Annotated in this window: 47 protein-coding genes and 2 tRNA genes (2 of these 49 cut by a window edge); 15 read left to right on the plus strand and 34 right to left on the minus strand. The window is 66.7% G+C overall.

Annotated features, from left to right (window positions below; translation table 11 throughout):
* Positions 1-2,076 carry the 5' portion of a phosphoketolase family protein gene (locus BMX93_RS03130; protein WP_218139202.1) on the minus strand. Its footprint begins 414 nt before the window's first position, so only the first 2,076 of its 2,490 coding nucleotides appear in the window; it begins with the start codon at positions 2,074-2,076; its stop codon lies off the left edge, out of view.
* A 77-nt stretch (positions 2,077-2,153) separates the two neighbouring features.
* Entirely contained in the window at positions 2,154-3,089 is a 936-nt protein-coding gene (locus BMX93_RS03135) for an AEC family transporter (protein ID WP_091967803.1), read from the minus strand.
* Positions 3,090-3,187: 98 nt separating this feature from the next.
* Here BMX93_RS03135 and BMX93_RS03140 point away from each other — a divergent pair, with 98 nt between their 5' ends.
* Entirely contained in the window at positions 3,188-4,135 is a 948-nt protein-coding gene (locus tag BMX93_RS03140; RefSeq protein ID WP_245725702.1) for a sugar-binding transcriptional regulator, read from the plus strand.
* A gap of 25 nt (positions 4,136-4,160) precedes the next feature.
* On the opposite strand, the gene BMX93_RS03145 is transcribed toward BMX93_RS03140, so the two are convergent.
* The 3 genes from BMX93_RS03145 to glpA form a co-directional block, all read right to left on the minus strand.
* The gene (locus BMX93_RS03145) at positions 4,161-5,465 is read right to left on the minus strand and encodes an anaerobic glycerol-3-phosphate dehydrogenase subunit C (RefSeq protein ID WP_091968027.1); all 1,305 of its coding nucleotides are present in this window, start codon (positions 5,463-5,465) and stop codon (positions 4,161-4,163) included.
* Between the two features lie 64 nt (positions 5,466-5,529).
* On the minus strand, positions 5,530-6,843 hold the full coding sequence (gene glpB, locus BMX93_RS03150; RefSeq protein WP_091967806.1) for a glycerol-3-phosphate dehydrogenase subunit GlpB: 1,314 nt from the start codon (positions 6,841-6,843) through the stop codon (positions 5,530-5,532).
* Positions 6,843-8,486, minus strand: coding sequence for an anaerobic glycerol-3-phosphate dehydrogenase subunit GlpA (glpA, locus tag BMX93_RS03155; protein ID WP_091967810.1), 1,644 nt, complete (start codon positions 8,484-8,486; stop codon positions 6,843-6,845). The genes glpB and glpA overlap by 1 nt, the downstream gene beginning before the upstream one ends.
* Positions 8,487-8,689: 203 nt before the next feature.
* Between glpA and BMX93_RS03160 the strand changes: the two genes are divergently transcribed.
* Positions 8,690-9,616 carry a patatin-like phospholipase family protein gene (locus tag BMX93_RS03160; RefSeq protein WP_091967813.1) on the plus strand — a complete coding sequence of 309 codons (927 nt, stop codon included), beginning with the start codon at positions 8,690-8,692 and terminating at the stop codon, positions 9,614-9,616.
* A gap of 208 nt (positions 9,617-9,824) precedes the next feature.
* Here the strand turns inward: BMX93_RS03160 and BMX93_RS03165 are convergent, their stop codons facing one another.
* The 3 genes from BMX93_RS03165 to BMX93_RS12665 form a co-directional block, all read right to left on the minus strand.
* Positions 9,825-12,704 (minus strand): vitamin B12-dependent ribonucleotide reductase, encoded by a 2,880-nt coding sequence (locus BMX93_RS03165; protein WP_091967815.1) that lies wholly within the window; start codon positions 12,702-12,704, stop codon positions 9,825-9,827.
* Positions 12,705-12,849: 145 nt separating this feature from the next.
* Positions 12,850-13,344 (minus strand): transcriptional regulator NrdR, encoded by a 495-nt coding sequence (gene nrdR / locus BMX93_RS03170; RefSeq protein ID WP_091968030.1) that lies wholly within the window; start codon positions 13,342-13,344, stop codon positions 12,850-12,852.
* A 322-nt stretch (positions 13,345-13,666) separates the two neighbouring features.
* Positions 13,667-14,347 carry a hypothetical protein gene (locus BMX93_RS12665; RefSeq protein WP_143052798.1) on the minus strand — a complete coding sequence of 227 codons (681 nt, stop codon included), beginning with the start codon at positions 14,345-14,347 and terminating at the stop codon, positions 13,667-13,669.
* A 370-nt stretch (positions 14,348-14,717) separates the two neighbouring features.
* On the opposite strand from BMX93_RS12665, the gene lexA reads away from it, so the two are divergent.
* Complete coding sequence (gene lexA, locus BMX93_RS03180) at positions 14,718-15,563, plus strand: transcriptional repressor LexA (RefSeq protein ID WP_091967821.1); 846 nt, start codon at positions 14,718-14,720, stop codon at positions 15,561-15,563.
* 192 nt (positions 15,564-15,755) lie between these two features.
* On the opposite strand, the gene BMX93_RS03185 is transcribed toward lexA, so the two are convergent.
* On the minus strand, positions 15,756-16,601 hold the full coding sequence (locus BMX93_RS03185; protein WP_218139203.1) for a MurR/RpiR family transcriptional regulator: 846 nt from the start codon (positions 16,599-16,601) through the stop codon (positions 15,756-15,758).
* Between the two features lie 180 nt (positions 16,602-16,781).
* Between BMX93_RS03185 and BMX93_RS03190 the strand changes: the two genes are divergently transcribed.
* From BMX93_RS03190 to ulaG, 4 genes are read left to right on the plus strand one after another with little or no spacing between them, the layout of a single operon-like run.
* Positions 16,782-17,234 (plus strand): PTS sugar transporter subunit IIA, encoded by a 453-nt coding sequence (locus tag BMX93_RS03190; protein WP_091967824.1) that lies wholly within the window; start codon positions 16,782-16,784, stop codon positions 17,232-17,234.
* 3 nt (positions 17,235-17,237) lie between these two features.
* Positions 17,238-18,542: a PTS transporter subunit IIC gene (locus BMX93_RS03195; protein ID WP_091967827.1), complete on the plus strand. Its 1,305-nt coding sequence runs from the start codon at positions 17,238-17,240 to the stop codon at positions 18,540-18,542.
* 48 nt (positions 18,543-18,590) lie between these two features.
* Positions 18,591-18,878 carry a PTS sugar transporter subunit IIB gene (locus tag BMX93_RS03200; protein WP_091967829.1) on the plus strand — a complete coding sequence of 96 codons (288 nt, stop codon included), beginning with the start codon at positions 18,591-18,593 and terminating at the stop codon, positions 18,876-18,878.
* Positions 18,879-18,938: 60 nt separating this feature from the next.
* Positions 18,939-20,012, plus strand: a complete 1,074-nt coding sequence (gene ulaG / locus BMX93_RS03205) for an L-ascorbate 6-phosphate lactonase (RefSeq protein WP_091967831.1) — start codon at positions 18,939-18,941, stop codon at positions 20,010-20,012.
* Between the two features lie 18 nt (positions 20,013-20,030).
* Here ulaG and BMX93_RS03210 read toward each other — a convergent pair whose 3' ends face one another.
* Genes BMX93_RS03210 through miaB form a run of 5 tightly spaced genes read right to left on the minus strand, consistent with a single transcriptional unit; the run spans position 20,031 to position 26,974 of the window.
* Complete coding sequence (locus tag BMX93_RS03210; protein WP_091967834.1) at positions 20,031-22,130, minus strand: ATP-dependent DNA helicase; 2,100 nt, start codon at positions 22,128-22,130, stop codon at positions 20,031-20,033.
* On the minus strand, positions 22,127-23,608 hold the full coding sequence (gene hflX / locus BMX93_RS03215; protein ID WP_091968036.1) for a GTPase HflX: 1,482 nt from the start codon (positions 23,606-23,608) through the stop codon (positions 22,127-22,129). The genes BMX93_RS03210 and hflX overlap by 4 nt, the downstream gene beginning before the upstream one ends.
* A gap of 44 nt (positions 23,609-23,652) precedes the next feature.
* On the minus strand, positions 23,653-24,486 hold the full coding sequence (dapF, locus tag BMX93_RS03220; protein ID WP_091968040.1) for a diaminopimelate epimerase: 834 nt from the start codon (positions 24,484-24,486) through the stop codon (positions 23,653-23,655).
* 32 nt (positions 24,487-24,518) lie between these two features.
* On the minus strand, positions 24,519-25,463 hold the full coding sequence (gene miaA, locus BMX93_RS03225) for a tRNA (adenosine(37)-N6)-dimethylallyltransferase MiaA (protein WP_091967837.1): 945 nt from the start codon (positions 25,461-25,463) through the stop codon (positions 24,519-24,521).
* Entirely contained in the window at positions 25,460-26,974 is a 1,515-nt protein-coding gene (miaB, locus tag BMX93_RS03230; protein ID WP_425438740.1) for a tRNA (N6-isopentenyl adenosine(37)-C2)-methylthiotransferase MiaB, read from the minus strand. Before miaB ends, miaA begins: the two co-directional genes overlap by 4 nt.
* Before the next feature lie 159 nt (positions 26,975-27,133).
* On the opposite strand from miaB, the gene BMX93_RS03235 reads away from it, so the two are divergent.
* The 4 genes from BMX93_RS03235 (at position 27,134) to BMX93_RS03250 (ending at position 30,569) form a co-directional block, all read left to right on the plus strand.
* Complete coding sequence (locus tag BMX93_RS03235) at positions 27,134-27,922, plus strand: amino acid ABC transporter ATP-binding protein (RefSeq protein WP_091967844.1); 789 nt, start codon at positions 27,134-27,136, stop codon at positions 27,920-27,922.
* 64 nt (positions 27,923-27,986) lie between these two features.
* A complete protein-coding gene (locus BMX93_RS03240; protein ID WP_091967847.1) occupies positions 27,987-28,856 on the plus strand; it encodes a glutamate ABC transporter substrate-binding protein in 870 nt (289 codons plus the stop codon).
* Between the two features lie 163 nt (positions 28,857-29,019).
* Entirely contained in the window at positions 29,020-29,703 is a 684-nt protein-coding gene (locus tag BMX93_RS03245; RefSeq protein WP_091967850.1) for an amino acid ABC transporter permease, read from the plus strand.
* Entirely contained in the window at positions 29,700-30,569 is an 870-nt protein-coding gene (locus tag BMX93_RS03250; protein ID WP_091967852.1) for an amino acid ABC transporter permease, read from the plus strand. Before BMX93_RS03245 ends, BMX93_RS03250 begins: the two co-directional genes overlap by 4 nt.
* A 17-nt stretch (positions 30,570-30,586) precedes the next feature.
* Here the strand turns inward: BMX93_RS03250 and BMX93_RS03255 are convergent, their stop codons facing one another.
* Entirely contained in the window at positions 30,587-31,156 is a 570-nt protein-coding gene (locus BMX93_RS03255; protein ID WP_091967854.1) for a regulatory protein RecX, read from the minus strand.
* A gap of 68 nt (positions 31,157-31,224) precedes the next feature.
* The gene (gene recA, locus BMX93_RS03260; protein ID WP_091967857.1) at positions 31,225-32,271 is read right to left on the minus strand and encodes a recombinase RecA; all 1,047 of its coding nucleotides are present in this window, start codon (positions 32,269-32,271) and stop codon (positions 31,225-31,227) included.
* Between the two features lie 259 nt (positions 32,272-32,530).
* On the opposite strand from recA, the gene BMX93_RS03265 reads away from it, so the two are divergent.
* Together BMX93_RS03265 and BMX93_RS03270 are read left to right on the plus strand one after the other, a co-directional pair.
* Positions 32,531-32,725, plus strand: a complete 195-nt coding sequence (locus tag BMX93_RS03265) for a DUF3046 domain-containing protein (protein WP_091967860.1) — start codon at positions 32,531-32,533, stop codon at positions 32,723-32,725.
* Between the two features lie 122 nt (positions 32,726-32,847).
* A complete protein-coding gene (locus BMX93_RS03270) occupies positions 32,848-37,518 on the plus strand; it encodes a DEAD/DEAH box helicase (RefSeq protein ID WP_091967863.1) in 4,671 nt (1,556 codons plus the stop codon).
* 241 nt (positions 37,519-37,759) lie between these two features.
* On the opposite strand, the gene BMX93_RS03275 is transcribed toward BMX93_RS03270, so the two are convergent.
* From BMX93_RS03275 to leuC, 10 genes are all read right to left on the minus strand, one after another.
* On the minus strand, positions 37,760-38,059 hold the full coding sequence (locus BMX93_RS03275) for a helix-turn-helix domain-containing protein (protein ID WP_091967866.1): 300 nt from the start codon (positions 38,057-38,059) through the stop codon (positions 37,760-37,762).
* Between the two features lie 86 nt (positions 38,060-38,145).
* Positions 38,146-38,658, minus strand: a complete 513-nt coding sequence (locus BMX93_RS03280; RefSeq protein ID WP_245725704.1) for a CinA family protein — start codon at positions 38,656-38,658, stop codon at positions 38,146-38,148.
* Positions 38,651-39,298: a CDP-diacylglycerol--glycerol-3-phosphate 3-phosphatidyltransferase gene (pgsA, locus tag BMX93_RS03285; RefSeq protein WP_091967872.1), complete on the minus strand. Its 648-nt coding sequence runs from the start codon at positions 39,296-39,298 to the stop codon at positions 38,651-38,653. The genes BMX93_RS03280 and pgsA overlap by 8 nt, the downstream gene beginning before the upstream one ends.
* Complete coding sequence (gene rimO, locus BMX93_RS03290) at positions 39,295-40,758, minus strand: 30S ribosomal protein S12 methylthiotransferase RimO (RefSeq protein ID WP_091968044.1); 1,464 nt, start codon at positions 40,756-40,758, stop codon at positions 39,295-39,297. The genes pgsA and rimO overlap by 4 nt, the downstream gene beginning before the upstream one ends.
* A gap of 71 nt (positions 40,759-40,829) precedes the next feature.
* On the minus strand, positions 40,830-43,418 hold the full coding sequence (locus tag BMX93_RS03295) for a DNA translocase FtsK (protein ID WP_177170041.1): 2,589 nt from the start codon (positions 43,416-43,418) through the stop codon (positions 40,830-40,832).
* Between the two features lie 123 nt (positions 43,419-43,541).
* Positions 43,542-44,522, minus strand: coding sequence for a thiamine-phosphate kinase (locus BMX93_RS03300; protein ID WP_091967875.1), 981 nt, complete (start codon positions 44,520-44,522; stop codon positions 43,542-43,544).
* A 63-nt stretch (positions 44,523-44,585) separates the two neighbouring features.
* A complete protein-coding gene (locus BMX93_RS03305) occupies positions 44,586-45,713 on the minus strand; it encodes a D-alanine--D-alanine ligase family protein (protein ID WP_091967878.1) in 1,128 nt (375 codons plus the stop codon).
* A gap of 68 nt (positions 45,714-45,781) precedes the next feature.
* Positions 45,782-46,591 carry a lysophospholipid acyltransferase family protein gene (locus BMX93_RS03310; RefSeq protein ID WP_177170042.1) on the minus strand — a complete coding sequence of 270 codons (810 nt, stop codon included), beginning with the start codon at positions 46,589-46,591 and terminating at the stop codon, positions 45,782-45,784.
* A gap of 73 nt (positions 46,592-46,664) precedes the next feature.
* Positions 46,665-47,261 carry a 3-isopropylmalate dehydratase small subunit gene (leuD, locus tag BMX93_RS03315; RefSeq protein WP_091967884.1) on the minus strand — a complete coding sequence of 199 codons (597 nt, stop codon included), beginning with the start codon at positions 47,259-47,261 and terminating at the stop codon, positions 46,665-46,667.
* Between the two features lie 27 nt (positions 47,262-47,288).
* Positions 47,289-48,689 (minus strand): 3-isopropylmalate dehydratase large subunit, encoded by a 1,401-nt coding sequence (gene leuC, locus BMX93_RS03320; RefSeq protein ID WP_091967887.1) that lies wholly within the window; start codon positions 48,687-48,689, stop codon positions 47,289-47,291.
* 53 nt (positions 48,690-48,742) lie between these two features.
* Here leuC and BMX93_RS03325 point away from each other — a divergent pair, with 53 nt between their 5' ends.
* The gene (locus BMX93_RS03325) at positions 48,743-49,471 is read left to right on the plus strand and encodes an IclR family transcriptional regulator (protein ID WP_091967890.1); all 729 of its coding nucleotides are present in this window, start codon (positions 48,743-48,745) and stop codon (positions 49,469-49,471) included.
* 260 nt (positions 49,472-49,731) lie between these two features.
* Here BMX93_RS03325 and BMX93_RS03330 read toward each other — a convergent pair.
* The 6 genes from BMX93_RS03330 to BMX93_RS03355 all read right to left on the minus strand — a co-directional run bounded on the left by BMX93_RS03330 (position 49,732) and on the right by BMX93_RS03355 (position 54,659).
* A tRNA-Glu gene (locus BMX93_RS03330) sits at positions 49,732-49,807 on the minus strand.
* A gap of 105 nt (positions 49,808-49,912) precedes the next feature.
* Positions 49,913-49,984 (minus strand) — tRNA-Gln (locus tag BMX93_RS03335).
* 64 nt (positions 49,985-50,048) lie between these two features.
* The gene (locus tag BMX93_RS03340) at positions 50,049-50,930 is read right to left on the minus strand and encodes a CPBP family intramembrane glutamic endopeptidase (protein WP_091967910.1); all 882 of its coding nucleotides are present in this window, start codon (positions 50,928-50,930) and stop codon (positions 50,049-50,051) included.
* Positions 50,931-51,055: 125 nt separating this feature from the next.
* Positions 51,056-51,886, minus strand: coding sequence for a fumarylacetoacetate hydrolase family protein (locus BMX93_RS03345; protein ID WP_091967913.1), 831 nt, complete (start codon positions 51,884-51,886; stop codon positions 51,056-51,058).
* 48 nt (positions 51,887-51,934) lie between these two features.
* Positions 51,935-53,548 (minus strand): citramalate synthase, encoded by a 1,614-nt coding sequence (gene cimA / locus BMX93_RS03350; protein ID WP_091967916.1) that lies wholly within the window; start codon positions 53,546-53,548, stop codon positions 51,935-51,937.
* Between the two features lie 25 nt (positions 53,549-53,573).
* Positions 53,574-54,659, minus strand: a complete 1,086-nt coding sequence (locus BMX93_RS03355) for a branched-chain amino acid aminotransferase (RefSeq protein WP_091967919.1) — start codon at positions 54,657-54,659, stop codon at positions 53,574-53,576.
* A 118-nt stretch (positions 54,660-54,777) separates the two neighbouring features.
* On the opposite strand from BMX93_RS03355, the gene BMX93_RS03360 reads away from it, so the two are divergent.
* The gene (locus BMX93_RS03360) at positions 54,778-55,842 is read left to right on the plus strand and encodes a 3-isopropylmalate dehydrogenase (protein WP_091967922.1); all 1,065 of its coding nucleotides are present in this window, start codon (positions 54,778-54,780) and stop codon (positions 55,840-55,842) included.
* A 63-nt stretch (positions 55,843-55,905) separates the two neighbouring features.
* Here BMX93_RS03360 and BMX93_RS03365 read toward each other — a convergent pair whose 3' ends face one another.
* Complete coding sequence (locus tag BMX93_RS03365) at positions 55,906-56,343, minus strand: iron chaperone (protein WP_091967925.1); 438 nt, start codon at positions 56,341-56,343, stop codon at positions 55,906-55,908.
* A 456-nt stretch (positions 56,344-56,799) separates the two neighbouring features.
* Positions 56,800-57,671, minus strand: the 3' portion of a protein-coding gene (gene ilvC / locus BMX93_RS03370; RefSeq protein WP_091967930.1) for a ketol-acid reductoisomerase. Its footprint extends 157 nt past the window's final position; 872 of the gene's 1,029 nt are visible here — the last part of the coding sequence; the start codon falls outside the window, past its right edge; the stop codon is at positions 56,800-56,802.

The raw sequence follows: 57,671 nt of genomic DNA on the forward strand, positions 1-57,671 counted from the left end.
GACGTCGTCGGTGAAGGTCTCGGTGAAGGCCTTGGTGCTCATACCGTGGGGGTGATCCTTGGGGCGGAACAGGCACATGAGATCCACGACATTGACGAAGCGCACCTTCAGCTCGGGAAGTCGGGCCTTGAGGATCTCGGCGGCAGCGACCGCCTCCATCGTCACGACATCCCCGGCACAGGCCAGGACGATGTCGGGCTTCTCCCTCCCGAGGTCTTCCGTGCCGGCCCAGTCCCAGATCCCGTAGCCTTTCGTGCAGTGCTCGACCGCCTCGTCGATGGTCAGCCACTGAGGCTGGGGCTGCTTGTCCTGGATGATGAGGTTGACATAGCTACGGGAGCGCAGACAGTGTTCGGAGACTTCGAGCAGGCAGTTCGCATCCGGGGGCAGGAAAATCCGGCTGACCGTGCCCCGAAGGTTGAGGACCACCGAGATGAGTTCTGGGCTCTGGTGACTGAAGCCGTTGTGGTCATTGCGCCAGCAGGTCGAGCTCAGCAGGATGTTCGTGCTGGGCACCTTCTCGCGCCACTCCAGGTGATAGGCCTCTTCGAGCCACTTCGCCTGCTGCATGGTCATGGATGCCGAGACCATGGCGAAGGCCTCGTAGGTGGCGAACAGGCCGTGGCGCCCGGTGAGCGTGTAGCCGTCGAGCCAGCCGTGACAGTTGTGCTCGGAGAGCACCTCCATGACGCGTCCTGAGTTCGACAGCTTGACGTCGAGAATGTCGGTGCGCTCGGCGAAGGCACGGTCCGTGGCCTCGAAGACGGCGCCGAGGCGGTTGGAGTTGGCCTCATCGGGGCAGAACAGCCGGAAGTTCGTGGGATTGCGCCGGTAGATGTCGCGCATGTATTCCCCGAGCTTGCGAGTGGACTCAATCTGCTCGGCGCCGCGCTGTCCGGGGTCCACGTCGACGGCGTAGTCGCGGTATTCGGGGAGGTCGAGGTCAACCGAGATCTTGCCGCCATTGGCGTAGGGCGTGGCACTCATCCGCTTGTCCCCTGCCGGATTGTTCGCCAGCACGAGATCGGTGGGGCTGCCATCGGGGTTGAACAGCTCGTCGATGCGATAAGAGCGCATCCACGCCTCGAGTTGCGCACGGTGCCCGGCGTTGTCGCGCACCTGGGCCAGCGGCACCTGGTGGGCACGCCAGGTTCCTTCCACCTGGTTACCGTCCACGATCTTCGGTCCGGTCCAGCCCTTGGGGGTGCGCAGGATGATCATCGGCCAGTCCGGTCGCTGCCCGTCCCACTCGTCGCTTCGCGCCAGCTGCTGGATCTGTCTGATCCGCTCGTAGCAGTAGGCCAGCGCGGACGCGAAGCGCTCGTGCATCCACGGAAGGTCGTCGCCCTCGACCCATACGACCTCATACCCGTGCCCCTCGTAGAGGGCCTCCAGCTCAGCCGGGTCCTTGCGTGCCTGGACGGTGGGGCTGGCGATCTTGGCACCATTGAGGTGCAAGATCGGCAGCACGGCGCCGTCACGTTGAGGGTTGAGGAAGCTGATCCCCTTCCAGCCGCCCTCCAGCGGGCCGGTTTCGGCCTCGCCGTCGCCAACGACGGCCACCGCGAGCAGTTCGGGATTGTCGAAGACGGCGCCGAAGGCATGCGAGAGCACATATCCCAGTTCACCGCCCTCGTGAATGGATCCGGGCGTGGTGACCGAGGCATGAGAGGGGATGCCGCCCGGAGCGGAGAACTGGCGGAACAGCCGGCGCATGCCCTCCTCGTCGCGCGTCACTCGGGGATAGACCTCGGTGTAGCCCCCCTCCAGGTAGCCAGCCGCGACCAGCGCCGGGCCTCCGTGACCTGGACCGGCCAGATAGATGCAGTCCTGCCCGGTGTGGCGGATGAGCCTGTTGAGGTGCGCGTAGATGAAGGCGAGACCGGTGCTGGTCCCCCAGTGCCCGAGCAGCCGGGGCTTGATGTCTTCGGGCTCCAGGCTGCGCTTCAGCAGGGGATTCTCCTGAAGGTAGATCTGGCCGACAACGAGGTAATTGCAGGCGCGCCACCAGGCGTCGACCGAATGGAGTTCTTCGAGGCTCAGAGGAGGGACCGTGGACAGTGTTTCTGAGGTCATAACCATGAAACTAACAACCCCGGCAAGACCCGGCCGGACCATCCGTGAGAGCCCCGGATTCCCGCCATGGCCCCGGATCACCAGATGAGGTGAACCAGAGCCACGAAGCCGGCGATCGTCACGATCGAGCAGAGCGTGGTGATGAGGATCACATCGCGACACAGGCGCTGCGCGATGCCGTAGCGCGAGGAGAAGACGAAGACATTCTGGGCAGTGGGCAGGGCCGCCAGCACCACGGCGGCCAGCGCAGTGGCCTGATCCAAGCCCAGCAACCAGGCGAACGCCAGGGCCGCGAGCGGCTGAACGAACAGCTTGAGGACGCACAGGTACAAGGTCTCGGCACCCTCGTCGAGGTGGAAGTGCAGACCATTGCGCAAGGAGATTCCGTAGGCGATGAGCATGCAGGGCACGGCGAGACCGCCGAGCAGGTCCAGGCTGTCGCCCACCAGCCGAGGCACCGGCAGGTGGGCAAGGTTGAAGACCAGGCCGAGCAGCACCCCGAGCGTCATCGGATTGCGCAGCGGTGTGGTCATGTTTCGCAGCCACGAGCTCGCCCGCCCTGCGCGCCGGGTCTCGAGAAGATCGAGGATGCTCAGTCCGATCGGTTGCATGAGCCCTTGCTGCATGAGCAGCAAAGGGGCAACCCAGCTGGTGTCCTTCATCACATATGCCGAGATGGGTATGCCCATGTTGTTCGCATTGACATAGCAGGCGCAGAACGCGCCGATCACCCGATGGCCGGTGCTGGCGCGCGGGCGCAGGTAGCTGGCAAGCAGATAGGCCAGGATCGACACGCCGACTGCGATGAGGCCGACGAGCACATTGGTACTGAAGATCCGTGATGCGTTGGCCCGGGACAGGGTGACGAACATGAGCGAGGGCATTCCCACCGCGAACGCGAGCCGGTTGAGCACCTTCTCCGCCGACTCGTCGAGCACCCCGAGCCGGGCCACGAGCACGCCCACGCCGATCACCACCCAGATGGTGACGAATCCGCTGAGCACGTCGAACACGGACTGTGAGTGTACGCATTCGGGGCAGCGGCGAGGATGGACCCACATCAGGTGGCAGCAGTCCCCTAAGCTGGAACGACGCGAGAGTGGAGAGCCAGTTGGCACATCATGACGACCTGTACCGGGCCGCGCTGCTGTACTACATCCAGGGTGAGTCCATGGAGGCCATCGCCCGTCAGCTCGACGTCTCCCGCTCCACCGTCTCGCGCCACCTCAAGCAGGCCCGCCAATCCGGTCTGGTGCGGATCACGCTGAATCCTCCCGACGCGGCGTCCTCGCGCCTGGAGTCGACCATCGAGCGCCTGTTCGGTATCACGGCGCACATCGTGACGATGCGCGACTCGGTCAGCGAGGTTGCCCGCCTCGACCGGGTTTCCAAGGTCGCCGCCAGTTTCATCAGCGATGCCGTGGTCGACAATACGATGGTGGGCCTCGCCTGGGGGACCACGCTGGCGGCGGTCGCGACTCACCTCGTGGCGCATCCGGTGGCGGGCTGCACCCTGGTCCAGCTCAACGGTGCCGCCAATGACCGCACCACCGGTATCGACTATGTGTCCAACATCATGTCGAGCTTCGCACACGCCTTCGACGCCGACTCGATCCTGTTCCCCGTGCCGGCCTTCTTCGACTATGCGAGCACCCGTGAGGCCCTGTGGCGCGAACGATCGATCATCAGGGTGCGCGCAGCCCAGGAGCAATGCGGGCTGGCGGTGTTCAGCGTGGGCTCGCTCACGAGTGAGCTGCCGAGCCATGTGTACTCGTCGGGTTACCTGACCGCCCACGAACGCGCCGGACTGGCGGCAGATCACGTGGTGGGTGATGTGTGCACCGTGCTCTTGCGCAGCGATGGGTCGTGGGCCGACATCGAGCTCAATGCCCGGGCCTCAGGCCCGACGCCGAACCAGCTGCGGCGCATCCCACGCCGGATCTGTGTCGTCGCCGGTTCGGGAAAGGCACTTCCCCTGCTCGCGGCGCTGCGGGCGAAGGTCATGACCGAACTCATCGTCGACGTCCAGACCGCCAACGCGCTGCTCGAGTTGCTGTGAGCTCTGTTCCTTCGCCCGCGCCGGCTCAGACCTGGGGCGAGTCGATCTCGGACAAACCGTAGGCTGCGTGGATCAGATGGATGGGGTGCACGGTCTTGGCGCCCGATCCCTCGCGGATCTGCCAACGGCAGGTCTCGGTGTCGCAGACCGCGAACTCCTTGTTCGTGGCCTTGATCTTCTCGAAGAGCGGGCGACCGACGGCTTGGGCGATCTCGTACTTCTCCTTCTTCAATCCGTAGGTGCCTGCGATTCCACAGCAGTTCTCGTCGGACTCCACGACCTGGACCCCTGGCACCAGCTCCATGAGCCGGATGGCGGGCATGCCCATGCCCTGGGCCTTGAGCTGGCAGGGGGCGTGGTAGACGAAGCGGCTGTCTATGCGCCGGAAATCGGTCGGCAACTGCCCGTGGTCGTACAGATCGAGCAGGAACTCGCTCGTCTCGCGCAGCCTGGCGCCGACGTCGAGCACCTGGGGGTCCTCGACGCCCATGATCTCGTGGGCCTCGTGCTTGACCATCCCTGCGCACGAGCCGGAACTCGAGACGATGGTGGGCTCACGGCCTGCCGCAGACAGCTGCTCGCACAGCGCGCGGATCTTCGCGCGCGCGCCATCGAACAGGCCGTTGGACTGCTCGGCCAGGCCGCAGCAGCCTTGCTTGGGCACGATGACATCGAAGCCGAGGTATTCGAGCACCTCAATGGTCTTCTTGGAGGTCTCCACCTCGAAGTAGGCACCGGCACAGCCGGTGAAGAAGATCACCGGGCCGCGGGCGGGCTGGTCGGACCGCCGGGGGGTGGGGCCACTCCGATGCTTGAGCCAGCCCTGCACGGTCTGGCGCTGTGCCACCGGCATGGGGGCGTCGCGGTGCACGCCCACCACCTTCTCGACCGCCACCCGGATCGGCTTGCGGCGAAGCGCCCAGTTCGCCACCGGTGCGATGGGCGTCATGAGCTTGCCCTCAAGGGTGGTCTGGGTGATGAGCCGGTCGCGCAGCGGCATGTGGCCCTGCTTCATGACCGCCCTGGCCATGGAATTGATCTCGGCGACGCGTACCCCTTGAGGGCACGCAAGGGTGCAGATGCCGCAACTGGAGCAGTAGTCCAGGGTATGGTCGACCGACTCGCCGTTGCGGAAACGTTCCGCCTGGGGACCGACGTACTTGGGTCCGCTGAACAGCTCGGTGACGCGGGCCACCGGGCACTGCGTCTCGCAGATGGTGCACTTGACGCACTGGTCGAGGGAGACCCGATTGAGCTGCTGAGCCTCGTAACTGTTGGGATTGTGGTTGAGACGCGGGCTCGCCTTCCTGAGGTGTTCCCACACCGACATATCCGAGCCGTTGCCCGACCAGGCCTGGGTGGGCTGTCGGGTCGACGCATCCAGACGACGGGTTTCAGTCATGGTCCTTCTCCTCACAACGAGCGACGATGGCCTCACAGGCCCGCATTGCGCTGGCAAGCGCAATGCCCTCCCCGGACTTCTCATCCCACCGCTGGGCCCCAGCCAGGATTCCGCCGGCGGCGTGGAGATTTCGATGGACGGGCCCTCCGGTGCGGGGATCGAGCACCACCATGTCGGTGTCGGTGGCAAGCCCGGCGCGGAACAGCGGCTGTTCGCGGGCCCAGGAGTCGTTGATCAGCTCGCCGCTGGGACGGGCGACGGGCAGATCGAGGATCGGCTCGGACAGCTGCTGGTAGGAATCGAGGCGCAGGGCGCCGGACTCGAAACCGCCGGGCGCAAGCAGCACCGCGCGGGCGGGAATGTGGGTGTCGTGCCCGCTGGTGGCGACGATGACCTCGCTGACCCGGTCCGCCTCGGCCGTGATCCCGGTGAGCGCGCTGCCGGAGATGATCTCCACCCGTTCGGCCCGGGCGATCCGAGTGAGCTTTTCGTTGATCCGCATCCCCGGCACACCCGGTGGTGGTAGCGGAATCTCGAACAGTGCAGTGCCGAGTTGGGCTCGCAACTCGGGGAAGGCCCGGGCATCCTCGATGCCCAGCACGGCGGGCAGGGCCACCGTCTCCCCCGGCTCGACGACCGCGCTGAGCACCCGGGCGAATTCGCTGCGCCGCGCAGGGTCGTCGAGGGCCCGGGCGATATTGAGGCCCGTGGAGTCGACCTCAGACCCGCGCGCCGGAAAGGACACCTGGGCAGCTCGCGTGCTGAGCCGCCCGCCATCCGGCAGATCGGTGGCTGCCAAGTTCCCGGCGATGAGCTGCGCCGGGAAGTCCTTCAACTCATCGATGCCGACGACCACAACCCGGCATCCCGCGTGCAGCGCACCGGGCTCAGCGGGGTCGAGACTGACCAGGCCATCGGCCATGCTCGGCTGGTAGAGGCTGGTCGGACGCAGTGCCCCGATGGCAGTGGGCAGCGCCACATTCGTGTGGACATCGCCCACCAGCAGCTGCGGCCCGACGAGCTGTGACAGGAAGCCGACTCCCTCGGTGATCGCCTCGGGCCCGGTCACCGCATAGGGATGACTGGGGCCTCCTTGCCGCTCCTGTGCTGCCAGGAAATCGGCGAGTTCGTCCAGCGGCCTGGCCACCCTCTCGGGCCGGTAGCCGAGCACGTCGATCGTGCCCTGCCCGAGCTGGAGGCCCCCGATTCCCTGGTGCACGAGTGTGACCTCAAGGCCCGCCCGGCGCAGCCGGATGGACGCCACTAGCCCAGTCAGTCCTGCTCCCACAACGACGACGTCGCGCATCAGGCCACCTCCGCCTTCTGCTCGGATCCAGCCGGCTGGCCATCGTGGCGCGGCGCTCCGATCGGGAAGCGCTCGGGAGGATCGGCCTGTCCGGGCGCGTGGTCAATGTCGAGGGTTCCCCTCGCGATCCACTCGTCGAGCGCATTCTGGCGTACCTGCGCACCGGCCAGGATCGGCCACAGCCCGATCCAGCGGTGCTTGAGGAACTCGCGTAGCTCGATGGTGGCGGTCGGCGCGTCGGTCTGGCCCTGCGAGCACAGCAGCCCGGCCGCCCTGGTCGAACAGAAGCCGCCCTGGCATGGCCCCATCCCGATCCTCAGCCGTCGTCTCAGGTCGTCGAGGGTGGCCAATGGCTCTGCCGCAAGCAGGTCGACGAAGGCGGAGCGGCTCATCAGCTCGCACTCGCAGACGATCTGATCGCGTTGCCAGGCCTGCTCTCGTTCGGCGAGCCGGTGGGTCACCCGATAAGTGGGACTGCCCACGGCGGCAGGAACTGCCTCGTCGGCTGTGGTGCATGCTCGTTGTTCACCCATCTGGGCGCACATCTCATCGACGATGCGCTGAGCCATGAGCCGGTAGGTGGTGAGCTTGCCGCCGCTGATGCTGAACAGCCCGGCCAGCCCGTCACGTTCCCGGTGGTCGATGACGGCCATGCCGCGGCTCATGTGGCGGGTATCGCCGGCCGCGACGCGGGTGTCCTTGACGAGCGGACGAGCACCTGACCAGGCATGGACGGCGCGGGCTTCGCGGAATCCCGGGACGAGGGCCTCGCCGGCATCCAGCATCTGCTGGACCTCGGCGCGCGGGATGGCTAGCCGGTCCGGGTCGGGCGCCTTGACATCGGTAGTACCAATTATCGAGACAGTGTGCACTGGAACGAGGATGTCCCCGTCGGCCGGGCGGATACACCGGTTGACAACGGTATTGACCAGCCTGTGGTTCATCGCGATCATGATCCCCCGGCCGGGCACCACCTGAACGTCGTGGCAGCCCGCCATGGCCGCCACCTGCCCGGCCCAGGCCCCGGCCGCGTTGATGACGAAACGGCAGTCGATCGACAGTTCCCGGTCGTTCTTCACGTCGTGGCAGCTCACGCCGACCACCCGACCATTTTCGCGATGAATCCGAGTGAGGCGGTGGTAGCTCAGAATCGTGGCGCCGTGCTCCCTGGCCGACTCGGCCGCCCCCCAGACCATCTGCCAGCCGTCGACAGTGCCGTCGAAGACGGCGAATGCGCGTTTGATACCCGGATTGAGCCTCGGTTCGCGCGCCAGCGCCTGGGAGACCGAGATCTCCTCGGCCGGGACCGTGGCGGCGTGGGCCGCCGCGAGAAAGCCGTCGGCGTAGTCCTCGGAATCCTCCGGTGTCACGACGAACAGCCCTCCGGTCTGCTCGACCGCATCGGCGTGGATGCGTGTCACGATGGCGTTCTCCTGGGCGCATTCACGCGCCGATTCCGGATCGGAGACCACATAACGGCCCCCGGAGTGCAGCAGGCCGTGATACCGGCCCGTTGTGCCCTGGGCGAGGTCAGCACGCTCTAGCAGGACGACATCCAGCCCTCGCATTGCCGCATCCCTGGCCACCCCGACCCCGGTGGCGCCGCCGCCGACGACGACGACATCCACTGAAAAGTCCGCCATTGTTACCCCCTGGTACATTCGCCGCCTCGGTGCGGCGCTGGCTGGCTCCTACGCTAGACGTCCACCGCGGCGCCGTCGCGCCGCACGCACAGATGTGCACGAGCCGATGGGCTCCCGCACACGGATGACGCCATGGCCTCGTCCGGTTCCATCGGCTCGGTCCTGTTCCCCGATGCGCGCTCGGTTGCGCGACACTGGGGGCCATGGATCCGCTGCCCCATGAGCTGTACAGCAATGTCACCGATACTGCTCTCATCTTCGAGGGCGGCGGGATGCGCGCCAGCTATACGAGTGCCCTGGTCTGCGCGATGCTCCGTACACAGATCCATGTGAACTGGGTGGCCGGCATCTCGGCGGGGTCGAGCAACACAGTGAACTATGTCTCCCGCGACATTCACCGCGCGGCCGTCAGTTTCGTGGACTTCGCCGCGGACCCGAGGTTCGGTGGACCGGTGAGCATGCTGCGGGGCCACGGCTGGTTCAACGCGGAGTACATCTACGAACAGAGCTATCTGCCCGGGCAGGTATTGCCCTTCGACTACGCGACCTATTCCGCCAATCCCGCTGCGACTCATATCGGTGCATTCCGTGCCGATACCGGTGAGGAGCAGTGGTTCACCAGGCGTGACGCAGCGAGCGCAGCAGCTCTGGTACGGCAGGTCAGGGCCTCCTCGACGATGCCGGGGCTCATGCCGATGGTCACCATCAACGGCATCGACTACGTCGATGGGGCGCTCGGCCCGGGAGCCGGTATCGCACTGCCCCGTGCGCAGGAGGCCGGATTCACGAAATTCCTGGTGGTGCTCACCCGGCCCCGCGACTACCGCAAACCCCCCATGAGGGCCTCGCAGCTGCGTTTCCTCTCCCGCCTGTTTCGTCGTCATCCTGCCATCACCGAAGCCTTGGCCACCAGACCTGCCCGCTACAACCGGATACGCGAGGAATTGTTCGATCTCGAATCCGGTGGACAGGCCTATCTCTTCGTGCCGCACACGATGCAGGTCGCCAGCACCGAGAGACGGCTGGCGGCGCTGCGTGCCAGTTTCGCGGCGGGGAAGGCCCAGGCCCACCAGGAGCTGGCGGGAATAGCCCAGTTCCTGGGCGTGGACTCCTTCGCGCAATTCCGATGACCTGCACCACCGATGGCCCACGGGAACTGGGCAATAACCGAGGCGGTAAGGCGCCAGTACGGCCGCACGGCACTATAGCGCCACCCCAGCAACTCGACGAGAATGCCATCGTCAGGTGCACGTGCACGCAAACAGGAGTGACGGCGCCCCCAGCTCAAGGCTGTTGGCACCGTCACCCCCGATGGGCACTGCCCGCAGGCAGCTCGGATCAGCTGCAGCCGCTGGTGGACCCGCATCCTTCGCAGATATAGCACGAGCCGCTGGGGCGCATCTTGGTGCCGCAGGTCATGCACAACGGCGCATCGAAGGACTCACCAGTCAGCTGCTCCATCACCTCGGTCGTCGTGTGCGGGGCATGAAGCGGGGCCTGGCTGATGGCGTCCACATCGATGAGGCTGGGCTGGCGAGGTCCGGGCCCGTCAACCTTGATGTCGTCGGCCGCATCGTTCTTCAGTGCCTCGCTCTCGATCATCGCCGCCTCGTCCTCCTCTGAGAGGTACGAGCCGGTCTCCACATAGTGGGTGCGCTCGTCGGCGGTGTAGATGCCCAGTTCGGCGCGCTCGTCGAAATCGAGATGGTCGAGCGCCAGGCGGCGGAAAACGTAATCGAGGATCGACTGGGCAATGCGGATGTCCGGATCGTCGGTCAGCCCGGCGGGCTCGAACTTCAGATTGGTGAACTTCTGCACGAAGCTCTCCAGCGGAACACCGTACTGCAGGCCGATCGACACGGCGATGGAGAAGGCGTCCATCACTCCAGCGAGCGTAGATCCCTGCTTGCCCAGCTTGAGGAAGATCTCGCCGAGCTTGCCGGAATCGTAGGAGCCCGTGGTCATGTAGCCCTCGGCGCCGGCCACCGAGAAGCTCGTCGTCCGGGCGGCACGGCTCTTGGGGAGCCTGCGGCGACGGGGCCGGTACTCGACGCGCACCTGCGGCTTGGCCTGCCCCGACTCGGACGTGGCGTTGTCGTCCTTGCCCTCCGAACCCGAGCTCAGCGGCTGTCCGACCTTGCAGTTGTCACGGTAGACGGCCACGGCCTTGAGCCCGAGCTTCCAGCCCTGCATGTAGACATCGGCGATGTCCTCGACACTCGCCTCGGACGGGAGATTGACGGTCTTGGAGATGGCGCCCGACAGGAAGGGCTGGACGGCAGCCATCATCCGGACATGGCCCATGGCCGGGATGGCGCGAACACCCATGGCGGTGTCGAAGACCTCGTAGTGCTCGGGACGCAGCCCCGGGGCATCCACGACATTGCCGTTCTGCGCGATATAGGCCACCACTGCTTCGGCGGTGTCCTTGTCATAGCCAAGATTCTTCAGGGCCCGCGAGACGGTGTGGTTGACGATCTGCATCGAGCCGCCACCGACGAGCTTCTTGAACTTGACGAGCGAGAAGTCCGGCTCGATACCCGTCGTGTCGCAGTCCATCATGAAGCCGATCGTGCCGGTGGGGGCAAGGACCGAGGCCTGCGCATTGCGGAAGCCATTCTTTCGCCCTGCGGAGACCGCCTCGCTCCACTGGACGGCGGCCGCACTGTGCACCTGCCGGTCGACCTCGCTGATGGTCTCGACCTCGTCATTGGCCGCCTGGTGCTTGAGAATCACCTGCTGATGGGCCTCGGCATTGGGCGCGTAGCCGCTGTAGGGGCCGACGACCCCGGCGAGCTCCGCGCTGCGCCGGTAGGCGGTGGCAGTCATGAGCGAGGTGATCGCGGCAGCGAGCACACGTCCACCGTCGGAGTCATAGCCCTTGCCGAGTGCCATGAGCAGAGCGCCCAAATTGGCGTATCCGATACCAAGCTGGCGATAATCGCGGGTCGTCCGGCCGATCGCTTCGGTGGGGAAATCCGCGAAGCAGATCGAGATGTCCATGGCAGTGATGATGAGTTCGACGGCCTTGACGAAACGCTCCGTATCGAAGGTGTCGTCCTCGCGCAGGAACTTGAGGAGGTTCAGGCTCGCCAGATTGCACGAGCTGTTGTCCAGGCTCATGTACTCACTGCAGGGGTTCGATGCCATGATCCGGCCGGACGCCGGAGTGGTGTGCCACGAGTTGATCGTGTCGTCGTACTGGATTCCCGGATCGGCACATTCCCAGGCGGCACGTGCCATCTTGTCGAACAACGTGCGGGCATCGACGGTTTCGACGACCTCCCCGGTGGTCCGGGCATGCAGATCGAAGCTCTCCCCCATCTCCACGGCGCGCATGAAGGCATCGGAGACCCGCACTGAGTTGTTCGCGTTCTGATACTGCACCGAGGTGATGTCGCGCCCGCCGAGGTCCATGTCGAAGCCGGCGTCGCGCAGCGCGCGGATCTTATCCTCCTCGCGCGCCTTGGTCTCGATGAACTCCTCGATATCGGGATGGTCGACGTCGAGGACCACCATCTTCGCGGCGCGGCGGGTGGCACCACCGGACTTGATGGTGCCGGCCGAGGCATCGGCGCCCCGCATGAAACTCACCGGGCCGGAGGCAGTGCCGCCGCTGGAGCGCAGCAACTCCTTCGAGGAACGGATCCGGGAGAGGTTGATGCCGGCACCCGAGCCGCCCTTGAAGATCATCCCCTCTTCCTTGTACCAGTTGAGGATCGACTCCATCGAGTCATCCACCGACAGGATGAAACAGGCACTCACCTGCTGGGGGCTCGCGGTGCCGACATTGAACCAGACTGGCGAGTTGAAGCTGAAGTACTGGTGGACGAGCATCCAGGTGAGCTCTGCCCCGAAGATCTCGGCGTCCGGCTTGCCGGCGAAGTAGCCGTTGTCCAGGCCGGCCTTGACATAGGTCGACACCACCCGGTCGATGAGCTGCTTGAGGCTGCTCTCGCGCTTGTCGGTGCCCGCTGCGCCACGGAAGTACTTGGTGGTGACGATCGTCGAGGCGTTGACGCTCCAGAAGTCGGGGAACTCCACGTTCTTCTGCTCGAAGACCACCTCGCCGGTCTTCCAATTGGTCTGCACCACATCGCGGCGCTCCCAGGTGACCTCGTCATAGGGATGCACACCGGGCGTGGTGAAGACGCGCTGCACGGCGAGCCCGCTCGGTTTCCTGCTCGCTCGACGGGTCTCAGTCGTCGTCTGTGTCATCGTGACCTCTCTATGTGCTGCTGTCCGGCGATCGCCGGTGGCTTTGGTGCGGAAATGATCGATGGATGTGGCGTCCGGTGTCGGCGCACGACGCCGAGGGCGCAATGGTGGGCGGCCCCTCGACCTCAGGGGACGCCACCGTGGATCAGGGCGTGCCGGGCGTGGTGGACGAGGCGGACTCGTGCTCGGGGATGATCCCGTCCGAGCGAAGCCGGGCAATCTCGTCGACGAAATCGTCGACTGACTGGAAGTGCTGGTAGACGCTCGCGAAACGCAGATAGGCGACCGGGTCGAGCTGGCTGAGCGGCTTGAGGATCGCGATGCCCACCGACTCGGTAGGAACCTCCGCGACACCGCTGGCCCGCAGGCTGTCCTCGACGGTCTGGCCAAGCCGGGCCAGCTGGGCCTCGCTGACAGGGCGCCCCTTGCACGCCTTGCGAACCCCGGCAATCACCTTGTCCCGGCTGAACGGTTCGACCACTCCGGACTTCTTCACGACGACCAGCTGCATCTGCTCGATGGTCGTGAAGCGGCGCTCGCACTGGGGACACTGGCGACGCCGGCGAATGCTCGCGCCATCCTCGGCCACCCGCGAATCGAGCACCTTCGAGTCGCTGTAATGACAGTAGGGGCAGTGCATGCCGATCAGCTCCTCACCCGGGACGAATACCCAGCCGAAACGCACAGCCCCTGGGGACAACTCGGCTGTGCTGTGGATAGCTGTGGATGCACGCCACTACGGATAAGCACAACTTGTGGGTTTCCCGAACCCGTGCAACCACTACATGTAGTAACACTACACCGCCCGAGAACCATACCGGGAATCCCGGCGGACAACGATGCCCCCCCATCCGAGCCCCCGCTCCGCCGGTACGCACGCCCCGGTCAGTCCCGTCCCGGTCAGTGCTGCCCCGGTCCGCCCTGGCATCGGGCAGGGCCGGTTCGCAGAGCAGGAGAGGATCTCAGGACTGGCTGACCTGCGCATCATCCGCCGTCCATGAGCCCGATGGCCCGGGCGCGGCGACGGCGGCCGGCTGGGGCGACTGCTGCCCGGTATCGCCGATCCCGACAAGGCTGTACACGACCGCGGCGACGCCCACCGCCATGCAGGCAGCGAAGAATGCCATGACGACGGCCAGGCCGCGGGTGGTCAGATACCACCCCGAGCCCGACGAGGGCACAGCCCGGGTCCGCGACGCCGAAGCCGGGACCCGGCTCCCCGCTGGCAGCGTCCCGCGCGGTGTACCGGCCATCGGCCCACCGGATGTGGGCAGATCGTCCGTTGGCACCACGAAGCTCGCCATTTCCGCCGCGGCGGTTCCTGCCGGCACCGCTGCGGGGCTGCCCCACAGGTCGATGCGCACAAGGCTCGGACCAGCAGGGCGCTGAGGTGAACCCGGGTTCTTCGGCTGATTCGGCCTGGCCCGGGGACCACGCGAGTCGCAGCGGGCCGCGGCGAGGTGTCCCTGGGCGCAACGCCCTTGGATGCTGGGCCCTTGGATGCTGGGCCCTTGGATGCTGGGTGCCTGGGCGCTGGACCCCTGGGCGCTGAGCTGCTGGGACCTCGACCCTCGGGTGCTGGGGGCTGCCAGGCCCCGTCCCCCTTGAGCGCGCATCGCACTCCTGCACTTCGTGGTGCTCATGCTGGCCTCCTGACCCGCGTGCGCCAAGGCTCTCGCTCTCGACCGAATGCGCGGTGCCAGCGATGCCTTCGAACGTATGTTCGAGTTCATAATAGGACACTTGTTCGGTTCGTCCAGTGGATTCGGCTCTCTGGTCCGATTCGACGCCCGCCCGCGCGGCGCCCCCAGTCTCGAGCGGGCACTGGAGCACCCCGCCCCTGGGCCCCCGGGCCCGGGGGCGGCCGACTCGCTCGGCACAGCCCTCTGGTGCGAGATCCGCATGGGAACAACGAAAACAGCCACCACTGACAGAATCCGGACCTCCTCGCGGGATTCCGCCCCGGATCGAACAACCGTTTGATTCATCGGCGCTGACCGATATCCTGCTGTCATGGCATCCCACACCGCGCGGCCTCATCCGGCACAGACGCCGAGCGCCGACCCCGAGACGGCAACCGCGGTGCACGCCGGTGTCCCGCGGCGAGCGGGTAGGCCGAGCTCAGCTCGTGTCGATGCCGAACTGCGTGCGGCCCAGCGCCGGCGCGACGCAGCACCCCACGCTCCGGCTCATTGCGCTGCGGGCCCGCGCGAGGAGGAGCTCAGCCCGCGTCAGCGTCGCATCCTCGAATTCATCCAGATGAGTGTCGAGTCCCGCGGTTACCCGCCGAGCATTCGCGAGATGTGCGACGCGGTCGGTCTCACGAGCCCCTCGAGCGTTTCCCACCAATTGAAGGTCCTGGAGGCCAAAGGCTTCCTGCGCCGCGATCCCAAGCGTCCCCGCGCCCTCGAGGTGCGATCCATGGCCGATGCCACCTCGTCCGGGTCCCCGGTCGACGTGACGGACATCGGCGATGCGTTCCCGAACGCGGTCAATGTGCCGGTGCTCGGTCGGATCGCAGCGGGCGCCCCGATCCTGGCCACCGAACAGGTGGAGGAGGTCATGCCACTGCCTCGCGAGCTCGTGGGCAGCGGAACGGTCTTCATGCTCGAGGTCCGCGGCGACTCGATGATCGACGCTGCGATCTGCAACGGCGATTATGTGGTGATCCGCCAGCAGCCCACCGCCGAGAACGGTGACTTCGTCGCTGCCCTCCTCGACGATGAGGCCACCGTCAAGGAGTTCCGGCGCGTCAACGGTCATCTTCGCTTGCTGCCGCACAACAGCGCCTACGAGCCGATCGATGGCGACCGGGCCACCATCCTCGGCAAGGTTGTTGCCGTCCTACGACGGGTCTGATGCCGCGGCTCGTTGCCGGCCTACACGCGGCGAAGCCCGATCAACCCGGCACGGGAGCCTCCCGACAGGCACCAGGGCAGCCGCCAGCGGCACCGCACTGAGCGGGCGAGACCATCGCGCTTGCGCCAGCCCAATTCACCCCCGGACCTGCCCGTTGGCAATCCCATTGCTGCGCGGGGCTGCAGGCTCAGCTCAGGGGACATGCTTCGAAGCCACGGCTGCGCGCACCTTGAGCAGTTCGGCGTCCGCCGCTGCCCCATAGCGCCGACTCAGCTCGGTGAACAGGACGTCCACGAGGCCTATCTGGGAGGTCACCGAAACGAGCGCCTCCGCCCGGTACCTGGTGTCCTCGGACAGCGACGAGAAACGGACCTCAGCTAGGTGGGCGAGCGGCGAATTGGGATAGCTGGTGATCGCGATCGTAGGCACCCCGTGCTCGCGCAACTGCTCGGCCAGCAGATTGATGTCCGCATCGTTTCCGGTGTGCGAGATAATCAGGCCGACATCGCCGGGGCTCAACTTGGCGGCGGCCATGAGCTGCATGTGATAGTCGCCGGGCTGGACCAACCGCAGTGGCAATCTCAAGAGCATGTGGTACGCATACTGGGCAACGACATTGGAACTGCCCAGCCCGAAAATCCCGAGGGTTTGCGAGTCACTGATCAGCTGGACAGCATGATCCACGTCGGTGCCGTCGATGAAGTCCGCCGTTCCTCGGAGTGCCTCGATATTGGTCTCCAGCGTCTTGCGGGCACTTTGCAGAGCCGAATCGGAATCCTCGACCTCGCCGCGAGGGTCGTCCGCGCGGGTGAGCTGACTCGACAGTCCGAGCCTCATCTGGGAATAGGAGCCGTAACCCAGCACCTTCGAGAACCGCGAAACGGTGGCCGTGGAGACGCCGATCTCACCAGCGAGCTGCTCGACCGTGCATTCCAGCACCCGATCGGGATTGTCGAGGAAGAACTGCGCCACTCGTCTGCTGGTGGCACCCATGCTCGGCATGAGCTGTGCGATCCGTGCACTCGTCGTCGTGTTCACTGCGCCCTCCCGTGTGTCATGACGATAGCTATCCTCCGCGTCGACGTCCGCACTCGTCGGCCAACACTGTCACCTCTGGCCGGTTGCCAAGTAGGCAGACGCACGCTATCCTCCTCTGTAAGAACGTTACAGTGTCAGTGACCGTTCACTGTATGAAACTTTTAGAAGGATGGCCTTCAGATGAGCAAAGAGGCTCTGACCCCCCGTTTCGTGCAGCTGGGTGTCGCCGCAGGCGACTGGCGAGACGCGCTACGGCGGGGCGCAGTTCCCCTCCTCAATGCGGGGAACATCACCGAGACCTATGTCGACAACATGATCCAGGCCGTCGAGACGCTCGGCCCCTACATCGTCATTGCACCGGGCATCGCGCTCGGCCATGCTCGTCCGGATCGCAGTGTCCTGCACACCGGATTCAGCCTCTCCACATTGACCATGCCCGTCGAGTTCGGCTCGCAGTCCAATGATCCTGTGGACATCGTCGTCATCCTGGCGGCCGTGGACGCCAGCTCGCACATCAATGCGCTGCACCACCTGGCCACCTTCCTCGGCAGCAAGGACAATCTCGCCCTGCTGCGGGGCGCCTCCACTCCCGCGGACATCGACGAGGTCGTCGACCGCATCAACAAGGGATGAAACATGGGAATTCTCCACTTCCTCGTCTTCCAGCTGCTCAGCAATCAAGTCATCTTCTTGGGTCTGGTGGCCTTGCTCGGGCTGCTCCTACAGCGCAAGAAACTACCCCAGGTCATCGACGGTGTCGTGAAGACCATTGTCGGGCTACTCGTGTTGTCCGCAGGCGCAGGAATCCTCATCAATGCGATATCTCCGGTCGTCCAGGAACTCAATAAGTCCCTTGGCGTACAAGGAGTCTTGCCGACAAACGATGCAGTCTTCGGTGTCGTACTACAATTCGCCACCCCGATACGCGATGCCGTGCTGATCTTCTTGCTGGCCTTCCTGCTTCATCTGGTCCTCGTGCGGGTTTCCCCCTGGAAAGACACCAAGAATGTCTATCTCACGGCCCACCTCATGCTGTACCATGCGGCATTCATGGCCGTCACGCTGCCTCACGTCCTGCATGCCAATAGCGTGGTGACGATCATCCTGGGTACGATTTTCAACGCCGTCTATTTCACTTTCTCTCCGGCGATAACCCGAAAGCTCGCGAGATCGTGGACGAAAGACGTGCAGACTCTGGGATTCATGGACCAAGTGGGAGCCATCCTCGCCCACTATCTCGGCACGTGGTGTGGAAGCAATGACCCGAACCAGGACGCCGACCACCTGAAACTGCCCAAGTGGGCTTCGATGTTCCGCGACAGCACCATCGTGTTGTTCCTCCTCATGCCGATCATCTTCCTGGGAATCGGGATCGCAGTCGGCCGCGATGGCATCTCGACGCTGTCCGGAACCACGAACTGGATCCTGTGGCTGATCCTGCAAGGCTGGCAGTTCACCGCCGGAATCGTCATCCTGTTGTCCGGCGTGCGCATGTTCATCGGATCCATCGTGCCCGCCTTCAAGGGAATCTCCGACAAATTCCTGCCGGGCGCGGTACCTGCCCTGGATGCGCCGACGTTCTTCCCGTTCTCCCCGATGGGTGGCATGTTCGGCTTCCTCGGCTCCACGGTGGGCGCCATCATGGTGACAATACTCACGATCGCCTTGCATTCACCGGTGATTGTTTTCCCATCGCCGATCATCATGTACTTCGATGGCAATGTCATGGGGGTCTTCGGGAACAAAGCCGGTGGATGGCGTGGCGCCCTCATTGCTGGTTTCGTGACCGCAGTGATTTCCTCGACCGCCGTCATTGCGTTGTACCCGCTCACGGGTCCGGCATTCGGCAGTGGACTCACCTGGTCGAACATCGACTACGCGCTGGTGTGGACGCCGCTCATGTACCTGCTCAAGGGAATCAGGCTGGTGTTTGGATTCTGAGCAGGAAGAATTGTAAATCAAGCATGGTGAAACGAGAAGGAGTTTGATATGAAGATCGTCGCAGTGTGCGGTTTCGGCGTGGGTTCCAGTGTCATCGCAAAGATGAACATGGAGCAAATCCTCGCCCAACGCGGAGAAGAAGACATCGACGTCGAGACAGTCGATCTCGGCAGCGTCACCAGTGTCGATGCCGATCTATACGTCACCACTCATGAACTGTTCGACCAGTTCCCGGAATCCATAACGGACAAGACCTTGGTACTCAACAATTTCGTCGACGTCAACGAGATCAGAGAGCAGCTCCTGCCCCGGGTCGATGCCCTGCGCGATCGTTGAGCATGGACCATCCAGATCATCGGGAATCCATGGGGCGCACACAAACAAGGCAGGTTAACAATGAGTGACGATGACATCTTTGCGGTGAGTGAGGACAGCTGGCGCCGCGAGGTTTTCCCGGAATGGGGCAGCTGGCTCAACGAAGAGATCGAGTCCAGCCGCGTGGCGCCAGGGCACCTGGCCATGTGGTGGATCGGGAACATGGGGATCTGGCTCAAGACCTCCGCCGGCACGGGAGTGGCGGTGGACCTATGGTGCGGCACCGGAAAGCGCAGCCACCTCACTCCCGAAAACCCCCCTCGGCACCAGTGGCGCCGCCAGCTCGGCAGCAAGGCACCCCAGCCGAATCTGCGCACCCAACCAATGACCCTTAACCCCTTTGCGATCCACGACCTCGATGCACTGCTGGTCACCCACTTCCATCACGACCACCTCGACCGTCATGTCGCCGCCGCGATCGTGCAGAACGTGGCCTCCCCGATCCCCTTCGTCGGCCCCCAATCGGTCGCCAACCAATGGCTCGCGTGGGGAGTGCCGCGCGACAGGATCGTGGTCGTCCATCCCGGCGATTCGCTGACGATCGGCGATGTCACGGTGGACGTCCTGGAATCCTTCGACCGCACGGCACTCATCACCGATCCAGTGGGGATGGAACTGCCAGATGACGACCATCTCCCGGCAATGGCCGAACGGGCAGTCAGCTATCTGCTGCGCACTCCCGCGGGCTCGGTCTACCACGCTGGCGACTCCCACTACTCCGTGAGATTCGCCGAACAGGGAGATCGCTTTCCGATCGACATTGCGCTGCTCGCCTATGGCGAGAACCCGGTGGGCGTGCAGGACAAGATGACCTCGTCCGACATTCTGCGCGCTGCAGAGGCCCTCGGCACGAAGGTGGTCATCCCGCTGCACTGGGACGCCTGGACCACGATGCGCGCCGACCCGGCCGAGGTGAGCTATCTGTGGCGTCTTCGCCGAGACCGCTTCGACTACCGCTTCCACCCCTTCAGCTGGCTTCCTGGGGGTCATTTCGACTGGCCCGCAGACCGGGCTCGCATCGAGTACCTCTATCCCCGGGGATTCACCGACCGATTCAGCGAGCCGACGAACACGCCCTACCCGGAAATGTTCTGAGCTCAGCTGCCACGATGCTCAGCGGTGTCCGCCCAATCGCCGCAACGCGTTGACCGCAACGTCCAGGGAGCTTGTCCTCCAGAAGGGCGGCAAAGAGGCTTGGAGATAGGGGCCGTAGCGAGCCGTGACCAGCCGGGGATCCAGCACCGCCACCACCCCCCGATCAGCACTGCTGCGGATCAGACGTCCGGCACCTTGGGCGAGCAGGAGAGCGGCGTGCGATGCGGCTATCCGCATGAATCCGTTGCCTCCTGCACCGTTGACCGCCTGCTGACGCGCCTGGCTCAGCGGATCGTCGGGGCGCGGGAACGGAATCCGATCGATGATGACGAGTTGGCACGACTCCCCCGGCACGTCGATGCCCTGCCACAACGACATCGTGCCGAACAGGCTGGTGGCTGGGTCGGCAGTGAACCGCCGAGTCAGCTCCGGCAGTTGCATCTCCCCCTGGCACAGCAGGGGCAGCGAAGGCAGCTCGGCGCGGACGTGGCGCGCCGCCAGCTCCGCATTGCGCTGGGAGGAGAACAGGCCCAGGGTCCGGCCGTGTGCTGCCCAGATCAGCTGCGCGATCTGGTTGAGGACCTCCTGGGCCATGCCCTCGCGGGCCGGCCTGGGCGCTGCGGAGGCGATATAGAGAATGGCCTGATGTGCGTAATCGAAGGGGGACCCGACATCGATTCCGCGCCAGTTGGAGATGTCCTCGGGTTCGTCCGGCGCCTCTGCGCCCTCACGCGGCCCGGCAGACCCGATGTGCGCGACGGACTCGACCCGATCCGCCGATCGCAGACCCACCTGACCGGCCATCGCCTCGAACGACCCGCCGATGGCCAGCGTCGCCGAGGTGAGGACTGTCACTGCTCGCGAGAGAATCGCATGGCGCAGCAGCCCAGCCACCGACAGAGGCGCCACGTTGAGCTGGCGCCCGGCGAACCTGCTCTCGCTGACCCACACCACATCGGTGTCCGCGAGTGCCGCCATCCGCTCGCAGCTCTCGAAGACCTCCTGCATCCCGGCCTGAGCCTGGGCGCGCTCGGTGTCCACCTCGGCCTTGGGGCCCCTTTGGGTCAGTGCGCTCAGCGCCGAGCGGGACAGCTCTCGCAGTCTGGCGAGGGCCAGCACCGTTGTCGCCTGAGGACTGGTCACCCTGCCCAGATCCCCCAGGGCCAGGGCACCGAGCAGCGAATCGGCGGCCTCGATCAGATCCGTGCTCACCTGGTCGTTCAGCCATGGGGCGGACCGGCGCGCTGCTCTCTCGATGCGCTGGGGACTCAGTTCCTGACTGGCGGCTCCGGTCACCCGGGCGGTCAGCTCGTGAGCCTCGTCGATGATCACCGCGTCGTGTTCGGGGATGACACCTCGCTGGTTGAGGGCATCGATCGCGAAGAGAGCGTGGTTGGTGACGATCACATCGGCCTGACGGGCCCTGGCCCTCGACTGCTCGGTGAAGCACTCGTCGTAGAACGGGCAGCGTGAGCCCAGGCATTCGCGCGAGCTGATGCTCACCTGGGCCCAGGCCCGGGCCGAGTGCCGGGGTGCGTCGTCCCGGTCGGCAAGACCGTGCTCGGCCCGCTCGTGCCCGATCCACTCGCGCAGCGCGATCACCTCGGCTCCCAGTGCCGTATCGGGATCGGCAGCAGCATGCGCCGCCTCATTGATCTCCTCACCCCCGATCAGCGCCTCCTGCTCCTCAGCGCCACCCTCGAGGGCCCGCAGCAGGCAGGCGTAGTTGCGCCTGCCCTTCACGATCGCGGCAACCGGTTCACGCCCTGTCACCGCCGCGACGGCGGCTGCCGCCGCGGGGATGTCCTTGGTGGCCAGCTGGGCCTGCAAGGCCAGCGTTGCGGTCGCCACCACCACCGCATGCCCGCTGCGCTGCGCGTGGACGAGTGCGGGCGCCAGATAGCCCAGCGACTTTCCGGTGCCGGTGCCCGCCTGTACGAGCAGATGGCATCGGCCCTCGAGGGCGTGGGCCACTGCGTCGGCCATCTTCTCCTGGCCCTCGCGCGGCGCACCGCCGATCGCCTCGATCGCCGCGGCGAGCACCTCGCGGTGCCGGCCGATGCCATCGTCGTCCTTCGCGGCGGATGGGGCGGTAACCGTATCGGTCCTGGCGCTCATGCCCGGGCGAACTGGCGCAGTTCCCCCGCCAGATCGGGGTGCACCTGGGCGACGAGGTGTGTGCCTTCAGCCACATACTCGTCCACACTGATCTGGCCGTTGCGGTGCACCCTGTCGACCAGATCGCCCCTTCCCCAGGGAATGACGACGTCGATGGACTCCTGGGGGGACGGCAGCCCGTCCTCGATCGCGGCACGTAGCTCACCGAGCCCATCGCCCGATCGCGCACTGACCAGTACCACCCGGTCCCCCGCATTGCGCAATGCGGCCAGCACCTCGGGTTGGGCTTGATCGATCTTGTTGACGGCCAGCAGCTCGGGCCGTCCAGCCGCGCCGATCGACTCGAGGACGCCCCGCACGGCATCGATCTGCCCCTGTGGGTCGGGGTCCGAACCGTCGACCACATGCACCAGCAGGTCGGCCTGGACCGACTCCTCCAGGGTGGAGCGGAAGGCCTCGACAAGATCGGTGGGCAGGTGCCGCACGAAGCCCACCGTATCGGTGAGGGTGTAGACCCGCCCATCGGCGGTCCGGCAACGCCGAGTGGTCGGGTCCAGGGTGGCGAAGAGCGCGTCCTCGACAAGCACCCCTGCCCCGGTGAGCCGGTTGAGCAGTGAACTCTTCCCCGCGTTGGTATAACCCACCAGGGCCACCGAGGGCACCCTGCTGCGACGGCGGTCGCCCCGCTGCACCTGGCGGGTGGCCTCCATGGCTCGCAATCTCTTGCGCAGTATTGCGATCCTGGTGTTGATCCGGCGCCGGTCGGTCTCGATGCGGGTCTCACCGGGGCCTCGGCCACCGATACCCACGCCACCGGCGGCCCGTCCGCCGACCTGACGAGACAGGCTCTCGCCCCAGCCACGCAAGCGCTGCTTCATGTAGTTGAGCTGGGCCAGCTCCACCTGCGCCTTGCCCTCCAGGCTGCGAGCGTGCTGGGCGAAGATGTCGAGGATGAGCGCGGTGCGATCGACAACCTTGACCTTGACCTGGTCCTCCAGGTTCCTCAGCTGGGCAGGAGTCAGTTCGCCATCGGCGATGACGGTGTCGGCACCGGTTGCCAGCACCACCTCACGGAGCTCCGCCACCTTGCCGCTGCCGAGATAGGTGGCGGCCTCGGGCCTGGAACGGCGCTGGATGAGGCCATCGAGCACCTGGGAGCCGGCAGTCTCGGCGAGCGCCTTGAGTTCCGCCATCGCATTGAGCGCATCGGCCTGGCTGCCATGGGTCCACACCGAAATCAGGACGACGCGTTCCAGGCGCAGCTGTCGGTACTCGACCTCGCTCTCGTCCTGAAGCTCCGTGGACATGCCCGGCACCCGGGTGAGGGCAGCCCTGTCCTCCAGGTCCAGCTGGTCCCCGTCGTCGTGCCCGTCGAATCGGGCGTTGTCCGGCTGCTGGTCACCCAGCGAGCCGGCGGGTTCATCGGCGAACCACTGGGCCTGCGGCTCGGGTTCGTGAGCATCATGGGAATCGTTCATCGTCCCCCCAGCCTGGCACATCGCGCCTGGACCCCCAAGGGCACTCAAGGTCTTGGCAGATCGGGCAGGTAGACGGTGCCGGTGGCAACGATGACAGCCGGCCCGGTGAGGAAGGCGTGGGACCCGTCGATGTCCACGCTGAGCTCGCCTCCGGGCACTGTCACATCGACCCGGCCCGACTCACCGAGCCGGCCCAGCTGCGCTGCGGCGCTGGCCACCACTCCGGTACCGCACGAAAGGGTCTCGCCCGAGCCCCGTTCGTGGACACGCATCCGCAGGGCGCGGGGCTCCTGGGCCCAGACGAATTCGAGGTTCGCCCCTTCGGGATAGGCATCCGAGTCGAACTGTGGCAGGCCAGTGAGATCCAACGCGTCGAGCTCGGCGGCAGAGTCGAGGAAGACCACCGCATGCGGATTGCCGACGTCGACATGAACCGCCTCGTAGTGCGCTGCGGCCAGGCGAACCGCAGTCCTGGGCTCACTGACCTCCAGGGGACCAAGGTCGGCCCGGAAGCGTCCGTCGTTGAGCTCCCTCACCGACTTCGTGCCGGCCCGGGTCGCCACCTGGATGTCCTTCTCGTTCACATAGTCCTCGTCGAGCAGATATCTCGCGAAGACCCGTAGCCCATTGCCGCACATCTGGGCGATCGAGCCATCGGCATTGCGGTAGTCCATGAACCAAAGGCTGGGGTCACCATGCCATTCGGGCAGGAACTCGGCCTTGACGGCCCGGATCACCCCGTCCGCGCCGATCCCGCGATGCCGGTCGCACAGGAAGCGGACATCCTCGGCGCACAGCGGCGTGGAGTTCGTCCGGTCCTTGAGCAGGACGAAGTCATTCGAGGTGCCATGGCCCTTGGAGAATCCCCACGATCGCATGGCAGTCATTCTTCCACTGCCGCCGCGACCGGCTATTCGGAAGCCTTGTCGTGCACCAGGAGCTCGGCGATGTGCTCCTCAAGTCCAGGCGCGAGGGCCGGCAGCCAGCGAATCCGCGGGTCGCGGCGGAACCAGGAGAGCTGTCTGCGGGAGAAGCGTCTGGTCTGTTCGATCGTCTTGGCGATGGCCTGCTCCTCGCTCAGCGCACCGTCCAGCATGGCAAGCACCTGGCGGTAACCCAGTGCCCGAGATGCCGTGACGCCCTGGCGCAAGCCCTGCCGCACCAGCGTGCGCACCTCCTCGACCAGCCCCGCGTCGAACATGGCGTGAACGCGCTCGTCGATGCGCCGGTCCATGGTCACCCGGTCCAGCTCCAAACCGAACTGATGCACGTCGGCCAGCAGATAGCGAGGCTCAGGAAGGCCTACCTCGAAGTGGCCCGTGAGGTCGAGGACCTCCAGGGCGCGCACCACTCGACGGGCGTTGCCGGGAAGGATCTTCGCCGCCGCTGCGGGGTCCCGCTCGGCGAGCACCTCATGGAGCGCCTCGGCGCCGAGGCGATCCAGCTGAGCCTCCCAGCGTTTGCGTACCGCAGGATCGGTGCCAGGAAACCGGAAGTCATCGATGACGGCCCTGGTGTACAGCGAAGAGCCCCCCACGAGGATCGGTGCGACGCCGCGCGCCCGCAGCACCTCGATGGTCCGGCGCGCCAAGACCTGGAAGTTCGCCACCGTGGAGCTCTCGCGGATGTCGAGGACATCGACGAGGTGATGAGGCACCATGGCCTGTTCCCTGGCGCTCGGCTTGGCCGTGCCGATGTCCATACCCCGGTAGAGGGCCATCGAGTCGGCATTCACTATCTCAGCCGGGAGTCCGAGGCCGGCCAGCCGCAAGGCCAGCCGGACGGCCAGGGAGGACTTCCCAGAGGCCGTCGGGCCGATGATCACCGCCAGCGGCGGCGCTGAGCCAGGCTTCACTGCCGGGACGGGATGGACGGCATTCCCAGCCCCACCCGCTCGTCGTGGCCAGCGTCCGCACCGGTGCCAGCCTGTCGAGCAGCCCAGGCGTCCCCTCCCCTGGTGCGCCGCAACCCGTGCAGTGGCGCGTCGGCGACCAGATGATGGGGGGCGCCGTAGGTGATCTCCACCTCGGCGATGTCACCTGGCCGTGGCATCTCCTCGCGGATCGAAGGCGCCGCGACGTGCACGAGCCGGTTGTCACGGGCCCGCCCCGACAACCGCTCGAGCTGCCCGTCCTTGCGCCCGGCCTCTGAGCCGAACATCACCTCGACGCGCGAGCCGACGAGTGACTGGTTTTCGCGCCAGGAGATCGCCTCCTGGACGGCAACGAGGCGCTCGTAGCGTTCCTGGACCACCTCGCGCGGCACCTGATGGTCCATCTCGCCAGCCGGAGTACCCGGGCGGATGGAGTACTGGAAGGTGAAGGCATTGGCGAACCGGGCCTGCTCGACGACGTCGAGAGTTGCCCGGAAGTCGTCCTCGGTCTCCCCCGGGAAACCGACGATGATGTCGGTGCTGATGGCAGCATCGGGCATCGCAGCCCGCACCCGCTCGAGGATCCCGAGGAAGCGCTGGGACCGGTAGCTGCGCCGCATCGCGTGAAGCACCCGGTCCGAGCCCGATTGCAGAGGCATGTGTAGGTGGTGCATCACCGCAGGAGTCTGTGCCATCGCGTCGATGACATCATCGGTGAAGGCGGCGGGATGCGGGCTGGTGAAGCGCAGCCGCTCCAGGCCGTCGATGCGGCCGCAGGCACGCAGGAGCTTCGCGAACGCCGCCCGGTCACCGAACTGCGCGCCGTAGCTGTTCACATTCTGCCCCAGCAGGGTGATCTCCTGAACGCCCTCGTCGACGAGCATCCTCACCTCGTCGAGGATCTCGCCTGGACGCCGATCCGTCTCCTTGCCCCGTAACGAGGGAACGATGCAGAAGGTGCAGGTGTTGTTGCAGCCGACACTGATCGAGACCCAGGCCGAATAGGGGGATTCCCGGTGGGTGGGCAGGTCGGAGGGGAACACCTGAAGTGCTTCGGCGATCTCCACCTGGCTCTCCTGGCGCATTCGGGCGCGTTCGAGCAGCAAGGGCAGGGAGCCAAGATTGTTGGTACCGAAGACCACATCGACCCAGGGAGCCCGGCTGAGCACCGTCTCGCGATCCTTCTGGGCCATGCACCCGCCTACCGCTATCTGCATGCCCGGGTGTTGCTGCTTGACGGAGGCCATGTGCCCCAGGTTCCCGTACAGCCGGTTGTCGGCGTTCTCGCGCACGGCGCAGGTGTTGAAGACCACGACATCGGCGTCGGAGAATCCGCCATCGGCGGGCTCGGGTGCCCGCCGGTAGCCGGCTGTCTCCAACAGCCCGCCGATCCGCTCCGAGTCGTGCACATTCATCTGGCAGCCGTAGGTCACGACGTGGTAGGTGCGCGGCTCGCGCTCGAGGTGCATCGCTGTAGGCTGAGTAGTCGGCATGGCCCCTCCATGCTAGTGCCGCATCCCCGGTTCTCTTCCAGACGCGGCATTCGGGGGATGACCAGGCCGATCAGGATAGCGCCCAGACGGTCCATTACAAACCTGTTACAGCTTGTGATCAAACTCATTACCGCATTCGTTGGCCGCTAATCTTCGGCCATGGCCCAGCTCCAGGACAAACCCTCGATTCCCCAGCACCATGGCGCCACCGCCGAGCCGATCGTCGAGCTCAAGAAGGTCAACAAGTCGTTCGGTGACAAGCAGGTGCTGTTCGACATCGACCTCACGGTGCGCTCTGGTGAGGTGGTCGTGATCCTCGGCCCCTCGGGCTCGGGCAAGTCAACCCTGTGCCGCACGATCAACCGCCTCGAGGCCATCAATTCCGGTGAAATCCGGGTGGGCGGCCAGCTGCTGCCCGAGGAGGGCAAGGCGCTGGCCCAGCTCCGTGCCGAGGTGGGGATGGTCTTCCAGAGCTTCAACCTCTTCGCTCACAAGTCGGCGCTGGAGAACGTCACGCTCGGGCCGATCAAGGTGCGGGGCATGTCGAAGACGCAGGCCGAGGAGAAGGGCATGGCCCTGTTGCGCCGGGTTGGCGTCGAGGACCAGGCACACAAGTTGCCGGCCCAGCTGTCCGGTGGACAGCAACAGCGCGTGGCGATCGCGCGAGCGCTCGCGATGGATCCGAAGGTCCTGCTTTTCGACGAGCCCACCTCCGCGTTGGATCCCGAGATGGTCAACGAGGTCCTCGACGTCATGAACGACCTGGTCAAGGCAGGCATGACGATGATCGTGGTGACCCACGAGATGGGCTTCGCCCGTCACGCCGCCGATCGGGTGGTCTTCATGTCCGACGGCCACATCGTCGAGGAGAACGATCCCGACAGCTTCTTCGACCATCCGCGAACCGAGCGGGCGAAGGACTTCCTGTCCAAACTGCTCACCCATTGATCTGCGTGCGGCCGACCATCCCAGGTCACCTGGCCGTCACCCCCCACCAGAAAGGAAGTGCACGATGTTCCACCACTTCACGGCAGCCACCGCCCGGGCAGCGGCCGGCGCAGCACTGGCGTTCGTGCTCGTCTCGTCGATGTCAGCGTGCAGCGGCACGTCCGGATCCTCGGACGCCACCGGGTCCGCCCAGGGCAGGATCGCGATCGGCGTGAAACTCGACCAGCCGGGAACCAGCCTCAAGGTCGGCAATGACCTCAAGGGCTTCGACGCCGACGTGGCCCGCTATGTCGCCGCCAAGATGGGCTACCAGCCGAGCCAGATCGACTTCAAGGAGGCCGTCTCGGCACAGCGCGAGACGATGATCGAGTCAGGTCAGGTGAAGTTCGTGGTCGGAACCTATTCGATCACCGACTCTCGCAAGCAGCGGGTCGACTTCGCCGGACCCTACTTCATCGCGGGCCAGGACCTCCTGGTGCGCAGCGACGACAACTCGATCACCGGCCCCGACTCGCTCAATGGCAAGAAGCTGTGCTCGGTGACCGGCTCCACCTCGGCACAGACCATCAAGACCAAGTACGCCACCGGAGTTGACCTGCAGGAGATGGACTCCTACTCCAAGTGCGTCCAGGCCCTCGCCGGCGGACAGATCGATGCGCTGACCACCGACAATGTGATCCTGGCCGGCTATGCCGCCCAGAGCCAATACCAGGGCAAACTCAAGCTCGTGAACAAGCCCTTCACGACCGAGAAGTACGGTATCGGCCTGAAGAAGGGCGACACCGCCACCTGCACCACGCTCACCGAGGCCATCTCCACGATGATCAGCTCGGGCGAGTGGCAGAAGTCCGTCGACGAGAACCTCGGCAAGGGTGGCTTCACGGTCGACACGTCGACCAACCCGCCGACACCTGCCGCGAACTGCGGCAATTGAGCCCCACCGGGGCCGCGAGGGGGAACCGATGTCCCCCGCGGCCCCGGCTGCACCTCCCTGATGGCTGTGCGGCCGCCCCCTGTGGAGGCTGTCCGCCTCGTGAATGGGGGCCCTCGGGGAGGTTGCCGACGATGGGCGCGGACATGGACAAGAAAGTGATCAGATGAACGATTTGCTCGACCTGATGCGGCAGTTCCACATCCTCGAGGCCTTCTGGATGACGATCAAGATCTCCCTGCTCGGCATGCTCGGAGCACTTGTCCTGGGCACTGTCGTGGCGGTGATGAGGGTCAGCCCGATCGGCGTCTTCCAACTGTTCGCCAAGGCCTACGTGAGCCTGTGCGTGAATCTGCCGCTCACCCTCGTGGTCTTCTTCGCCTTCTTCGCCATGTTCCTGCTCCTGGGTATCCACCTGGCACCCCCGGGATCGCGCAACAGCACCGAGGCCTTCTTGTGGGGAGTGGTGGCCATAGCGGTCTATCACAGCGGTTTCGTCGCGGAGGCAATCCGCTCGGGTATCAATACAGTTCCTTTGGGACAGGCCGAGGCGGCCCGCGCGATCGGCCTCACCTTCGGCCAGACCCTCACCTCCGTGGTTCTTCCCCAGGCCCTGCGCGGCGCGATCTCCCCCTTGGGCACCACGGCGAACTCGCTGGTCAAGAACACTACGGTGCTCGCCACAATCGGCGTAGCGGAAGCGAGCTACCAGATGGCCAATATGATCGAGTTCCGCTCCGATGCGCTCTACGCGATCTTCTTCATCATGGCGGCCGGATTCGTCATCTTGACCTTGCCGCTCAATGTCTTCTTCACCCGGCTGTCCACGAAGCTGGCGGTCACCCGATGAGCGAGGGTCAGTCCGTCCTGTTCGATGTCCCCGGTCCACGCACCCGCCGGCGCAACCGGATCATCGGGGTGGTCGGCGGCGCCCTCATCCTCGCGCTCCTGGCAGGTCTCGTCTGGGGGCTGCGCGAACAGTTGGCTCCGCGCAAGTGGCAGCCGTTCGCGGATGCCACCACATGGACCGCCTATCTGCTGCCGGGCCTGCTGGCCACCCTGCGGGCGGCGGTCATCTCGGTGCTGGCCTCCTCAGCAATCGGCCTGCTGCTGGGCATGGGACGGCTTTCTCATGTCAAGGCGATCTCCTGGCTCTGCGGACTCGTCGTGGAGTTCTTCCGCAGCGTGCCTGTGCTCATGATGATGGTCTTCTCGTACTACGCGTACCTGTCGACCGGGCTGTTCAGCGGGGATGTCCTGTCCCTGATGGGCGTCGTCACCGGCTTGACGGTGTACAACTCCTGCGTCATGGCTGAGCTGGTCCGAGCCGGAGTCCACGGTCTGCCGGCCGGCCAGCTCGAGGCCGGTCAGGCCATTGGCCTGACACACTCCCAGGTCCTGCGATCCATCCAATTGCCGCAGGCCATCTCAGCCATGCTCCCGTCGCTGGTCAGCCAACTCGTCATCATTCTCAAGGACACGGCGCTGGGCTATATGATCACCTACCCGGAGCTGCTGCGCGCCGCCCAGTACATCGATGCGGTCTACGGCAACCTGGTGGTGGGATTCCTCATCGTTGCCGTCATCTTCTACATCCTCAATTGGTCGCTCACCCGCTTGGCGCACATGCTGGAGGCGCGCCTGCGCAGCCGCCGGATTGCCCCCGCGAGGATCGTGGGGCCCGGTGCACCGCTCGACGAGGTGGAGATCAGCTGAAGCCGGGCCACGCTGGCTCAGAAATCGTCGTTGCCCTCGCGGCCCCCGCCCAGCTCCTCGAGCACCTGCGTGACCACCGATACCACGGTCGAGGTCTCGAAGCCCTTACGTGCCAAGGCGCCCGCCAACCGCCGGAATGCCACCTCGTGCTCAAGGCCGTGCACTCGCGAGGCCCTGGCGCGGCATGCCTGGAGGGCCAGCTGGCGTTCCCCCTCGCCATCGACCTCATCGTCGCGGGCCAACGCGGACTCGATCACTTCGGCATCGACCTTTTTGGCCCGCAGTTCCTGGGCAAGTGCCCGTTGCGAGAGCTGCTTGGTGCGACGGCGCGAATCCACCCAGGAGCGGGCGAAACGGGCGTCATCGACCAATCCGACCGACTCCAGCCGCGTGAGCACCTGATCGACCACCTCGGGTTCGGCGCCGCGGCGCACCAGATATGCGGCCAGCTCGGCTCGGGAGTAGTCGCGCATCTCAAGTCGGCGCAGTGCCATCTCCCGAGCGATCTCGACAGGATCGGGCTCCAGATCGCCTCCGCCCGCGTCCGGGGGTACGTGCGCCGGTGTGCTTCCGATTCGCCCGGGCACGCTCTCGTCCGGCCGGGAGCGAGCCGGGCCACCATCGCGAGTTCGTGGGCTTCGTCTCGATGCGCGAATCAGAGCAGCACCTCGCCGGTCGCGGGATCCACGTCGTCAGGCACATCCGGGTCATCCACCAGCCCCAAGGCGATCCGGATCTTGTTCTCGATCTCGTTGGCCACCTCGGGATGGGAGATGAGGAAACCGCGGGCGTTCTCACGGCCCTGTCCAAGCTGGTCCTCACCATAGGTGAACCAGGCACCGGCCTTTCGGATGATGCCGGCATCGACACCCATGTCGAGGATGCTGCCCTCACGGCTGATGCCCTTGCCGTAGAGAATGTCGAACTCCGCCTGCTTGAAGGGCGGCGCGACCTTGTTCTTCACCACCTTCACCCTCGTGCGGTTTCCCACGACATCGCTGCCGTCTTTGAGCGACTCGATACGGCGAACGTCGAGGCGCACCGATGAGTAGAACTTCAATGCCCGGCCGCCTGTGGTGGTTTCCGGCGAGCCGAACATCACGCCGATCTTCTCGCGCAGCTGGTTGATGAAGATGGCGGTGGTGTTGGCATTCTGCAGCGCGCCTGTCATCTTGCGCAGCGCCTGGCTCATCAGCCGTGCCTGCAGGCCCACATGATTGTCACCCATCTCACCCTCGATCTCGGCTCTGGGGGTCAACGCGGCGACCGAGTCGATGACCAGCAGTTCCAGGGCGCCCGACCTCACGAGGGTGTCGGCGATCTCCAGGGCCTGCTCGCCATTGTCGGGCTGGCTCACCAGGAGGGCATCGGTGTCGACTCCCAGCGCGTGGGCGTAGGTGGGATCGAGGGCATGCTCAGCGTCGATGAAGGCGCAGATTCCCCCCTGCGCCTGGGCACTGGCGATGGCGTGCAGGGCGACAGTGGTCTTGCCGCTGGATTCGGGTCCGTAGATCTCCACGATCCGCCCACGAGGCAGGCCCCCGATGCCCAGCGCGATGTCGAGTGCCACGGAGCCGGTGGGAATGCTCGCGATCTTGACGAATGCCTGATCCCCCAGGCGCATCACTGCGCCCTTGCCATGCGCCTTCTCGATCTGAGCAAGAGCCGCCGTCAGGGCCTTCTCACGGTCTGCCACTGCCATGTCGTGTCCTTTCCTCGCGTCGGCTCAGGACCGACTGTGTTCATCCGACGCTTCGACTGTATGGGCGAGGTCCGACGATTCTTCATCCTGCGCGCACCTGTGGACGAACCATCACCGCACACAAGTCTATACGAACACGCGTTCGAACAGAACCGAGTGCTCAGGCCGTCTGTGTGCCCCAGCCATCCTCGCGGGGAAGGACCGGCCCGCCGCCAACTTGCCGGGTGTCAACCAGCCTGGCGCCAACTAGCCTGGGCTGGTGCGTGAAACCGAGTTCTGGCGCAGGATGACCGAGCAGCTGGGAGAGGACTATGCGCGGGTGTGGGCCGACCAGGTGGTGCTCGGCGAACTCGGCAACCGCACGGTCAAAGAGGCGATCGAGGCGAAGGTGGCCTTCAAGACCATCTGGCTGGGCGTATGGCACTTCCTCGAGCTGCCGGCCCATGACCGCTGAGCGAGCGCGGCGGGCCCGGGGATTCCCTCAGACGGCCAGGCCGGTGCCCGGCACCACCGGCGCGGATCGGCCCCGCGCGAGCCAGCTCGAAAACGTCACTGCTCCGCGCCAGACTGGCCCCCATGACAGCCAGTGACCCAGCCCCGGCCAGCGCCGATGCGCTCAATGGCTTCGGCGAGGCCACCAGACGCTGGTTCACCGATGTCTTCGAGGCGCCCACGCCCGCCCAACTGGCCGCCTGGCAGGCCATCGGCTCGGGGGAGAACGCCCTGGTCATCGCGCCAACCGGTTCCGGGAAGACACTCGCGGCCTTCCTGCACAGCCTTGACCGGCTCTCGCGCCCCGAGCACGCCCCTCACCCCCTCCCCTGGGCCGCAGCGCTCGGTGCCCAGCCCCCGATCATCGATGCGGCGGACGCGGGAGTATCCGACAGCCCGCCCACGGCCGGTGTGAAGGTGCTCTACATCTCTCCCCTCAAGGCGCTCGCAGTCGACGTGGAACGCAACCTGCGCGCACCGCTGAGAGGCATCGCTGCCACAGCCGAGCGTCTGGGTCTCAGCGCGCCACAGGTGAGCGTGGCGGTGCGCTCGGGGGACACTTCCGCCGCCGAGCGGCGTGCCTTGAGCAGCCATCCCCCCGACATCCTCATCACCACTCCGGAGTCGCTGTTCCTCATGCTGTCGAGCCAGGTCGCCACGACGCTGGATTCGGTCCAGACCGTCATCGTCGACGAGGTCCATGCCCTGGCAGGCAGCAAGCGGGGAGCCCATCTCATGGTGAGCCTGGAGCGTCTCGAGTCAATGGGCACACGAGGCGGGTTCCAGCGTATCGGGCTGTCGGCGACAGTCCGGCCTGCACAGCGCGTGGCCGAATTCCTCGGTGGGCGCCATCCGGTACGCGTCGTGAGCCCACCCGCGGACAAGACCTGGCAGCTCAAGGTCGTGGTGCCGATCGAGGACATGACGCAGCTGCGCACCCCCGCCGCGCCGGACCCGCCGGATTCGGCGCCGGACCAGCAGTCCATGTGGCCTCCCATCGAGCGAGCAATCCTCGACCTCGTCCTCGCGCATCGCTCCACTCTCTGTTTCGTCAACTCCCGTCGCCTCGCCGAGCGCCTCACGGCACATCTCAACGAACTGCATGCGGCCGACCTCGGCGCCCACCCCGAGCCCCATCCCCTGCCGGCGCAGGTCATGACAGCGTCGGCCACCACGCATGGCATGGACGGCACCGAATACCCGATCATCGCCTGCGCCCACCACGGTTCGGTGTCCAAACAGCGCCGCAGCCAGATCGAATCCGATCTGAAGAGCGGCCGGTTGCCGTGCGTCGTGGCCACCAGCTCCCTGGAACTTGGCATAGACATGGGGGCCGTCGACCTCGTGATCCAGGTGCAGTCGCCGCCGTCGGTCTCCAGCGGCCTGCAACGCGTCGGTCGCGCCGGTCACCAGGTCGGGGCGGTCTCCGAGGGCATCTTCTTCCCCACCTCGCGCGGCGATGTCCTGGAGTCCGCCGTCGTGGCTGGCCGGATGGAGCAGGGCGAAATCGAGGCGGTCCGTCAGCTGCGCAATCCGCTCGATGTGCTGGCCCAGCAGCTGGTCTCGATGTGCCTGTCGCACTCGCCCACCTCGGCCGAGCTGTACCGAATCGTGCGCGGGGCCGATGCCTTCCGGGAGCTGCCGCGCAGCGCATTCGATGCCGTGCTCGACATGCTCACCGGACGCTATCCCAGCGAGGACTTCGCCGAACTGCGGCCCCGGCTCGTGTGGGACCGCGCCACCGATGTGCTCAGCGCCCGCCCGGGAGCCCGCCGGCTGGTCACCACGAGTGGCGGCACGATCCCCGACCGGGGACTGTTCGGGGTCTTCCTCGTCGGAGAAGGCACCGCGTCGGGCAAGCACCAGCCGGGCCGCCGGGTGGGCGAACTCGACGAAGAGATGGTCTACGAGTCGCGGGTGGGCGATGTCTTCACGCTGGGCACCTCCAGCTGGCGCATCGAGGACATCACAACGAGTCAGGTCCTCGTCTCTCCTGCCCCGGGCTTGCCGGGCAGATTGCCCTTCTGGCGCGGGGATTCCCCGGGCCGCCCCGCGGAGCTGGGGGCCGCCCTGGGCCGGGCAGTGCGCGAGCTGGGCCAACTGGCCCATGGGCGCGCTGCGGAAAGGCTCACCAGCAGGGGTCTCGATCCGCGCGCTGCGGAGAATCTGCTGTCCTACCTGGACGACCAGCGCTCGGCGACCGGAGTGCTTCCCGACGACCGGACGATCCTCGTCGAGCGCTTCCGCGACGAGATCGGCGACTGGCGGATCTGCGTGCATTGCGCGCTGGGCTCCGCGGTCCTCCAGCCCTGGGCGCTCGTCATCGGGGCGAAGGCCCAGGAACGCTACGGCGTCGAGGTGCACGCTACCGCCACCAATGACGGCATCATCATCCAGCTGCCCGACACCGATCAGGCGAGCCCGGACTCATCGCTGCTGGACATGGCCCCCTCGGATGTGGAATCCCTGGTGAGCGAGCAGGTCTTCGGCTCCGCTCTGTTCGCTGCCAGGTTCCGCGAATGCGCGGCCCGGGCGTTGCTGCTGCCCCGGCGCAATCCGGGGCAGCGTTCCCCCCTGTGGCAACAGCGCATCAAGTCCGCGCAGCTATTGGGCGTCGCCGCCGGGTACCGGGACTTCCCGATCGTCGTCGAGGCGATGCGCGAATGCCTCCAGGACGTCTTCGATCTCCCGGCTCTCACCCGGCTCATGTCCGAGATTGCGGCACGCCGCGTCCGTGTGGTGGGCATCGAAACACCCCAGCCGTCTCCCTTCGCTCGCAGTCTCATGTTCGGTTATGTGGGCGAGTTCGTCTACGACAGCGATCAGCCGCTCGCGGAGCGCCGGTTGGCCGCACTGACGGTCGACTCCGGGATCCTTGCCGAGCTGCTGGGCCGCGAGGGCGCGGAGGAACTGCTCGACCCCGCCATTGCCGCCGCCATCGAGTCCGAGCTCCAGGCCCTGGCCCACGACCGCCAGGCCACCACCGCCGAGCAGCTGTGGGAGCTGGTACGAACCATCGGGCCGCTCACTGCGGCGGAGTGTCGCGAGCGCAGTGCCGGTGACGCCGACCTTTGGATAGCGCAGCTCATCGAGCATCGGCGGATGAGCACCGTCCGGGTGGCGGGAATCCCGATGGTCTGCAGCGATACCGACATCGGCCTGTTACGCGACGCATTGGGCGTTCCGGTGCCCCCGGCCATGTCCGCGCCCCCGCCGCGCGCCGTGGAGGAGGCCCTGGCCGACGTGGCGCTGCGCTGGGTGAGGCACCACGCCCTGTGCACTGCAGATTCACTGGCACAGCGCTACGGGCTGGCTCTCGACACGGCTCGCTCGGCCCTCGACCGTCTCACCGATGCCGGCACCCTGGTACGCGGCACGATCCTGCCACACCCCGGCGAAACTGACTCCCCGCCGGACTTCGCCGCGCTCGGCGAGGATCCCGCTGCCACCCAGTACTGTCATGAGCGGGTGCTCACGCTCATCAAGCGGCGCACCCTCGCAGCGCTGCGCAACGACGTTGAGGCGGTGGACCAGCAGCAGCTCGCGCGTTTCCTCGATGCCTGGCAGCAGCTCGCCCCGATCGAGGCCCGGCAGGACCCGCTCCCTACTCCGCAGACCAGCCTCGACGATCTGCTGGGCGTCGCCGATCTGCTCACCGGGTATCCCCTGCCCGCCTCCATGCTCGAGTCCGTGGTGTTGCCGGCCCGTCTCCCGGGATACCACCCAGCACTGCTGGACGAGGCGCTGGCCACCGGCGAACTGATCTGGATGGGTTCCGGGGCCATCGGATCCCATGACGGCTGGGTGACACTGTGGCCGGGCGGGGTGCAGCCCCCTGCTCCCCCGGCACCGGAATCGCTGAGCCCCCTCGCCAAGGAACTCATCACCAGGCTGGCGGCCGGCGGCGGCTGGCGGGTGAGCGATCTCGTGAGCCCTCAGCAGGGCCCGGGCGCTGTCCAGGATGCGCTGTGGGAGCTGGCCTGGGCCGGGATGGTGACCACCGACACCTTCACCTCGGTACGAGCACTGACCACCCAGGGCAGCCTGAAGCGACCGGCCACCCCACATCCCCGACGCCAGAGGCTGCGGCCGCGCGGCCGGGACGCGCCCCTCACAGGTGAGCGGTGGGCGGCCGTCGTGCATCGGGGCGACGAGCCCAACCGGCTCCTCGAGTCCCTCGACACACAGCTGGCACGCTACGGCGTCCTCACGAGGGGAAGCGTGCTCAGCGAACCGGCGACGCCCAGCTTCGCGCAGGCATACCGGGTCCTGGCACGGATGGAAGAATCCGGGGTCGTCCGCCGCGGCTATTTCGTCACTGGGCTGGGAGGAGCACAGTTCGCCATGCCCGGAGCCGTGGACCGCCTGCGCCAGGCGGCGCCGACCCCCATGCGGCTGCTCGCCGCGTGCGACCCGGCAAACCCTTACGGGGCGGCACTGGAGTGGCCGTCCAGCAAGGGCCATCGACCGACGCGCAAGGCGGGGGCGCTGGTAGTGCTCGCCGATGGAGCACCGGTGTGCTATCTGGAACGCGGCGCGCGCACCCTCGTCACCTTCGACTCGACCAACGCGGAAGACCTCGCGCAGGCCCTCGCGCTCATGGGTGAGGCCGTGGATCGCTCGGCGATCCAGCCGATCTCGATCGACCGGGTGGATGGTGCCGCGGCCCTGTCCGAGGGAGTCCATACCGAGGCGATGGCCGCTGCGGGGTTCGTCATGGTGCCCCAGGGCTACAAGCGCCGCCGCCACGGCTGAACGGCGGGAGCGAGGGGGCCGGCGAGGAACGCGCGGATCGGCCGCCCGGCCGCCCAGGACCGCGCGTGCATCGCCACGGGCCGCCTCCTCGCCAGACGAGGCCGGTGCCGCCATGACCTGCTGGTGCATCGACGCGAGAACTGGGCGCGCCACGGGACGCACGGCGCGGCTGGCGCCTCACATGCGGACAGATATCACGATATGGGGGGTGCGACTGCGCCGCACCCCCGGGAAACGACGATCACGCCGCTGCAGCGACCGGCTGACGTGCCACGCCGAGGCGCTGATTGCCCCGCTCGGACTCCAACAGCAGCATCTTGTCACTGACCCGCTGCAGGATCTCCGAGAGCGGGGCATGAAGCGCGGCACAGATGGCGAAGAGCAGTTCGCTGGAGGCCTCCTTCTGGCCCCGCTCAACTTCAGACAGATAGCCGAGGCTTACCCGGGCAGCCAGCGACACGTCGCGCAGCGTCCGCCCCTGGCTCACTCGGCGCTCACGCAATGCCTCGCCCAACAGCTCCCTGACCAGTAGTGGCTTCACGGTGCCCTCCCATCACGCGCCTCACGATGAGGTCACTGGTCCTAACGTGACGCCGAGCCCGTTCATTCCCGCGCCGCCCGGATAATTCAACCTTCCACAAGGGTGTCCGAGAGGAGTTCCAGGGCGGCCCGCACGGTGGCCCGCCGGACCAGGCAACGATCTCCGCTCAGCGTCACATGACGGGTCAGGGTCCGCTCGGGGGCGCTCACACACAGCCAGACACTTCCTGGCGGCACGCCATCTTGGCCTTCGGGTCCGGCCGTACCGGTGGCCGCCACTGCCACGTCGGCTCGGCAGAGCTGGCGGGCTCCGGCAGCCATCTGCCGGGCGGTCGTCTCATTGATGACGCCGTGTCCGGCTACGTAGTGCTCGTCGACTCCTGCCAGGGAGACCTTGAGATCGGTGGCGTAGGTGATGAGCCCGCCGCGGAAGACCGATGAGGAGCCCGCAATGCTGGTGAGCACCCAGCCGATTCCGCCACCGGTGATCGACTCACAGCTTGCCAAGGTCAACCCTCGGGCCCTGAGCGCTGCCAGGATCCGTGCCGCCGCGCTGGCTTCCCCCTCGGCTGCATCGAGGGCACCCGGTACATCAGCCAAGGCGGTGCTTCTTGAACTCGTCGTAGTCGATGGCATGGCCCGCCGCCAGCGACACCCGGCGCAGCCGCGCAGCGTCCACGAGATAGTCGAGCCCGGTGAGTACCGTGAGGCCGAACGCCGCCCACATGAAGACCCACTTTGTCACATAGAACCAGGTCCCGAAGACCGGTAGCCCGAGCAGGAAGAGTGTCAACGCCACGCCCTGCAGAGCAGTCTTCAGCTTGCCGCCCCTCTTGGCCGACATAACGCCGTAGCGCAACATGCGCACCCGCATGAACGTGATGCCCCACTCCCTGAGAAGGATGATGACGGTGATCCACCAGGAAAGCTCACCGATCAGCGACAGGCCGACGAATGCCATGCCGGTGATGGCCTTGTCCGCGACCGAATCCCAGATCTTCCCGAAATTCGTCACCTGGTGGAGCTTGCGGGCCAGACGCCCGTCGACGAAGTCGGTGAGGATGGCCACCGCGAACACCACGGCCGCACCGATCCGCCAGCCCTGCGACTCAGGATGCACGAGCAGCACCACGGCGAAGACCGGCACGAGGACGAGCCGGGTGATGGTGAGAATATTCGGGATGTTCCAGGCGAAGTCGAGCGTCGTCGTCTCGTCTGGCGATTCGGACGATGTGCTCATACCCGCGATGCCCCTTCGTGAGCTGATCGGTCGGTGATCTCGGCCGTGAGGTCGACTCCCTGCGACGAGATCACGTGCGCCGCCACAATATCGCCGACCGCGACCTGACGAGATGCCTCACCGGCGGGGCAGACCAGCTGCGTGGCGCCGTCGACGTCCGGACCCTGGTGACTGGCGCGCCCCCAGATGCCCTGCTCGTCGATCGTCTCCACGAGCGCAGTGGTGTCCTCACCGACCCGCTCGGCGGCACGCTGATCGCACAGTTCTGCCGCCAGCGCACTGATCCGCTCGACGCGCACGGCAATGTCGTCCTCGTCGATGTGCCCGGGCAACTCGGCGGCAGCAGTGCCGTCCTCGTCGGAGTACCCGAAGACGCCGATCGCGTCGAGCCCCGCCCGGCCCAGGAAGGATTCGAGCACCCCGAGATCGTGTTCCGTCTCGCCGGGAAAACCGACAATCACATTGCTGCGGATTCCTGCCCTGGGAGCCCGGCTCCTGATCTGCGCGATGAGTTCGAGAAAGCTGTCTTCGTCGCCGAAGCGCCGCATCGAGCGAAGCAGAGCGCGCGAGGCATGCTGGAAGCTCAGATCGAAGTAGGGGATCACCTTCTCGGTGCCGCACATGACGTCGATGAGGCTCGAACGCATCTCGGCGGGTTGCAGATAGCTCACTCGAATCCACTCCAGCCCGTCCACACCGGACAGCTCACCGAGCAGGTTCTCCAGGGCCCTCAGCTGGCCCAAATCCTTTCCGTAGCTCGACGAGTTCTCCGACACCAGCAGCACCTCGCGGACGCCCTGCTGCGCCAGCCACCGCGCCTCGGTGAGAATCTCGCTGCCCAGGCGCGACAGATAGGCGCCACGGAAGCTGGGGATGGCACAGAATGCGCAGCGCCGGTCGCACCCCGAGGCGATCTTCAGAGGTGCCCAGGGAGCCTGGTTCAATCGGTGCCGCAGCACCCGGGGACCGGATGCGGGAGCAATCCCCTCGGGCAGATCCCCCTGGTGCCCCGGCACCGGCAGGCGCACCGCATGCCGGTCCACGGGAGCGATGGGCAACCCAGCGCGCCTGTCGCGGGGAATGTGCGGTGCCGGCGGATGTCCTTCGAGGATCTCGCGCAGCCGATGGGCGATCTGCGGATAGGAATCGAATCCGAGGACTGTGGCTTCGGGCAGCTCAGCGGCCAATTCGGCGCCGTAGCGTTCGGCGAGGCAGCCCACGGCGACGACCGGCCGGTGGTGGCCTCCCGTGTCGGGGTCGGCGGCAGCCAGGATCGTGTCGATCGAGTCCTTCTTGGCCTGGGCCACGAAGCCGCAGGTGTTCACCATCACGGCATCCGCCGCCTGGGCGTCGTCGACCAGGGTGAAACCGCCCGCTTCCAGGCGGGCGGCAAGCTCCTCAGAATCCACGTCATTGCGCGCGCAGCCCAAGCTGACCAGATGAACAGCGGTTTTCGTCATGATGCTCCCCAGTATTCCCGAGTCCGGCGACCGGGCGTCCCGCGGCCAGGCCGTCGCAGTGGCCGCGATCCTCACTCAGCCTGTTCGCCCGCCAGCCCGGCCAGCACATCGTCGAGCGCCTCGGGCTTGACGAGCACCTCGCGGGGCTTGCTGCCCTCGCTGGGCCCGACCACCCCGCGAGTCTCCAGGATGTCCATGATCCGTCCTGCCTTCGCGAAGCCGATACGCAGCTTGCGTTGAAGCATCGACGTCGACCCGAGTTGTAGCTCGACGACATGGCGGGCCGCCTCGAGCACCAGCTCGAGGTCGTCGCCGATGTCCTCGGCGACCTTCTTCTCGCCACCGGCCGGCGTCGTGACATCGTTGCGGTAGCTGGCCTCGAGCTGCCCCTTGACGCGGGCCACCACTTCGCGCACCTCGGCCTCGGTGACCCAGCTGCCCTGGACACGCTTGGGATTCGCCGCACCCATCGGCAAGAACAGTCCATCGCCTTGCCCGACGAGCTTTTCGGCGCCGGTCTGGTCGAGGATGACCCGCGAATCGGTCGCCGAGCTCGTGGCGAAGGCAAGCCGCGAGGGGATGTTGGCCTTGATGAGACCGGTGACCACGTCCACGGAGGGACGCTGGGTTGCCAACACGAGGTGGATTCCCGCCGCGCGCGCCAGCTGGGTGATCCGCACGATCGAGTCCTCGACATCACGGGGGGCGACCATCATGAGATCGCTGAGCTCATCCACCACCACGAGCAGATAGGGGTAGGCGGTGAGGACGCGCTCGGAACCGGCAGGAAGGGTCACCTGGCCGGCCCGTACGGCCTTGTTGAAATCATCGATGTGGCGGAATCCGAAGGCGGCCAGGTCGTCGTAGCGTCGCTCCATCTCCTGGACCACCCACTCCAGGGCCTGGGCGGCCTTCTTCGGATTGGTGATGATGGGGGTCACGAGGTGGGGGATGCCCTCGTACTGGTTGAGTTCGACACGTTTGGGATCGACCAGGATCATCCGCACCTCGTCGGGAGTGGCGCGCATCATGATCGAGGTGATCATCGAGTTCACGAAACTCGATTTGCCGGAGCCGGTGGCGCCCGCGACGAGCAGATGGGGCATCTTCGCGATATTGGCGAGGACGACGCGGCCCTGCACATCCTTGCCGAGGCCCACGACAAGAGGCTTGTCGCTGGCACGGGCCTGCGCGCTGCGCAGCACATCGCCGAGACTCACGACCTCCTTGTCCCGATTGGGGATCTCGATCCCGATCGCGGACTTGCCCGGTATGGGAGACAGAATCCGCACATCGGGCGAGGCCACCGCATAGGCGATGTTGCGGTGCAGCGCGGTGACCTTCTCCACCTTGACGCCGGAGCCGAGTTCCACGACGTACTGGGTGACGGTCGGGCCGCGCGTGTAGCCACTGACCCGGGCATCGATGTCGAACTCGGAGAAGACCTCTTGCAGGGCCCCCACCACATGGTCTGATGCCTCGGTGCGGGCCTTGGGGGCCGATCCGGCCTTGAGCAGACCGAGTTCGGGCAGCACATACTGCACATCGCCGGACAGCTGCAGTTGCTCGACGCGCGGTGCGGCCGGCAGGTGCTCCGGGGGCGCCAGATCCGGTGCCGACGCGGGTGCCTCGGCACTGACCGACGCCGCAGTGTCCCCGCCAGGGGCCTGGACTGCCTCATGCGCCGTGGCCCCCGCCGTGGAAAGAGGATTCGCTGCGCCCTCTTGCTCCATCGAGGGCTCAGTCCGGCCCGGAGCGTGCCCCGCCGGCCCTGGGGGCAGGGGATCGGTGCGGGACGCAGAATCCCGCTCCTCGATGATGGGCGTGTCGAAGGCCTCGTCCACACCGAAACGCAGCCTGTCGGCCTCACGCCGGTCGCGTCGGGTCCGCATCCGCTCGCTGACCCCCGTGGCGAGTTCGCGCAGCTGGGCGATGATCTCGTGGATGGGTCGCCCCACGATCACCAGCAGGGCGAAGCCGATCAGGACGACGAGCAGCACGGCGGCGAACCAGGCCGGCACCAGCTGGGTGAGCATCGAGCTGGAGATGTAGCCGATGATGCCGCCATGGGCCCTCATGAGCTCAGGGGCGGCCGGTGTGGGCAGCGGTGTCACGGTGAGGTTGACCAGACCCAGCAGGCCCAGGCACAACAGCGACCAGCCGAGCACTTGACGGCCGGCTGGACCATTGCGGCGCGGATCGCGAAGCGTGCGCCACGACATCGCCGCCAGCAGCACCGGGAGGACCGGGCTCAGCGCGCCGAACAGGCTGGAGACCGCCACCTCGACGCTGTGACCGAGGGGTCCAGGCAGTCCCACCCAGAATTGCGCCGCGACAAGCAGCGCGAGGACGAACAGCGCCAGGCCTGCGCCGTCGCGCCGCAGCGCGGGATCGCTGTCGCGGGCCGAACGGCCGATGCCGCGCACCAGGGCACCCAGACCGTGGGCAAGTCCGAGCCAGACCGCGACCACACCGCGCAGCACGGGATTGGGCCTGGGCGCGCGGCTGCGGGCCCGCCCGCCGTTCGAGGGCCGGGTGGACACGGATTTCTTCTTGCTTCCGCTCGGTCGCGTGCTCGTGGTGCGGCGCGAAGTGCTCTGGCTGCGCTTCGTGCTGCGTGTACCGCGAGTCCGCGTCGGGGAAGACGCGCGGGTCGCCATGACACGCAGGCTACCCGGAGCCCGCCGGATCCACCGAGAACCCACGCCGCAGGCGTCCCAGACAGCGCGCCGCAGGCGTCCCAGACAGCGCGCCGCAGGCGTCCCAGACAGCGCGCCGCGCCATCAACCTCGCCGGAAGTGCTCCCACCCGCTCGCGCCTTCGTGGGGGCGCCCGTCAACGGTCACCATTGGACCGGACTCATCGGCTTCGCGCACCGTGCCGATGCCCACCCACCCACTGGGCAGCTCCCCCATCGGGAAGCAGGCAGCCAGCGCATGGTCCTCACCGCCGGTGAGGACGAAGTCGAGGGGGTCCTTTCCCACCGCCGAGGCCACGGCGGCAACGGGTTCGGGAATCTCGAAGGCGGCCGTCTCCACGTCGATCCACACGCCCGAGGCCTGCGCCACGTGGTTGAGATCGGCCAGCAGCCCGTCGGAGATGTCGATCATCGCCGTCGCTCCCCCGAGGGCGGCGCGCCGGCCCTCCCCATAGGGCACGACCGGCACCCGCTGGGAGTCCACCGCGGCCCGCGGGCTGCGGAATCCCCTTCCCAGGGCGGTCAGCCCGGCAGCCGCCCAGCCGAGGCGTCCACATACTGCCACGACCTCACCGGGCGTCGCCCCGGTGCGCAGCACGGGCTCCAGAGCACCGGTCTCGCCGATCACGGTGACACTGATGGTGATGTCGCGCGCCGAACTGGTGTCGCCCCCCACGAGCGCCAGCCCCGCGGTGTCCGCCTCGGCGCGGAAACCGGCAGCGAAGTCCTTCACCCAGCGCACGGGCAGGTCGCCTGGCACACCCAGGCTCATGACGACGGCGACCGGTGTGGCCCCCATCGCCTCGATATCGGCGGCATTGACAGCGACGCTCTTGCGTCCGATCTCGGTGGCGCTGGACCAATCGCGCCGAAAGTGCACTCCCTCGATGAGGATGTCGGTGCTCGTGACCGCCGAGCCGTTGATCAGATAGACGGCCGAGTCATCGCCGGGCCCCACGGAGACGGCCGGGGTACGGCTCAGTCCCCGGATGATGTTGGCGATGAGGCCGAATTCCCCGATGTCGGCGACTGTCTGTTCGGCGGATGATGGTGTGCTTCGCGGCATGAGGCACACGCTAGCGTTCGCACGGCGTGCTGTCGTCCGGTGATTTTTCCGCCTGCCGTCGGCTCAGCGCAAGACCGTCGACGGGCGCGCCAGCGCGGCGTCGATGAGCCGGTCGATGAGCTGCGGGTACTCGATGCCCGAGGCTCGCCACAGGCTCGGGTACATCGACAGCGCGGTGAACCCGGGCAGTGTATTGATCTCGTTGACGAAGACCTCGCCATCGGGCATGAGGAAGAGGTCCACCCGGGCCAATCCCTCGCAGTCGAGTGCCGTGAAACAGCGCACGGCGAGCTCCTGGACGCGCCGACGCGCCGCGTCATCCATGGGTGCCGGCACGCGAAGCTCGACCTCCCCGTGCGGCAGGTACTTCGCCTTGTAGTCGTAGAAGCCATCGTTTGCGTGCATGGCGATCTCGCCGGGCACGGAGGCCTGCGGCTCACCGGGCACCGCCTCGAGCACCGCGCACTCGACCTCGCGTCCGCCTACGATGCCCTGCTCCACGATGACCTTCGGGTCGAATCTGCGGGCGTGCTCGATGGCCTCGGGCAAGTTCTGGGGCTCGGCGACCCTGGCGATGCCGACCGAGGAACCGCCCCGGGAGGGCTTGACGTAGACCGGGAAGCGCAGCTCCTCACGGATCCGCGTGAGCAGCTCGTCGGAATGCCGAGGCCACTGGTGCGAGCCGATCGCGAGCCACGGGCCCACCGGAATGCCGGCCTGCTGGAAGCAGATCCTCATGAACTGCTTGTCCATGCCGATCGCGCTGCTCGTGACGCCGCAGCCGACATAGCGCAGGCCCAGCATCTCGAAGTAGCCCTCGATGGTGCCGTCCTCGGCGTAGGCCCCGTGCATGAGGGGAAAGGCCAGGTCGATGGGCGTCTCCTCGGACAACCGCTGGCCGTCGATGCTCGCGAGGCGCACCCCCTCTGCGCCGCGCACCAGCACTGCTGCGGGCCGGTGCGGATCGACCACCGGCAGCTGCTCGCCCACCACCTGAAGGGCACGGATCTCCTCTGGACGGTAGCGATGCCAGATGCCCGACTTGTCGATACCGATTCCGTGCACCTCGTAGCGGGAGGTGTCCATGGCGCCGAGCGCCGCGGCCGCCGTGAGGCAGGACACCTCGTGCTCGGTGGACTGCCCCCCGAAGACGACGGCAATGCTGATCCGCTCATTGAGCTGTCCGGGCATGGATTCCTCTCGGTTGGACGACCTGACAAGACTAGTGAGGTCCGCGCCGCGGCGGGACCTGACTTCGGTCACAGCACGGCGGCCTGCACGTCGACGCGTTCGCGCCGGCCCGGATGCCAGCGCCCTGCGGGAGGTTCGAGCCCTCTGACCCGGCTGACCTCGGCAGTGATGGCATTCATGATCCGGGTGGTGGCCTCGAAGACGGCGTGCCGGTCATGGTCGCCTTCGCCCAGTCCGGCGAGATCGACCAGTGGACCGGCCGAGACGGTGACATCCGTGGCAGGCAGCAGGTGGACCGGCCGCTTGTGACGCGGCGGGACGATGAAGTTGGCACCCCACTGACCGATCGGCAGCACGGGCGCGCCGGTCTCCAGGGCAAGCCTGGCCGCCCCGGTGTGCCCGGCCATCGGCCACTCGTCGGGGTCGTAGGTGAAGGTGCCCTCGGGATAGACGATGACGGCCAGTCCCTGGTCGAGACGCTCGCGGGCGGTGCGCAGCGAGTCTGCCGCGCTGATGGATCCGCGGGTCACCGGGATCTGCTCGAGGGCGCGCAGCAGGGTGCCCAGACCACGGACCTCGAACAGATTGGCCCGGGCGAGGAAATGCGGCCATCGTCCCGAGTAGGCCAGATAATGGCCGACGATCACCGGGTCGAGCGAGCAGATGTGATTGGGGACGACGATGAGCGGGCCGGCAGCGGGCACGCGGTCCTGGTTGAGATAGTGCAGATGGGTGAACGGCGCCAGAAGTGCGGTCGCGGCATGAGCACACCAGGCGAAGGATCGATTGGCCGGCTCGTGGTTGACTCGTCCGAGTCTTCCGGCATACCGCCGTCTTCCCGGCGCTGGTCGTCCGGGCGGCTGCGAGATCGTGCTCATGGCCGACATTGTGCCAGCGCCGTCCTCCTCGCGTCCCGGGCGCCCGCGGTATGCGGGAGCCCGGCGGCCGGTGTCAGGCTGCTTCGGGAGTGGTGGGCTTGAAGCTGGGGCGGCGCGCCTCGTACGCGTCGATGTTGTCGGCGTGGCGCAGCGTGATGGCGATATCGTCGAGGCCTTCGAGCAGACGATGCCTGGTGTAGTCGTCGACGGCGAAATCCACCATGAGATCGCCCGCCGTGACGGTGCGGGCCACCAGGTCAACGGTGATGGCCTCGCCGGGACGGGTCTCGGCGAAGTCCCACAGCCGGCTCACCTGCTCAGGAGCCAGGGTTGCCAGGAGCAGTCCGGACTTGCCGGCGTTGCCGCGGAAGATGTCGCCGAAACGCGAGCCGATCACGACCTTGAAGCCGTAATTCTGCAGGGCCCACACGGCGTGCTCGCGCGATGAGCCGGTGCCGAAGTCGGGGCCGACGACGAGGATGGTGCCGTGGCGATAGGCAGGCTGGTTGAGCACGAAGTCCGGGTCGTCGCGCCAGCTCTTGAACAACCCGTCCTCGAAACCGCTGCGGGTGATGCGCTTGAGGTAGACGGCGGGGATGATCTGGTCGGTGTCCACATTGCTGCGACGCAGCGGTACGGGGATTCCGGTGTGTACGGAGAACTTGTCCATGTCAGATTCCTTCTGTTCCGCGTGGGACTACGACAGATCGGCCGGAGCAGCCAGATGGCCCGCCACGGCGGTGGCGGCGGCGACCGCTGGGCTCACCAGGTGCGTCCGTCCACCACGGCCCTGGCGCCCTTCGAAATTACGGTTCGAGGTGGATGCGCTGCGCTCCCCGGGGGCCAGCTTGTCCGGATTCATGGCCAGGCACATCGAACATCCCGCGTGGCGCCACTCGGCTCCGGCGTCGATGAAGATCTGGTCGAGGCCCTCGGTCATGGCCTGCGCGCGCACCGAATCGGAGCCGGGCACTACGAGCATTCGGACACCGGGAGCCACCTTGTGGCCCTTGATGACGGCTGCTGCGGCCCGCAGGTCTTCGATGCGCCCGTTCGTGCACGAGCCGAGGAAGACTGTGTCGACGTGGATCTCGCGCAGCGGCGTGCCGGCCTTCAGGTCCATGTACTCCAGCGCCCGGCGGGCAGCCACGCGTTGCACCTCGCTGGCGAAGCTGCTGGGGTCGGGCACCGTGGCATCCAGCGGAACGCCCTGCCCGGGGTTGGTGCCCCAGGTGACGAAGGGCGTCAGGCTGGCTGCATCGAGCACCACCTCGGCGTCGTAGCTGGCGTCGGGGTCGGAGCGCAGACTCGTCCAGTACTCGACGGCATCGTCCCATTCGGCACCCTTGGGGGCGTGGGGCCGGCCCTTGAGATAGGCGAAGGTGGTGGCATCGGGCGCGATGAGCCCGGCCTTGGCACCCCATTCGATGGACATATTGCAGATCGTCATACGCCCTTCCATCGACATCGCCTCGATGGCCTCACCGCGGTACTCGGCGATGTATCCCTGCCCACCGCCGGTGCCCACCTGTGCGATGAGGGCGAGCACGAGATCCTTGGGGGTGACGCCGTGCGGGAGGCGTCCCTTCACTGTGACGGCCATCGTCTTGGGCCGCGCCTGGGGCAGCGTCTGGGTGGCTAGCACGTGCTCCACCTCGCTGGTGCCTATCCCGAAGGCGAGTGCGCCGAACGCGCCGTGGGTGGCGGTGTGCGAGTCGCCGCAGACGATCGTCATACCCGGTTGGGTGAGCCCCAGCTGGGGACCCATCACGTGGACGATGCCCTGCTGCGTGTCGCCCAGGGGGTGCAGCGGGACGCCGAACTCCTGGCAGTTCTTGCGCAGTGTCTCGACCTGGGTCCGCGAGACCGGATCGGCGATCGGCCGGTCGATGTCCACAGTGGGGATGTTGTGGTCCTCGGTGGCCACCGTCAGCTCGGGACGCCGCACGGGCCGGCCCGCCTGACGCAACCCTTCGAATGCCTGGGGACTCGTCACCTCGTGCACCAGATGCAAATCGATGTAGAGCAGATCGGGCTCCCCCGCGCCGCGCCATACCGTGTGATCGTCCCAGATCTTCTCCACCAGAGTCCGTGCCATGGGCGTCATTATCGCTCTGGACATACCAAAATGCGAGATGGTAATCTCACCCTATGGACAACACGAGTGGTGTCGGGGTTCTCGACAAAGCAGCACTGGTGCTCACCGCGCTGGAACAGGGTCCCACGACTCTGGCTGGCCTGGTGCAGGCGACCGGTCTGGCACGGCCCACTGCCCACCGCCTCGCCGTGGCCTTGGAACATCATCGCCTGGTGGGGCGCGATCTGCAAGGGCGTTTCGTGCTCGGACCACGACTGGTCGAGCTTGCTTCGGCGGCCGGGGAGGATCGCCTGCTGGCGACTGCCGGTCCCATCCTCGCCAGATTGCGGGACATCACCGGCGAGTCCTCCCAGCTCTTCCGCAGACAGGGGGACATCCGGATCTGCGCCGCCGCGGCCGAGCGTCCCTCGGGACTTCGCGACACGATCCCGGTAGGCGCGCAGGTGACGATGAATGCGGGGTCGGCAGCACAGGTGCTGCTCGCCTGGGAGGACTCGGACCGGATCAGGGAGGGCCTGGCCTCAGCCACCTTCTCGGCGGTGGCCCTGAACACCGTGCGCCGGCGCGGCTGGGCCCAGTCGGTGGGTGAACGTGAGCCCGGTGTTGCCTCGGTCTCGGCGCCGGTGCGCTCCCCCGGCGGGAAGGTCATCGCCGCCGTCTCGGTGTCCGGTCCCATCGAGCGTCTCACCCGCCAGCCGGGGCGTCTCCACGCACCTGCGGTGATCGCGGCAGCGGAGCGGCTGTCTGAGGTCTTGCGCCGTGCCGGCGGCGAAGAGCACTGAGCGCACCACCTCGCGGCACCGACCAGAAATGCCGCCACAGCTGGAGGCTTTGGCCGGTCATGCCCGCCTGCCACATCGGAGAACCGGCATAGCCAGCACCACCGAGTTCGCCCGGGTCGACTCGGTGGGTTTCCAGGCTCGCGTAGACCCATTACGCGTCCATGCGATACGCACAGACTCGACACGCAGGGTCACCGACACGTCGAGGGGCCCCGCGTGCCCGCGGGGCCCCTCGACACATCATCTGCCCTGACATCACCTGGTAGCCCCGAGCGGATTCGAACCGCCGTTTCAGCCTTGAGAGGGCCGCGTGCTAGGCCGCTACACAACGGGGCCAGGTACTTTCTTGTTCACTTGTACCGCTGGTTCAGCCGAATCGACTGCTGCTCCACCACGGTTGCCGCCCACCGGCCCCGCCCTTGGGCGGAAACCCGATGTGCGCTGGGGTACCAGGACTCGAACCTGGACTGACGGAACCAGAATCCGGCGGGCTGCCAATTACCCCATACCCCAAATGCGCTTGCGGTCCCCCGCGTCGGCAACGTCCACAGACTCTAGTGGATACAGCCCCATGAGATCAAACCGGAGTCTGTGGGGTACGCGTCCGCGCCTTGGCCACCCGGGTGACGAGCACCGCGAGCGCACCGGCCAGGGCATAGGAGAAGACATTGACCGCGGCACCGCTCCAGCTGCTCTGGCTCACCGTGCGCGTCTGCGCAACCGTGCCGGCCATGATGGCGTAGCAGAAGGTGCTCACATTGTTCGCCGCATGGACCGCGATGGAGGCCTCCAGCCCGCCGGTGAGCACCACCATGTACCCGGCCACCAGACCGAAGCCGAGCCGGTCTGCGAACAGCGGCAGGTTCTGGGTTCCGTGCATCAGCGCGAAGACCAGTGCCGAGACGAGCACCGCTACCCAGGTCCGCCTGCTCACCGCACCCACCGCCTGCTGGAGATAGCCACGAAAGAGGAATTCCTCGCCGGCCGCCTGGAGCGGGGAGGTGAGCACGACGAGCACGATCCACAGCCACGCATGCTCGGGCGGGGCAAACTGCCATTGGGTGCCCATCCGGCCGGCCAGGTAGACACCGTTGAGCACCACGAAACCGATGACGAGGAAAGCCGCCAGGAGCCCCCATCTCATGCCCGGGCGCACCGAGACGAGCCATCCAGGGGCCATATGGTGCATCCAGTACATGGCCGCCATCGCCACCGGGATCGCCGAAGCCAGCGCCAGATCGACGATGAGCACGCCCTCGGGCAGCTGGTAGCCGACGACCTGCGGGGAGAAGCTGCCGAAACTGCCCGGTCGCCCCCTGGCCAGCCACGCGACCCACGAGCCGACAGAGACGAGCAGCTGGCTCACCACCAGATAGCCCAGCAGCACCAACGGGATTCCCGCCAGTGCCCGCGTGCCCGCCTCGGGCAGCGGGCCGGCCAACACATGGGTGTAGTCCACGTCCGCGGGCGGACGGCCCGACACTCCACGACGAGTTCCGCGAGGCGAGGGGCCCGGGGCCGCCGGGCGGGACTTCGCGCGATGGCTGAGCCTCGCGGGGCGCGCAGGCCTCTTGCGGGGAGTGCTCACCGGGCCTCGTCGAAGCCGAGATCTGCCGCACCGTCGATAACCGGATTGGTCAGGGAACCGATCGATTCGATCTCGACACAGACCTGCTGGCCAGGTCGCATCGGCCCCACACCGGCCGGCGTCCCGGTGAGGATCACGTCGCCGGGCAGCAGGGTGGTGAACTCGGAGACGAAGCTCACCAGTTCGTCGATCGGATGGATCATCTGCGAGGTGATGCCCTGCTGGCGGACGGTGCCGTCCAGGGTGGTCGTGATGTGCAGCCTCGCCGCCTCGCCGGGCTCGAGATGGCTGACGATCCAGGGGCCAAGCGGGCAAAAGCTGTCCCAGCCCTTTGCCCGGGTCCATTGACCGTCGCTGCGCTGCAGGTCACGGGCCGTCACGTCGTTGGCGACGGTGTAGCCAAAGATCACCTCCGGCACCCGGGAGCGGGGTACCTGGCGGCAGATCCGCCCGATGACCACCGCGAGCTCGCCCTCGTAGTGGAGTTCATTGGTCTGGACGGGCTTGATGACGGGATCGCCAGGGCCGATCACGCTGGTGTTGGGCTTGAGGAAGACCAGCGGGGTCTGGGGAACATCATTGCCCAGTTCGCGGGCATGGTCGGCATAGTTGCGACCGATGCCGACGATCTTGCTCCTGGGGATCACCGGGGCGAGCAGCCGGACCTCGTCGAGGCCGTGCCGCTCGCCGGTGTACTTCACCGCCCCGGCCAGCGGGTCGCCGCTGATCGCGGCGATGGTCTGGGGATGCTCCCCCTCGTCAACGGCCAACTCGACGATGCCGAAGCTCGGGTCCTGGCCGTCGAGGCTGTATCGGGCAATGCGCATGGGGCCAATCTATCCCGGGGTGGGCAGCGGTCCCGGCCCTGCGCGGGCTCACCGGGCGAGGCCGTAGCGCTTCGTCAGACCGAACAGATAGGCCTCGGTCAAGGCCTCCCAGCTTGCCTCGATGACGTTCTCCCCCACCCCGACAGTCGTCCAGGTGATCTCCTCGCAGGTGGTGTCGATCTGCACACGTACTGTCGCGTCGGTGCCATGGCCCCGATCGAGAATGCGGACCCGGTAGTCGGTGAGCTCGAACTGGCGCACCTGGGGATAGACCGGGCTGAGGGCCCGGCTCAGCGCCTGGTCGAGAGCGTTGACCGGACCATTTCCCTCGCCGACGTAGAGCTGGCGGGTGCCCTTGGCGGCCAGCTTCACGGTGGCCTCGGAAGCAGCCACGCTGTGGTCCGGGTCGTCGGCCGGCATGACTCCCTGTTCGGTGAAGACGCGCCAGCTGATGACCTCGAACGGCGCATCGTCCCCCGTGCCTGCCATCCGGCGCACGAGCAACTCGAAGCTCGCATCGGCTGCTTCATAGGCGTAGCCGCGCGCCTCGCGCTGCTTGACCGCATCGGCCACCCGGCCGGCCAGCTCGCGATCCGACAGATCCAGGCCCAGCTGCTCGCCCTTGATCTGGATATTGGCCCGCCCGGCCATCTCGCTGATGAGCATCCGCATGTCATTGCCCACCGCTGCGGGTTGCACGTGCTGGTACAGGCCGTCGTTCACCTTGAGGGCACTGGCATGCAGCCCTGCCTTGTGGGCGAAGGCGGACTCACCGACGAAAGGCTGACGAAGCTGGGCCGGCTGGTTGGCGATCTCGGCGACGGTGCGCGACACCTGGGTGAGCATTCCCAGCTGCTCGGGGGTGACCACCGGCCAGCCGTACTTGAGCTGGACGTCGGCGATGAGCGTCGTGAGATCCATGTTTCCGGTGCGCTCGCCGTAGCCATTGATGGTGCCCTGCACCTGGCTGGCGCCTGCCTCCAGGGCAGCGAGGCTGTTGGCCACCGCGCAGCCGGAGTCGTTGTGACAGTGCACCCCGAGCTCGACACCGATCGACGCCGAGGACGAGACGATGTCGCCCATCCAGCTTGGCAGCATGCCGCCATTGGTGTCGCACAGCACGACTGTCTGGGCACCGGCCTCGGCCGCGTCACGGATCACCTCGAGGGCGTAGGCGGGATTGCTACGGAAACCGTCGAAGTAGTGCTCGGCGTCGACAATGACCTTCTTGCCCTCACCGATCAGGTACTCAACGGTCTCGGTGACCATCGCGAGGTTCTCGTCGAGGGTGGTGTGCAGGGCCTGGGTGACGTGCATGTCATGGGCCTTGGCGACAACGCAGACCCATTCGGTCCCGGCCTCGCACAGCGCCCGCAACTGGGGGTCGTCCCCCGCCCGGCGTCCTGCTCGTCTGGTGGACCCGAAGGCCACCAGACGAGCATTGCGCAACTCGAGGGATGCCGCGCGGGCGAAGAACTCGGTGTCGACCGGATTGGATCCGGGCCAGCCGCCCTCGATGAAACCGACCCCCAGGGAGTCGACCAATTCGGCGATCTTCAGCTTGTCGGCCACGGAGAACTGGATGCCCTCCTGCTGGCCGCCATCGCGCAGGGTGGTGTCATAGAGCTGGAGATTCTCCGGGTGTACCGGGTCCACGGTCATGTTCGGCAGTCCTCGTCGCAGCGGCTCAGCAGACCTGCTCGGTCCAGCCATGCGTGTCGGCGATGCGACCGTACTGGATGTCGATGAGGAGATTGCGCAGGGCAATGGTGCGACCGCCGTCAGCGGGCACGTTCACCTCGTGACGGCCGGACTCATCGGTCAGCGAGCCGATGGGCGTGATCACCGCGGCGGTGCCGCACGCGAAGAGCTCGGCGATCGTGCCCTTGGCCAGGCCCTCGTAGACCTCGGCGAGGCTCACCGGGCGCTCCTGCGCCGTGAGCCCCACCTCGGGTGCCAGGGTGAGCAGGGAGTCGCGGGTGATGCCCGGCAGGATGTTGCCGTTGAGCTCAGGAGTGATGAGTTCGTCGTCCTTGGTGATGATCGCGAAGTTCATGCCACCGAGTTCCTCGACCCACGTGTGCTCGGCGTTGTCGACGAACATCACCTGGTTGCAGCCGTGCTGATAGGCGATCTCCTGGGGCAGCAGGCTGGCGGCATAGTTGCCACCGCACTTGGCCGCCCCCGTGCCGCCGTTCGCGACCCGGCTGTAGTGCGTCTCGACCCAGATGTCGACGGGGGCGACCCCGCCCGCGAAATAGGAGCCGACCGGCGAGGTGATGACACAGTAGGTGACGGCCTTGCCCGGCCGCACACCGAGGAAGGACTCGGTGGCCACCGCGAAGGGGCGAATGTACAGGCTCTGTTCGTGCCCGGAGGGCACCCACCGGGAGTCCACCGCCACGAGCTGGCGCACCGACTCGACGAAGTCGTCCTCGGGCAGCTGTGGCAGGGCCAACCTCGCGCACGAATTCGCGAAGCGCTGGGCGTTGCTGCGCGGCCGGAACAGCCAGGTCGAGCCGTCGGCGCGGCGATAGGCCTTGAGGCCCTCGAAGGCCTCCTGGGCGTAGTGATAGACCGATCCGGCAGGATCCATCGAGAACGGCGTGTGGTCTACGATCCGGGCATTCGTCCAGCCGAGTTCAGAGGTCCAGTCGATGAGCGCCATGTGATCGGAGAAATAGACGCCAAAGCCAGGGTTCTCGTGAATCTTCGCAATCGCGTCATCGGCAAGATAGGACGGATTACTCGGTGTGCTGATCGTCAATGCCATGCTCGGAGTTTATCCCCTGCCGGGACGCTCGCCCGGTGTCCCATTCATAGTTCGGGCACCGCTCACCGGTTCTGATCCGCACACCGCAGGGCACAGTGGCGCGGATAGAGTGACCGCCATGGCGCAGACGACCCGAAACCCTTCCCTCGCAGTCATTCCCGGCGACGGCATCGGCCCCGAGGTGGTGGGCGAGGCCCTCAAGGTCCTCACGGCCACCGTGGGCGAGAACGCGTTCGACATCACCCACTACGAGCTGGGTGCCCAGCACTGGCTGGAGACCGGCGAGGTGCTCTCGGACGACACGCTGGCCGAGCTCGCGGGCAAGGACGCCCTGGTGCTCGGGGCGGTGGGGGCGGCGCCCGGATCCACGACGATCCCCTCCGGCCTGCTCGAGCGTGGCCTGCTGCTCAAGCTTCGGTTCGCCTTCGACCAGGACGTCAACCTGCGCCCCTCGATCCGCTATCCCGGCGTGACGAGTCCGCTGTCCCAGGCGGTGCTGGACAAGGGCCCGATCGACTTCGTCGTCGTCCGCGAGGGCACCGAAGGCCTCTATGCCGGCAACGGCGGCACGCTGCGCGCCGGCACCCCACAGGAGATCGCCACCGAGGTGAGCGTCAACACGGCGTTCGGCGTGGAGCGGGTGGTGCGCTATGCCTTCGAGCTGGCGACGCGGCGGCGCAATCGGCTCACCCTCGTGCACAAGCACAATGTGCTGGTCAACGCCGGGGGGCTGTGGCGCCGCATCACCGAGCAGGTCGCCGAGCAGTTCCCCCAGGTGCACCACGACTACCTGCACGTGGACGCGGCCACGATCAGCCTCGTCACCGATCCCCAACGCTTCGACGTCGTCGTCACCGACAACCTGTTCGGCGACATCCTCACCGACGAGGCTGCGGCGATCACCGGCGGGATCGGCCTGGCGCCCAGCGCGAACATCAACACCGCGCGGACCTTTCCCTCGATGTTCGAGCCGGTCCACGGCTCGGCTCCCGACATCGCAGGCAAGGGCATCGCCGATCCCAGTGCCGCGATCTCCTCGATGGCCCTCCTGCTGCGCCATCTCGGACGCGAGGCCGACGCGGAGCGCATCGAGCGCGCCGTGGCAGCCGACATCGCCGAACGAGGCACTGCCGCCCGCTCGACCTCGCAGATCGGCGAAGCGATCGTCACCCGGCTGGGTTGAGCAACCGGCCGGGCCCGACGGCGGGCCGGGTCGGCCCTAAGGCGCGCGCCCAGCTGCCAGCTCTCAGGAGACCGCTGAGCCCACCAGTCCGCGCAGCACCGACTCGACACCGGGGGTCCATTGTGTCAGCGCGAAGCTGGTGGGCCACATGGGGCCGTCGTCGAGATGGGCCACGTCCTGGAAGCCGAGCGTGCAGTAGCGGCTCTTGAACTTTCCGGCGTCCTGGAAGAAGACGACGACCTTGCCCTGCTCGTTCGCATAGGCCGGCATTCCGTACCACGTCTTCGGCATGAGCTGGGGTGCCACGCCGGTCACCAGTTCGTGCACTTTGAGGGCGAGCGCCCGGTCGGGCTCGTCCATCTTCTCGATGCGCTCGAGCACGGCCTTGAGCCCGCTGGCCCGCTTGTCGGTGCTGCGGCCCTGGGCGCGCAGCTCGGCCGCTCGTGACGCCATGGCCTCGCGCTCCTGCGCGCTGAATCCGCCGGCTGATGTCTCGGTCATGCGATCCAGTCTGCCCGTTCCTCAAAACGCGCCGACCCGACAACAGACGGGGGAACGGAAAACAGGTTGGGGCATCGTAAACAGGCGGGGCAGCCACCTTTCGACGAACCGATGCCAGGTGCACCGAGAGGAGCCCGGCACACCGAAGGGAAAACAGGTGCACCGAAGGGAAACAGCTCAGGAATTGCATGGCGAATTCGGGGACGTCCGATGCGGACCCGATCATCGCGATAATCGGGCCCGAATCCGGCCCGAACGCGTCGACCTACCAGCGACGCGCACGATTCTGGCGCGCACAATTCAGACGCACGGGATGCTGGCGCATGCAATCCTGAACTGCGTGATCCTCAATATCACGGTGGGATTTCTGACAGCACGCAGTTCAGGATCACCATTGCAGGGTGATCGAATGGGGGTGCCTGGGGTGGGGCACCGCAGGCACCCCACCCCAGACGGTCAACGGGCCACGGAGCCCTCGTGGTAGTCCTTGTCCTTGTCCTCGCTCCAGGCGAACAGGGCGCGGATCTGACGGCCGGTGGCCTCGATGGGATGGGCCTCACCCTGGGCCCGCAGCTTCTTGAACTCGGGGGCGCCGGCGGCCTGGTCCTCCATGAACTTCTTGGCGAAGGTACCGTCCTGGATGTCGGCGAGAACGGCCTTCATGTTCTCCTTGACGTGCGGGTCGATGACGCGCGGCCCCGAGACGTAGTCGCCGTACTCGGCGGTGTCGGAGCACGACCAGCGCTGCTTGGAGATCCCGCCCTCGTTGATGAGATCGACGATCATCTTCATCTCGTGGCAGACCTCGAAGTAGGCCATCTCTGGCTGATAGCCGGCCTCGGTGAGCACCTCGAAGCCGGTCTCGATGAGCTTGGACAGTCCACCGCACAGCACATTCTGCTCACCGAACAGATCCGTCTCGGTCTCCTCGCGGAAACTCGTCTTGATCGCGCCAGCCCGCAGCCCACCGATCGCCTTGGCATAGGAGAGCACCAATGGCCAGGCCTGGCCCGAGGCGTCCTGCTCGACGCAGACCAGCACCGGGACACCGCGCCCGGCGACGAACTCGCGGCGCACCACATGGCCGGGACCCTTGGGTGCGACCATGATGACGTCGTGGTCGGCACTGGGCTTGATGTACCCGTAGTGGATGTTGAACCCATGGGCGAACAACAGGGCGGCACCGGGCTTGAGGTTCGGCTCGATGGACTCCTCGTAGACCTTCGCCTGCACCTGGTCGGGGGCAAGAATCGTCACGACATCGCCCTCGCGGACCGCTTCCTCGACCGACTTCACGCTCAGTCCGGCCTCACTCGCCCGAGCCACCG

This window comes from Propionibacterium cyclohexanicum, assembly GCF_900111365.1.
GTDB classification, from domain to species: Bacteria; Actinomycetota; Actinomycetes; order Propionibacteriales; family Propionibacteriaceae; genus Propionibacterium; species Propionibacterium cyclohexanicum.

What these genes read in the sequence shown, in the direction of transcription:
- BMX93_RS03145 (WP_091968027.1), bottom strand. Translation starts at nt 5,465, where the DNA reads ATGTCGGTGTGGGAACACCTCAGGAAGGCGAGCCCGCGTCTCAACCAC.
- glpB (WP_091967806.1), bottom strand. Translation starts at nt 6,843, where the DNA reads ATGCGCGACGTCGTCGTTGTGGGAGCAGGACTGACTGGGCTAGTGGCG.
- glpA (WP_091967810.1), bottom strand. Translation starts at nt 8,486, where the DNA reads ATGGCGGACTTTTCAGTGGATGTCGTCGTCGTCGGCGGCGGCGCCACC.
- BMX93_RS03160 (WP_091967813.1), top strand. Translation starts at nt 8,690, where the DNA reads ATGGATCCGCTGCCCCATGAGCTGTACAGCAATGTCACCGATACTGCT.
- BMX93_RS03165 (WP_091967815.1), bottom strand. Translation starts at nt 12,704, where the DNA reads ATGACACAGACGACGACTGAGACCCGTCGAGCGAGCAGGAAACCGAGC.
- nrdR (WP_091968030.1), bottom strand. Translation starts at nt 13,344, where the DNA reads ATGCACTGCCCCTACTGTCATTACAGCGACTCGAAGGTGCTCGATTCG.
- BMX93_RS12665 (WP_143052798.1), bottom strand. Translation starts at nt 14,347, where the DNA reads ATGAGCACCACGAAGTGCAGGAGTGCGATGCGCGCTCAAGGGGGACGG.
- lexA (WP_091967821.1), top strand. Translation starts at nt 14,718, where the DNA reads ATGGCATCCCACACCGCGCGGCCTCATCCGGCACAGACGCCGAGCGCC.
- BMX93_RS03190 (WP_091967824.1), top strand. Translation starts at nt 16,782, where the DNA reads ATGAGCAAAGAGGCTCTGACCCCCCGTTTCGTGCAGCTGGGTGTCGCC.
- BMX93_RS03195 (WP_091967827.1), top strand. Translation starts at nt 17,238, where the DNA reads ATGGGAATTCTCCACTTCCTCGTCTTCCAGCTGCTCAGCAATCAAGTC.
- BMX93_RS03200 (WP_091967829.1), top strand. Translation starts at nt 18,591, where the DNA reads ATGAAGATCGTCGCAGTGTGCGGTTTCGGCGTGGGTTCCAGTGTCATC.
- ulaG (WP_091967831.1), top strand. Translation starts at nt 18,939, where the DNA reads ATGAGTGACGATGACATCTTTGCGGTGAGTGAGGACAGCTGGCGCCGC.
- BMX93_RS03210 (WP_091967834.1), bottom strand. Translation starts at nt 22,130, where the DNA reads ATGAGCGCCAGGACCGATACGGTTACCGCCCCATCCGCCGCGAAGGAC.
- hflX (WP_091968036.1), bottom strand. Translation starts at nt 23,608, where the DNA reads ATGAACGATTCCCATGATGCTCACGAACCCGAGCCGCAGGCCCAGTGG.
- dapF (WP_091968040.1), bottom strand. Translation starts at nt 24,486, where the DNA reads ATGCGATCGTGGGGATTCTCCAAGGGCCATGGCACCTCGAATGACTTC.
- miaB (WP_425438740.1), bottom strand. Translation starts at nt 26,974, where the DNA reads ATGCCGACTACTCAGCCTACAGCGATGCACCTCGAGCGCGAGCCGCGC.
- BMX93_RS03235 (WP_091967844.1), top strand. Translation starts at nt 27,134, where the DNA reads ATGGCCCAGCTCCAGGACAAACCCTCGATTCCCCAGCACCATGGCGCC.
- BMX93_RS03240 (WP_091967847.1), top strand. Translation starts at nt 27,987, where the DNA reads ATGTTCCACCACTTCACGGCAGCCACCGCCCGGGCAGCGGCCGGCGCA.
- BMX93_RS03245 (WP_091967850.1), top strand. Translation starts at nt 29,020, where the DNA reads ATGAACGATTTGCTCGACCTGATGCGGCAGTTCCACATCCTCGAGGCC.
- BMX93_RS03250 (WP_091967852.1), top strand. Translation starts at nt 29,700, where the DNA reads ATGAGCGAGGGTCAGTCCGTCCTGTTCGATGTCCCCGGTCCACGCACC.
- recA (WP_091967857.1), bottom strand. Translation starts at nt 32,271, where the DNA reads ATGGCAGTGGCAGACCGTGAGAAGGCCCTGACGGCGGCTCTTGCTCAG.
- BMX93_RS03270 (WP_091967863.1), top strand. Translation starts at nt 32,848, where the DNA reads ATGACAGCCAGTGACCCAGCCCCGGCCAGCGCCGATGCGCTCAATGGC.
- pgsA (WP_091967872.1), bottom strand. Translation starts at nt 39,298, where the DNA reads ATGAGCACATCGTCCGAATCGCCAGACGAGACGACGACGCTCGACTTC.
- rimO (WP_091968044.1), bottom strand. Translation starts at nt 40,758, where the DNA reads ATGACGAAAACCGCTGTTCATCTGGTCAGCTTGGGCTGCGCGCGCAAT.
- BMX93_RS03295 (WP_177170041.1), bottom strand. Translation starts at nt 43,418, where the DNA reads ATGGCGACCCGCGCGTCTTCCCCGACGCGGACTCGCGGTACACGCAGC.
- BMX93_RS03300 (WP_091967875.1), bottom strand. Translation starts at nt 44,522, where the DNA reads ATGCCGCGAAGCACACCATCATCCGCCGAACAGACAGTCGCCGACATC.
- BMX93_RS03305 (WP_091967878.1), bottom strand. Translation starts at nt 45,713, where the DNA reads ATGCCCGGACAGCTCAATGAGCGGATCAGCATTGCCGTCGTCTTCGGG.
- BMX93_RS03310 (WP_177170042.1), bottom strand. Translation starts at nt 46,591, where the DNA reads ATGAGCACGATCTCGCAGCCGCCCGGACGACCAGCGCCGGGAAGACGG.
- leuD (WP_091967884.1), bottom strand. Translation starts at nt 47,261, where the DNA reads ATGGACAAGTTCTCCGTACACACCGGAATCCCCGTACCGCTGCGTCGC.
- leuC (WP_091967887.1), bottom strand. Translation starts at nt 48,689, where the DNA reads ATGGCACGGACTCTGGTGGAGAAGATCTGGGACGATCACACGGTATGG.
- BMX93_RS03325 (WP_091967890.1), top strand. Translation starts at nt 48,743, where the DNA reads ATGGACAACACGAGTGGTGTCGGGGTTCTCGACAAAGCAGCACTGGTG.
- BMX93_RS03345 (WP_091967913.1), bottom strand. Translation starts at nt 51,886, where the DNA reads ATGCGCATTGCCCGATACAGCCTCGACGGCCAGGACCCGAGCTTCGGC.
- cimA (WP_091967916.1), bottom strand. Translation starts at nt 53,548, where the DNA reads ATGACCGTGGACCCGGTACACCCGGAGAATCTCCAGCTCTATGACACC.
- BMX93_RS03355 (WP_091967919.1), bottom strand. Translation starts at nt 54,659, where the DNA reads ATGGCATTGACGATCAGCACACCGAGTAATCCGTCCTATCTTGCCGAT.
- BMX93_RS03360 (WP_091967922.1), top strand. Translation starts at nt 54,778, where the DNA reads ATGGCGCAGACGACCCGAAACCCTTCCCTCGCAGTCATTCCCGGCGAC.
- BMX93_RS03365 (WP_091967925.1), bottom strand. Translation starts at nt 56,343, where the DNA reads ATGACCGAGACATCAGCCGGCGGATTCAGCGCGCAGGAGCGCGAGGCC.